The organism is Corynebacterium sp. HMSC064E08, assembly GCF_001811805.1.
Classification (GTDB): Bacteria; Actinomycetota; Actinomycetes; order Mycobacteriales; family Mycobacteriaceae; genus Corynebacterium; species Corynebacterium jeikeium_D.
Window position 1 is genome coordinate 429,384 of sequence record NZ_KV806700.1, and the last position, 55,700, is coordinate 485,083.

General features: G+C 59.8%; 55 protein-coding genes and 4 tRNA genes (2 of these 59 cut by a window edge). 14 read left to right on the plus strand and 45 right to left on the minus strand.

Annotation, left to right across the window (positions count from 1 at the left end; all coding sequences use genetic code 11):
• The 12 genes from rplL to HMPREF2820_RS07585 all read right to left on the minus strand — a co-directional run.
• Window positions 1-240, minus strand: partial view of a 50S ribosomal protein L7/L12 gene (rplL, locus tag HMPREF2820_RS07530; RefSeq protein ID WP_016422047.1) — the 5' portion only. 144 nt of this gene lie to the left of the window's left edge; the window shows 240 of its 384 coding nt (coding positions 1-240); it begins with the start codon at window positions 238-240; the stop codon falls past the left edge of the window.
• 124 nt (window positions 241-364) lie between these two features.
• Window positions 365-877 (minus strand): 50S ribosomal protein L10, encoded by a 513-nt coding sequence (rplJ, locus tag HMPREF2820_RS07535; protein WP_016422046.1) that lies wholly within the window; start codon window positions 875-877, stop codon window positions 365-367.
• Window positions 878-1,264: 387 nt separating this feature from the next.
• Entirely contained in the window at window positions 1,265-1,897 is a 633-nt protein-coding gene (locus HMPREF2820_RS07540; protein ID WP_069359387.1) for a hypothetical protein, read from the minus strand.
• A gap of 253 nt (window positions 1,898-2,150) precedes the next feature.
• Complete coding sequence (gene rplA / locus HMPREF2820_RS07545; RefSeq protein WP_016422044.1) at window positions 2,151-2,855, minus strand: 50S ribosomal protein L1; 705 nt, start codon at window positions 2,853-2,855, stop codon at window positions 2,151-2,153.
• Between the two features lie 101 nt (window positions 2,856-2,956).
• Window positions 2,957-3,394, minus strand: a complete 438-nt coding sequence (rplK, locus tag HMPREF2820_RS07550) for a 50S ribosomal protein L11 (protein WP_016422043.1) — start codon at window positions 3,392-3,394, stop codon at window positions 2,957-2,959.
• A 338-nt stretch (window positions 3,395-3,732) separates the two neighbouring features.
• The gene (gene nusG / locus HMPREF2820_RS07555; RefSeq protein WP_070603549.1) at window positions 3,733-4,605 is read right to left on the minus strand and encodes a transcription termination/antitermination protein NusG; all 873 of its coding nucleotides are present in this window, start codon (window positions 4,603-4,605) and stop codon (window positions 3,733-3,735) included.
• Window positions 4,606-4,796: 191 nt separating this feature from the next.
• Window positions 4,797-5,105, minus strand: a complete 309-nt coding sequence (gene secE, locus HMPREF2820_RS07560; RefSeq protein ID WP_070603550.1) for a preprotein translocase subunit SecE — start codon at window positions 5,103-5,105, stop codon at window positions 4,797-4,799.
• 446 nt (window positions 5,106-5,551) lie between these two features.
• A tRNA-Trp gene (locus HMPREF2820_RS07565) sits at window positions 5,552-5,624 on the minus strand.
• Window positions 5,625-5,727: 103 nt separating this feature from the next.
• Window positions 5,728-5,801: transfer RNA gene (locus tag HMPREF2820_RS07570), tRNA-Met, on the minus strand.
• Between the two features lie 39 nt (window positions 5,802-5,840).
• Window positions 5,841-5,913, minus strand: a tRNA-Thr gene (locus HMPREF2820_RS07575).
• A gap of 400 nt (window positions 5,914-6,313) precedes the next feature.
• Window positions 6,314-6,395: transfer RNA gene (locus HMPREF2820_RS07580), tRNA-Tyr, on the minus strand.
• 180 nt (window positions 6,396-6,575) lie between these two features.
• On the minus strand, window positions 6,576-7,631 hold the full coding sequence (locus tag HMPREF2820_RS07585; RefSeq protein ID WP_049172333.1) for a polyprenyl synthetase family protein: 1,056 nt from the start codon (window positions 7,629-7,631) through the stop codon (window positions 6,576-6,578).
• Between the two features lie 118 nt (window positions 7,632-7,749).
• On the opposite strand from HMPREF2820_RS07585, the gene HMPREF2820_RS07590 reads away from it, so the two are divergent.
• Window positions 7,750-9,102, plus strand: coding sequence for a geranylgeranyl reductase family protein (locus HMPREF2820_RS07590; protein WP_246822241.1), 1,353 nt, complete (start codon window positions 7,750-7,752; stop codon window positions 9,100-9,102).
• A 51-nt stretch (window positions 9,103-9,153) separates the two neighbouring features.
• Here the strand turns inward: HMPREF2820_RS07590 and HMPREF2820_RS07595 are convergent, their stop codons facing one another.
• The 5 genes from HMPREF2820_RS07595 to HMPREF2820_RS07615 all read right to left on the minus strand — a co-directional run bounded on the left by HMPREF2820_RS07595 (window position 9,154) and on the right by HMPREF2820_RS07615 (window position 14,617).
• The gene (locus tag HMPREF2820_RS07595; RefSeq protein WP_049172335.1) at window positions 9,154-9,846 is read right to left on the minus strand and encodes a demethylmenaquinone methyltransferase; all 693 of its coding nucleotides are present in this window, start codon (window positions 9,844-9,846) and stop codon (window positions 9,154-9,156) included.
• Window positions 9,847-9,856: 10 nt separating this feature from the next.
• Window positions 9,857-11,065: a glycosyltransferase family 4 protein gene (locus HMPREF2820_RS07600; protein ID WP_070603552.1), complete on the minus strand. Its 1,209-nt coding sequence runs from the start codon at window positions 11,063-11,065 to the stop codon at window positions 9,857-9,859.
• Between the two features lie 4 nt (window positions 11,066-11,069).
• Complete coding sequence (locus tag HMPREF2820_RS07605; RefSeq protein WP_070603553.1) at window positions 11,070-11,561, minus strand: DUF3592 domain-containing protein; 492 nt, start codon at window positions 11,559-11,561, stop codon at window positions 11,070-11,072.
• A gap of 96 nt (window positions 11,562-11,657) precedes the next feature.
• Window positions 11,658-13,490 carry a 2-succinyl-5-enolpyruvyl-6-hydroxy-3-cyclohexene-1-carboxylic-acid synthase gene (menD, locus tag HMPREF2820_RS07610; RefSeq protein ID WP_049172342.1) on the minus strand — a complete coding sequence of 611 codons (1,833 nt, stop codon included), beginning with the start codon at window positions 13,488-13,490 and terminating at the stop codon, window positions 11,658-11,660.
• A 101-nt stretch (window positions 13,491-13,591) separates the two neighbouring features.
• On the minus strand, window positions 13,592-14,617 hold the full coding sequence (locus HMPREF2820_RS07615; RefSeq protein WP_070603554.1) for an o-succinylbenzoate synthase: 1,026 nt from the start codon (window positions 14,615-14,617) through the stop codon (window positions 13,592-13,594).
• Window positions 14,618-14,630: 13 nt separating this feature from the next.
• Between HMPREF2820_RS07615 and HMPREF2820_RS07620 the strand changes: the two genes are divergently transcribed.
• Window positions 14,631-15,611 carry a 1,4-dihydroxy-2-naphthoyl-CoA synthase gene (locus HMPREF2820_RS07620; protein ID WP_016422029.1) on the plus strand — a complete coding sequence of 327 codons (981 nt, stop codon included), beginning with the start codon at window positions 14,631-14,633 and terminating at the stop codon, window positions 15,609-15,611.
• Between the two features lie 65 nt (window positions 15,612-15,676).
• Here HMPREF2820_RS07620 and pdxY read toward each other — a convergent pair whose 3' ends face one another.
• Window positions 15,677-16,603: a pyridoxal kinase PdxY gene (pdxY, locus tag HMPREF2820_RS07625; RefSeq protein ID WP_246822242.1), complete on the minus strand. Its 927-nt coding sequence runs from the start codon at window positions 16,601-16,603 to the stop codon at window positions 15,677-15,679.
• Window positions 16,604-16,644: 41 nt separating this feature from the next.
• On the minus strand, window positions 16,645-17,088 hold the full coding sequence (arfB, locus tag HMPREF2820_RS07630) for an alternative ribosome rescue aminoacyl-tRNA hydrolase ArfB (protein WP_070429282.1): 444 nt from the start codon (window positions 17,086-17,088) through the stop codon (window positions 16,645-16,647).
• A 139-nt stretch (window positions 17,089-17,227) separates the two neighbouring features.
• Here arfB and HMPREF2820_RS07635 point away from each other — a divergent pair, with 139 nt between their 5' ends.
• The 6 genes from HMPREF2820_RS07635 (at window position 17,228) to HMPREF2820_RS07660 (ending at window position 23,020) form a co-directional block, all read left to right on the plus strand.
• Window positions 17,228-18,010 carry an SDR family oxidoreductase gene (locus HMPREF2820_RS07635; protein WP_070429281.1) on the plus strand — a complete coding sequence of 261 codons (783 nt, stop codon included), beginning with the start codon at window positions 17,228-17,230 and terminating at the stop codon, window positions 18,008-18,010.
• A gap of 16 nt (window positions 18,011-18,026) precedes the next feature.
• Window positions 18,027-18,707 (plus strand): alpha-ketoglutarate-dependent dioxygenase AlkB family protein, encoded by a 681-nt coding sequence (locus HMPREF2820_RS07640; protein ID WP_070603555.1) that lies wholly within the window; start codon window positions 18,027-18,029, stop codon window positions 18,705-18,707.
• Window positions 18,708-18,740: 33 nt separating this feature from the next.
• Window positions 18,741-19,970, plus strand: a complete 1,230-nt coding sequence (locus HMPREF2820_RS07645; protein WP_049192988.1) for a sensor histidine kinase — start codon at window positions 18,741-18,743, stop codon at window positions 19,968-19,970.
• A gap of 73 nt (window positions 19,971-20,043) precedes the next feature.
• Window positions 20,044-20,730, plus strand: a complete 687-nt coding sequence (locus tag HMPREF2820_RS07650) for a response regulator (protein ID WP_246815967.1) — start codon at window positions 20,044-20,046, stop codon at window positions 20,728-20,730.
• A 116-nt stretch (window positions 20,731-20,846) separates the two neighbouring features.
• The gene (locus tag HMPREF2820_RS07655) at window positions 20,847-21,590 is read left to right on the plus strand and encodes an ABC transporter ATP-binding protein (protein WP_049172353.1); all 744 of its coding nucleotides are present in this window, start codon (window positions 20,847-20,849) and stop codon (window positions 21,588-21,590) included.
• Window positions 21,587-23,020: an ABC-2 family transporter permease gene (locus HMPREF2820_RS07660; protein ID WP_070603556.1), complete on the plus strand. Its 1,434-nt coding sequence runs from the start codon at window positions 21,587-21,589 to the stop codon at window positions 23,018-23,020. Before HMPREF2820_RS07655 ends, HMPREF2820_RS07660 begins: the two co-directional genes overlap by 4 nt.
• Window positions 23,021-23,046: 26 nt before the next feature.
• Here the strand turns inward: HMPREF2820_RS07660 and HMPREF2820_RS07665 are convergent, their stop codons facing one another.
• Window positions 23,047-24,225, minus strand: coding sequence for a YkvI family membrane protein (locus HMPREF2820_RS07665; RefSeq protein ID WP_069359108.1), 1,179 nt, complete (start codon window positions 24,223-24,225; stop codon window positions 23,047-23,049).
• 99 nt (window positions 24,226-24,324) lie between these two features.
• Window positions 24,325-24,981, minus strand: coding sequence for a peptide-methionine (S)-S-oxide reductase MsrA (msrA, locus tag HMPREF2820_RS07670; RefSeq protein ID WP_048732380.1), 657 nt, complete (start codon window positions 24,979-24,981; stop codon window positions 24,325-24,327).
• A gap of 102 nt (window positions 24,982-25,083) precedes the next feature.
• On the opposite strand from msrA, the gene menE reads away from it, so the two are divergent.
• From menE to HMPREF2820_RS07685, 3 genes are read left to right on the plus strand one after another with little or no spacing between them, the layout of a single operon-like run.
• The gene (menE, locus tag HMPREF2820_RS07675; protein ID WP_048732378.1) at window positions 25,084-26,232 is read left to right on the plus strand and encodes an o-succinylbenzoate--CoA ligase; all 1,149 of its coding nucleotides are present in this window, start codon (window positions 25,084-25,086) and stop codon (window positions 26,230-26,232) included.
• Window positions 26,233-26,288: 56 nt separating this feature from the next.
• A complete protein-coding gene (locus HMPREF2820_RS07680) occupies window positions 26,289-27,185 on the plus strand; it encodes a 1,4-dihydroxy-2-naphthoate polyprenyltransferase (RefSeq protein ID WP_016422005.1) in 897 nt (298 codons plus the stop codon).
• Window positions 27,186-27,194: 9 nt separating this feature from the next.
• Complete coding sequence (locus HMPREF2820_RS07685) at window positions 27,195-28,358, plus strand: alpha/beta fold hydrolase (RefSeq protein WP_083308452.1); 1,164 nt, start codon at window positions 27,195-27,197, stop codon at window positions 28,356-28,358.
• Here HMPREF2820_RS07685 and HMPREF2820_RS10970 read toward each other — a convergent pair.
• Both HMPREF2820_RS10970 and HMPREF2820_RS07695 read right to left on the minus strand, forming a co-directional pair.
• Window positions 28,355-29,596: a TM2 domain-containing protein gene (locus tag HMPREF2820_RS10970; RefSeq protein ID WP_070429276.1), complete on the minus strand. Its 1,242-nt coding sequence runs from the start codon at window positions 29,594-29,596 to the stop codon at window positions 28,355-28,357. The genes HMPREF2820_RS07685 and HMPREF2820_RS10970 overlap by 4 nt on opposite strands.
• Window positions 29,597-29,702: 106 nt before the next feature.
• Window positions 29,703-30,062: a DUF4229 domain-containing protein gene (locus HMPREF2820_RS07695; RefSeq protein ID WP_016422003.1), complete on the minus strand. Its 360-nt coding sequence runs from the start codon at window positions 30,060-30,062 to the stop codon at window positions 29,703-29,705.
• A gap of 193 nt (window positions 30,063-30,255) precedes the next feature.
• Here HMPREF2820_RS07695 and HMPREF2820_RS07700 point away from each other — a divergent pair, with 193 nt between their 5' ends.
• Window positions 30,256-30,522, plus strand: coding sequence for a hypothetical protein (locus tag HMPREF2820_RS07700; protein WP_016422002.1), 267 nt, complete (start codon window positions 30,256-30,258; stop codon window positions 30,520-30,522).
• Here the strand turns inward: HMPREF2820_RS07700 and rfbA are convergent.
• The 17 genes from rfbA to HMPREF2820_RS07785 all read right to left on the minus strand — a co-directional run bounded on the left by rfbA (window position 30,519) and on the right by HMPREF2820_RS07785 (window position 49,304).
• Complete coding sequence (gene rfbA, locus HMPREF2820_RS07705) at window positions 30,519-31,394, minus strand: glucose-1-phosphate thymidylyltransferase RfbA (protein WP_070603557.1); 876 nt, start codon at window positions 31,392-31,394, stop codon at window positions 30,519-30,521. The genes HMPREF2820_RS07700 and rfbA overlap by 4 nt on opposite strands.
• Before the next feature lie 20 nt (window positions 31,395-31,414).
• Window positions 31,415-32,104, minus strand: coding sequence for a dTDP-4-dehydrorhamnose 3,5-epimerase family protein (locus HMPREF2820_RS07710; protein WP_016422000.1), 690 nt, complete (start codon window positions 32,102-32,104; stop codon window positions 31,415-31,417).
• 102 nt (window positions 32,105-32,206) lie between these two features.
• Window positions 32,207-33,199, minus strand: a complete 993-nt coding sequence (gene rfbB, locus HMPREF2820_RS07715) for a dTDP-glucose 4,6-dehydratase (protein ID WP_070603558.1) — start codon at window positions 33,197-33,199, stop codon at window positions 32,207-32,209.
• Between the two features lie 52 nt (window positions 33,200-33,251).
• Window positions 33,252-34,259, minus strand: a complete 1,008-nt coding sequence (ccsB, locus tag HMPREF2820_RS07720) for a c-type cytochrome biogenesis protein CcsB (RefSeq protein WP_070603559.1) — start codon at window positions 34,257-34,259, stop codon at window positions 33,252-33,254.
• Between the two features lie 172 nt (window positions 34,260-34,431).
• Complete coding sequence (locus HMPREF2820_RS07725) at window positions 34,432-36,135, minus strand: cytochrome c biogenesis protein ResB (protein ID WP_070603560.1); 1,704 nt, start codon at window positions 36,133-36,135, stop codon at window positions 34,432-34,434.
• Window positions 36,136-36,149: 14 nt separating this feature from the next.
• Entirely contained in the window at window positions 36,150-37,010 is an 861-nt protein-coding gene (locus tag HMPREF2820_RS07730; RefSeq protein WP_070603662.1) for a cytochrome c biogenesis CcdA family protein, read from the minus strand.
• 23 nt (window positions 37,011-37,033) lie between these two features.
• Window positions 37,034-37,648 carry a TlpA disulfide reductase family protein gene (locus tag HMPREF2820_RS07735; protein ID WP_070603561.1) on the minus strand — a complete coding sequence of 205 codons (615 nt, stop codon included), beginning with the start codon at window positions 37,646-37,648 and terminating at the stop codon, window positions 37,034-37,036.
• Window positions 37,649-37,702: 54 nt separating this feature from the next.
• Window positions 37,703-38,401 (minus strand): histidine phosphatase family protein, encoded by a 699-nt coding sequence (locus HMPREF2820_RS07740; RefSeq protein WP_083308453.1) that lies wholly within the window; start codon window positions 38,399-38,401, stop codon window positions 37,703-37,705.
• A gap of 7 nt (window positions 38,402-38,408) precedes the next feature.
• Window positions 38,409-39,755, minus strand: coding sequence for a glutamate-1-semialdehyde 2,1-aminomutase (gene hemL, locus HMPREF2820_RS07745; protein WP_070603562.1), 1,347 nt, complete (start codon window positions 39,753-39,755; stop codon window positions 38,409-38,411).
• A gap of 35 nt (window positions 39,756-39,790) precedes the next feature.
• Window positions 39,791-42,382 carry a heavy metal translocating P-type ATPase gene (locus HMPREF2820_RS07750; protein ID WP_070603563.1) on the minus strand — a complete coding sequence of 864 codons (2,592 nt, stop codon included), beginning with the start codon at window positions 42,380-42,382 and terminating at the stop codon, window positions 39,791-39,793.
• 19 nt (window positions 42,383-42,401) lie between these two features.
• Complete coding sequence (locus tag HMPREF2820_RS07755) at window positions 42,402-42,782, minus strand: hypothetical protein (RefSeq protein ID WP_070429271.1); 381 nt, start codon at window positions 42,780-42,782, stop codon at window positions 42,402-42,404.
• A complete protein-coding gene (locus HMPREF2820_RS07760) occupies window positions 42,779-43,423 on the minus strand; it encodes a hypothetical protein (protein ID WP_070603564.1) in 645 nt (214 codons plus the stop codon). Before HMPREF2820_RS07760 ends, HMPREF2820_RS07755 begins: the two co-directional genes overlap by 4 nt.
• A gap of 45 nt (window positions 43,424-43,468) precedes the next feature.
• Window positions 43,469-44,527: a porphobilinogen synthase gene (hemB, locus tag HMPREF2820_RS07765; protein WP_070438168.1), complete on the minus strand. Its 1,059-nt coding sequence runs from the start codon at window positions 44,525-44,527 to the stop codon at window positions 43,469-43,471.
• 47 nt (window positions 44,528-44,574) lie between these two features.
• Window positions 44,575-46,242: a bifunctional uroporphyrinogen-III C-methyltransferase/uroporphyrinogen-III synthase gene (locus HMPREF2820_RS07770; RefSeq protein ID WP_070603565.1), complete on the minus strand. Its 1,668-nt coding sequence runs from the start codon at window positions 46,240-46,242 to the stop codon at window positions 44,575-44,577.
• Window positions 46,243-46,446: 204 nt separating this feature from the next.
• The gene (gene hemC, locus HMPREF2820_RS07775) at window positions 46,447-47,379 is read right to left on the minus strand and encodes a hydroxymethylbilane synthase (RefSeq protein ID WP_049190547.1); all 933 of its coding nucleotides are present in this window, start codon (window positions 47,377-47,379) and stop codon (window positions 46,447-46,449) included.
• A gap of 15 nt (window positions 47,380-47,394) precedes the next feature.
• Window positions 47,395-48,837 carry a glutamyl-tRNA reductase gene (locus HMPREF2820_RS07780; protein WP_083308454.1) on the minus strand — a complete coding sequence of 481 codons (1,443 nt, stop codon included), beginning with the start codon at window positions 48,835-48,837 and terminating at the stop codon, window positions 47,395-47,397.
• A gap of 224 nt (window positions 48,838-49,061) precedes the next feature.
• Window positions 49,062-49,304, minus strand: coding sequence for a glutaredoxin family protein (locus HMPREF2820_RS07785; RefSeq protein WP_016421985.1), 243 nt, complete (start codon window positions 49,302-49,304; stop codon window positions 49,062-49,064).
• A gap of 165 nt (window positions 49,305-49,469) precedes the next feature.
• Between HMPREF2820_RS07785 and HMPREF2820_RS07790 the strand changes: the two genes are divergently transcribed.
• Window positions 49,470-50,594, plus strand: coding sequence for an HAD family hydrolase (locus HMPREF2820_RS07790; protein WP_070603566.1), 1,125 nt, complete (start codon window positions 49,470-49,472; stop codon window positions 50,592-50,594).
• Between the two features lie 237 nt (window positions 50,595-50,831).
• Here the strand turns inward: HMPREF2820_RS07790 and HMPREF2820_RS10720 are convergent, their stop codons facing one another.
• From HMPREF2820_RS10720 to HMPREF2820_RS07810, 5 genes are all read right to left on the minus strand, one after another.
• On the minus strand, window positions 50,832-50,933 hold the full coding sequence (locus HMPREF2820_RS10720) for a 30S ribosomal protein bS22 (protein WP_003855542.1): 102 nt from the start codon (window positions 50,931-50,933) through the stop codon (window positions 50,832-50,834).
• A 242-nt stretch (window positions 50,934-51,175) separates the two neighbouring features.
• Window positions 51,176-51,367, minus strand: coding sequence for a helix-turn-helix domain-containing protein (locus HMPREF2820_RS07795; protein WP_005509751.1), 192 nt, complete (start codon window positions 51,365-51,367; stop codon window positions 51,176-51,178).
• A 263-nt stretch (window positions 51,368-51,630) separates the two neighbouring features.
• Complete coding sequence (gene proC / locus HMPREF2820_RS07800; RefSeq protein ID WP_016421983.1) at window positions 51,631-52,440, minus strand: pyrroline-5-carboxylate reductase; 810 nt, start codon at window positions 52,438-52,440, stop codon at window positions 51,631-51,633.
• 102 nt (window positions 52,441-52,542) lie between these two features.
• The gene (locus HMPREF2820_RS07805) at window positions 52,543-53,946 is read right to left on the minus strand and encodes a hypothetical protein (protein ID WP_070603567.1); all 1,404 of its coding nucleotides are present in this window, start codon (window positions 53,944-53,946) and stop codon (window positions 52,543-52,545) included.
• A 1-nt stretch (window position 53,947) separates the two neighbouring features.
• Entirely contained in the window at window positions 53,948-54,886 is a 939-nt protein-coding gene (locus HMPREF2820_RS07810) for a Ppx/GppA family phosphatase (RefSeq protein ID WP_161798518.1), read from the minus strand.
• Between the two features lie 34 nt (window positions 54,887-54,920).
• Between HMPREF2820_RS07810 and HMPREF2820_RS07815 the strand changes: the two genes are divergently transcribed.
• Window positions 54,921-55,700, plus strand: the 5' portion of a protein-coding gene (locus HMPREF2820_RS07815) for a DUF3109 family protein (RefSeq protein ID WP_070439088.1). 153 nt of this gene lie beyond the right edge of the window; the window shows 780 of its 933 coding nt (coding positions 1-780); its start codon is at window positions 54,921-54,923; its stop codon lies off the right edge, out of view.

Here is a 55,700-nt window from a genome sequence, read left to right on the forward strand (position 1 = left end):
CTCACGGACAGCCTTAATAACGCCGATCTTCTTAGCGCCAGCGTCCTCGAGGACGACGTCGAACTCGTCCTTCTCCTCAGCAGCAGCCTCGCCGCCAGCAGCGCCTGCAGCAGCAACTGCAACCGGAGCAGCAGCGGTGACGTCGAACTCTTCCTCGAAAGCCTTCTTGAACTCGGTGAGCTCAACGAGGGTCATTTCCTTGAAAGCCTCGAGCAGTTCCTCAGTGGTGTACTTAGCCATGGATATTCTCCTATGAGTGTGGTGCGGCCGCTCCCCTCAGAGATCCCTGGGGTCGAAGCCGTCAAAGTGATATTGAAAAGTTTTTCGCGTGATTTAGTTCGCGTAGATCGCGAGCCGCTCGGGATTACTTCTTTTCCTCGAGTGCCGCAGCAAGGCGGGCAACCGAGGAGGTCGGAGCGTCGAGCAGGCCAGCGACGTTCGCCAGAACGCCGTTGAAGGCACCAGCCAGCTTTGCCAGCGTGGTCTCACGGTTATCCATATCCGCAAGAGCCTCGAACTGTGCTGCATCCATTGCAGCACCGTCCATGTAGCCGCCCTTGATCACGAGGTTCTTGTTGTCACCGGCGAACTTCTTAATCGCCTTAGCCGCATCCACAGCCTCGCCCTTGATGAAGGCGACTGCAGTCGGGCCGTTCAGGTGCTCATCAAGACCCTCAATCCCTGCCTCGTCGGCAGCGATCTTGATCATGGTGTTCTTGGCGACGGAGTACTTAACATCAGCACCGAGGGCGCGACGCAGTTCCGTGATTTCCGCAACGGACAGGCCGCGGTACTCAGTCAGCACGATAGCGTTGGACTCTTCAACGTCCTGCTTCAGCGCTGCAACAGCTGCAATCTTCTCAGCATTTGCTGCCATGTGTACTCTCGCCTCCTTCCTGGTCTTTGCAATTTTCCGCTCGGCCAAGTGAAGGATTCTTTTGCGCAAATACAACAAACGCCCCAATCCTCGCACAAGGATGGGGCGCACAATTCTTGTGGCATGTTCCACTTCAACTCCGCCGACCGCAAGGACAACAGGTGAAGTCAAACTGCGCAAGCGCTTCCAAGCCCTCCTGCGTGGGCCGCTCACTGTATTCCTACAATGAAACCTTCAATCCGCTTCTTTCAAAGCGAATGACCGACGGTCTTCGGTGAAACTTGAGCACCAACCTCCATCTTCCCAACTCGATGTTGGTACCGATTGGAAGCCGGTCAAACTTCGTGAAGAAACTTTATACCAGACCCTGGCAATTAACCAAATCGACTATCCAAACCGCGCCGCACCGGGCTCTCCGAAGCGGCCGAACTCCAGGTCCTTCTCACGTTGCTGGACAATCATCTCGAGCTCGGCAAAGTACGCATTCAGGTCATCGTCGGCAAGCCAGAGCACTTGGTCGGCGTAGTCAAGCACCACGCGCACCATGTCGTCGGGATGTGCGTCCAATCTGGCGGCGTCGAGAATATCCACGGTGAGTGTCAGTGCCACGCGCACAACCGGCGGGATCTGCGATGCCAGGCACTGCTGCGCCACGACATTGCGCAGCTCGACGGCCTCCATCCGCGCGATGATCCGCAGCAGCCGCACAACCACGACCTGCGCCGCCCGAGCTTGTAGAGCTTCCTCCTCACTCATCCCCGGAAGCACCACAGAGTCCTGGATGTTGCGGCGAAGGACCTCAGCTACGCGTTCGTCCTCCCCTAGCCCCGTCAGTACCTCGCCCAGCAGAGTCTGTCCCGCGATGCGCAGGCAGGGCATGTCATAGGCGTCGTCACCCAACGAGTCGAGATACGAGATGAGCTGCGGTTCAATAATTCCGGAACCGTCGTCGAGCTGCGCCAGGCGATTAATCTCGCCGAGCGCCTCCAGCCCTTCTTCGGGTTCCAAAATTAACGTCATAGTCGCGATTTTAAGCAACAAACTTCGGCTGTGAGTCCATTTCGCCTGGATTAGTTGTTTGGATTAGCAATTCGCTTTACGACGTCTACCGCGCCCAAGCCCCCACCGCGCTATCGATACCCCTTATGCCAATGCAAAACCGCCACCTCACACACTCTGGAAAGTGCGCGCGGCGGCGGTTTTAAAGAGCTTTGCTCAGAGTTACTCTCGAGTGACTCGTGAAGAGCACACTCACCTATCGGCTGATGCTGATTTAGGCGGTGTAGTCCTTGATCACGCTGGTGTCAACCGGGATGCCCGGGCCGTTGGTGGCGGAGACGGTGATCTTCTTCAGGTACTTACCCTTAGCAGCGGACGGCTTGAGGCGCATCAGCTCGTCGATAAGCGCACCGTAGTTCTCGGCCAGCTTCTCAGCGTCGAAGGAAGCCTTACCGATAACAGCCTGCAGGTTTGCAGCCTTGTCAACGCGGAAGGAAATCTTACCGCCCTTGATCTCGGTGACAGCCTTAGCGACATCCGGGGTAACGGTGCCGGTCTTCGGGTTCGGCATCAGACCACGCGGGCCGAGGATGCGAGCCACGCGACCAACCTTGGCCATCTGGTCCGGGGTAGCAATAGCAGCGTCGAAGTCGGTCCAGCCGCCCTGAATCTTCTCGATCAGCTCCTCGGAGCCAACGAAGTCAGCGCCAGCCTCTTCAGCCTTGGTGGCGTTCTCGCCAGCAGCGAAGACGACAACGCGGACGGTCTTACCGGTGCCGTTCGGCAGGGAGACAGTGCCGCGAACCAGCTGGTCAGCCTTGCGCGGGTCAACGCCCAGGCGGATAGCGACGTCGATGGTGGCGTCGTAGTTCTTGGAGGAGGTCTCCTTGGCCAGGTTAGCGGCCTCGAGCGGAGAGTAGATGCGGCCGGCGTCGATCTTCTCGGCGGCGGCGCGGTATGCCTTAGAGTTCTTGCTCATGAAAAGTCCAATCTCAATTAAGTGAAATGGTTGGATTGTGGTGTGTAGCGGGCCGAAGCTGGCCCTACCACTTGATGAAGGTGCAGCTAAACGCTGACGGTTTACTTAGCGCCCTCGACGGTGATGCCCATGGAACGAGCGGTACCGGCGATGATGCGTGCACCCATCTCGATGTCGTTAGCGTTCAGGTCCGGCTTCTTCAGCTCGGCGATTTCCTTGCACTGCTCCCAGGTCACGGAACCGACCTTGTTGGTGTGCGGAACGCCAGAGCCCTTCTGAATGCCAGCGGCCTTCAGCAGCAGCTTAGCTGCCGGCGGGGTCTTCAGAACGAAGGTGAAGGAGCGGTCTTCGTAGACAGAGATTTCAACCGGGACAACGTTGCCACGCTGGTTCTCAGTTGCTGCGTTGTAAGCCTTGCAGAACTCCATGATGTTGACACCATGAGCACCCAGTGCCGGACCAACCGGCGGAGCCGGGTTAGCCTGACCAGCCTGAATCTGCAGCTTAATAATCGCAGAAAGCTTCTTCTTCGGAGCCATCGGATTAACCTACTTCCTAGTTACCGGGGCGCGCCGCCCCGATGAAAAGGCGACTCACCCCGTCCGGATGCCGACGCTTTACGACGACCCTTGCGCCCTCGACCATCATGGCCACTGGCGCTGGTCATTGAGTTGGTGCCAGCCACCGGGGATACGAATTACTTGGCGCATCTGTGCTCAAGGCACAAAAATGCACGCCTGGCTACGTTACCGCAGCGTATGGCGTGCATCAAAATCCGTTACCGGATTGGTTGCGCGAGCGAGCTAGCTGGTGCCTTGCTCGGCGCTTGGCTTGGCGGTGCTTGCCGCTTGGCTCTGCGCCTGGCTTGAGGCCGGGCCTAGTTCAGCTTCTCGACCTCATCGATGCCCAGCTCGACCGGGGTCTCACGGCCGAAGATGGAAACCAGAGCCTTCATGCGGCCGGTGTCCGGGTCGATCTCGGAGATGGTCGCCGCCACGGATGCGAACGGACCGGACAGGATGGTGACGGACTCGCCGACCTCGTAGTCGATGGCGACGGCCTTCTTCTCCGTCTGCGGAGCCGCTGCGACGGCCAGCTCACCGTCGGCATTTGCAGCTTCCTCAGCGGCGTCCGCGGTGATGGTCTCCTTCGGCATGAGGAACTTAGCGACCTCACGGATCTTGACCTTGGACGGCTGGCCCTCGCTACCAACGAAGGAAGTAACACCCGGGGTGTCGCGGACGACGGACCAGGACGGATCATCCAGGCTCATACGGACCAGAACGTAGCCCGGCAGCAGCTTGCGCTTAACGATCTTCTTCTTGCCGTCGTCCTTGCGCTCTTCGACTTCCTCAACCGGAACGATGACCTCGTGGATCTGCTCATCGACACCCATGGTCTGGGCGCGCATTTCCAGGTTGGTCTTCACCTTGTTCTCGTAGCCGGAGTAGCACTGGATGATGTACCAGTCGCCCGGACGACGCTTGAGCTCACGCTGGAACTCGCGCAGGCGCTTACGGTACTCGGCATCTGCGTCAGCAGCTGCCTGTGCCTCAGCGTCAGCGGCAGTCTCCTCTGCCGGCGCTGCTTCTGCTGCAGCCGTGTCAGCTGCGGCTGTGTCGGCTGCGGCTGCGTCGGCTGCACCCTCGGCCGGAGCTTCTACCTGAGCCGGTGCGTCCTGCGCATCCTGCTCAGTTGCGGCAGCATCCGCGGACTGGGCCTCGGAGAAAATATTCTGACCATCATTCATGTCGTGCTAACCCCTCTTGTATCTACATCAACGGTTCGCGACATTGGCATCTTCGCCTAAAGAGTCTTAAGAGCCAATATGCCATCCGCAATCACTTCGCACAGCCAGACGCCAGCTGCGCTAACGAATAATCCCGCCGTCCGGAACTCGGAGGCGGGATGAAAAGCATCACTGCGAAACAGTATAACCGATTACTTGCCCAACACCGATCGAACACCCAGACCGGCCAGCGTGTCCACACCCCACACGAGAGCGATCATGGCAATCAGGAACAGAATCACGATGATGCTGTAGGTGACCATCTGGCGGCCGGTCGGCCAAATCACCTTGCGCAGCTCGTCAACAACCTGCTTGACGAAAACCAAAGGGTTACGAGTCGAAAGCTCGTTGGTCTCCTTCTCACGCGCAGGCTTCTTCGCCACGGTGGTCTGCGCGCCCGTCGCCTGGCGCTTACCGGACGGGCGAGCCGCCGCCTGGAAAGTCTGGTTTTCCTCAGACACGATGCTCCTTCGCTACTTCGTGCATATGAGACCTAAAGATACTGCACAGTGAAACTCAAACGTGAATTCTTCAAGGGCAAACTCCGGGGAAGTTCTCCGGAGCCAAGCCCCCACTGTGCAGAGCAAGTCTGGTTCAGTGCGTAAATTCTAGCCGATAATCCACACTATCGAAGAAATGCCCTTCGTGGGAACCGCAGGCTTCGAGATTCGATTCTGACAACCCCAAAGAGCCACGGGCTGCTAGCTTGGCTGCTCGCTTGGCTGTTCGCTTGGGCTGCAGATGTGAACCTGTATGGGTTTATGACACTTTCAAGCCATTTTTCGAGCTGTTTTTGTCATAAACGCAGTCAGTAACTCGCATTGGCCCACCGCCCACCGCCACCGAACATAAACGAAAAACCCGCCACCCAGACGCATTTTTATACGCCCTGGATGACGGGTACTTGCAGGGGCGACAGGACTCGAACCTGCAACCTGCGGTTTTGGAGACCGCTGCTCTACCAATTGAGCCACGCCCCTTCACCACCAGCGAAAGAACTTTTCAGTCCTTAGCTGACAATGTCCCACCTTACTGCATTGCTGCATAATCAAGGCGGGGTTCGACGAACATCACTGTCCGTAGTAGCGATGGGGGGGATCGAACCCCCGACCTCACGATTATGAGTCGTGCGCTCTCACCATCTGAGCTACATCGCCCCTATTCTCTACCGGACATAAGTCCGTATAAAAGAACAGAGCCCCCTGACAGAATCGAACTGTCGACCTTTTCCTTACCATGGAAACGCTCTGCCGACTGAGCTAAGGGGGCATCAGCATCCGTTGAACTCAGCACGTAACTCCGTGGCCAATTGTTGACCGCTTTGTTTCGCTCTGTGCTCTCCGTGAAGCCTTGCAAAGATTAACCCGAAATCACCACTAAGCACAAATCAGCAGGTAGGCAGCGGTATTTCTTGTCGCGTTTGCAGACATTTGGCGCGCACTTATGGATAATTTATTCACTTATCGATGAGCTCCAGCGGAACCATAAGTGAATAGCTCATCGATGAGTGGCTGCCCTCTAACCCGAGCCTCTAACTCGAGCCCCTGCCCCGCTTAATCCAGAGCCCCTCACTCGAGCCCCTACCCCAAACCCCTGCCCCGCATCCCCACCAACAGCCCCTACAAACAAAAAAAATCACCGCGAGAAAATTCTCGCGGTGATTTCACTGTGCCAGATGATGGATTCGAACCAACGAAGGCAATGCCGACGGATTTACAATCCGCTCCCTTTGGCCGCTCGGGCAATCTGGCGTGCACTCTTAAACGGTGCGAATGGAATGCTACCCACTACTCTGTCATTTACACAAATCGGCAGGTCGAGAGGATATTTCCCTACCTGGATTCACCCCTCAGCAGAACTCACCCCAGAGCAGAGCTCACCTCAGAGCAGTGCTCGCCCCTAGGCCCATCTCGCCGATGGAGCTCAATCCGCTACCCCACGCGCTCCACGGTGTAGCGAGCAACGTGACGCAGGGCCTCCTTGGCCGCACAGTCAGGAAGGTCAGCGATGACGCGGTCGGACTCATCCAGCAGTTCATTGACCTTCTCCATCGCGCGAGCCACACCGTTGGTCTGAGCCAAAAGCTCGAGGGCCTCGTCGACAAGCGCGTCGTCGGAGACTGGGCCGACGAGAATCTCACGGAGGCGGTCAGCGGCTGGGGTATCCTCCTGCAGCGCGTAGAGCACCGGCAGCGTGAAGACGCCCTCGCGCAAGTCAGTACCCGGAGTCTTGCCGGACTGATCGGTATTGGAGGAGATGTCGATGATGTCGTCGACAATCTGGAAAACGATACCGATTAGTTCGCCATAGCGGCGCAGCGCGTTGGAAATCTCGGCCGACGCACCGGCGTGATAGGCGCCGAGATAACCGGCCGATGCGATGAGCACACCGGTCTTTTCGGCAATGACCTTCAGGTAGCGCTCGATGCGCTCTTCTATCGGCAGGTCCAAGTCGTTGAGGCACTCGCGCATCTGACCTGTGACAAGAACACCGAAGGTCTCAGCGAAGTGAGCCACGCTCTCGGAGCCGAGCTCTGCCAGCAGGCGGGACGCAGCAGCGAAGAGGTAGTCACCGGCCAGAATGGCGACGGTGTTGTCCCAGCGCGAGTTTGCGGAGGGCACGCCGCGGCGCTTATCCGCTTCATCCATGACGTCGTCGTGGTAGAGCGTCGCCAGGTGCGTCAGCTCCAGCACCGTCGCGGCGGTGATGACCTTATCGCTCTCCGGGTTCTCCCCGAACTGCGCGGCCAGCATGGTAAACATCGGGCGGAAGCGCTTACCACCAGCGTGAGCTAGGTGGGAAACCCGTTCGACTAGGAAGTCCTCGCCGCGCCCCAGCTCGGTAATCAGGAGGTCCTCGCTCTTGCGCATTCCCTCGGTGATTGTTGCTTCCAGCGCCTCATCAACGAAGTGAGAACTAGTGGCGGTGTGCTCACCAGTGCCCTGAGCACTTCCGGAACTAAGCCCGGAGTAGTCTCCAGTACGCATTCGAGACCTGCCTAACTGACGATAAAAGATAAGAAACTGCTAAATAAACTACCTTACGAGCATAGTGGCTAGCAGACCAGTTCCCATATTTGTTTCAACGTCGTTATACGCTGGGGCAATGACCTCAAGCCCGATTTCGCGAGTTTCCCCCACGTTCGACGGCACCGTCGCTCTACCCAGTAGCACTGACGTGCTCATTGTTGGCGCAGGCCCCACCGGCTCCGCAGCCGCAATTCACGCCGCCCGCGCCGGATTTTCGGTCACTGTGGTCGACTCCCAGCGCTTCCCACGCGACAAAACTTGTGGCGACGGGCTCACTCCTCGTGCCATCGCTGAGCTACGTCGCCTAGGGCTTGACGACGAGCTCCTGCGCCGCAACCGCAACCGCGGACTCAAGTTGCACGGCTTCGGCGGCTCCATCACCGCACCTTGGCCAGATGATGCCTCCGGCACTTTTCCCGCTGTCGGATCCGCGATGCCGCGAGTTGAGCTCGACACTTTCTTGCTCAATGCCGCCGCTGATGCCGGTGCGCAGGTCTTTGATGGAGTCGCAGCGCGGAAGGTGGTTCTCGGAGCGCTGAACACTGGCGGCACGCGGGGTCATGGCGTGCGCGAGGTGGAGCTTTCCGACCGCGAGGGCAAGCCACACACCATCTCGGCCCGCTGGTTGCTCGTGGCCGATGGGGTCCGCAGTACCGTCGGCAAGCAGCTGGGGCGTGCGTGGCATCGAGACAGCGTCTTTGGCGTGGCCGCGCGGTCGTATGTCAGCTTCGACAGCGCGGACGTAGCGGATGACTGGATTCACTCGCACCTGGAACTGCGCGACTCCGATGGGCAGACGCACCCGGGCTATGGCTGGATTTTCCCGCTGGGAGAAGGCCGGGCGAATGTGGGGTGTGGGGCGCTGGCGACGTCGGCACGCCCGGCGCGCACGAACGTGAAGAAGTTGCTGCGCGAGTACCACGGACAGGTGCGCGATCAGTGGCAGATGAGCGAGCCGGAGCACGTGACGTCGGCGCTGCTGCCGATGGGTGGTGCCGTGTCGAATGTGGCGGGGCCGAACTGGGCGTTGCTCGGTGATGCTGCGTGCTTGGTCAACCCGCTCAACGGTGAGGGCATTGACTACGGCATGGAGTCGGCGCGGCTAGCGGTGGAGCTGATTAGCTCGATTGGTGCGGGCCGCGATGGGCTGACGCACTCCTGGCCCGCCCTCCTTCGCGACCACTACGGCACCGGCTTCTCGCTGGCTCGCAAGTTGGCGCTGACGCTGACGTACCCGAGCTTCCTTCCCACGGTCGGCCCGCTGACCATCGGCGCCCCGTGGGGAAGCCAGCTCATGGGCGTTGCCGCACGCCTGATGGGCAACCTGGTCACGGAACACGACCGCGACGTAGTGGCGCGACTCTGGCGCGCTTCGGGGAGGACAGCGCTGGCCTCCGATAAGTGCTTCGGACGCCAGCCCTGGCAGTAGGAATCGCTTTACGACGGACCCTGCGACCCAGCCCGACTGAGAGCTAGCGAGCTACTGCACGGGCTTGGTTGCCGAGTGCAGCGCTGCGATACCGAAGGTGAGATTCTGCCAACCGGCATCCTCCCAGCCAGAGGCATTGATGTCGCGGGCAAGCTGCGGCTGGTTTGGCCAGGCGCGAATCGACTCCGCCAAGTACACATAGGCCTCCGGGTTCGAGGAGACAACCTTGGCAATCTGCGGCAGTGCCCGCATCAGGTATTCCTTGTAGAAGGTGCTGAACACCGGCACCACAGGGGTGGAGAACTCACAGACTGTTAGCTGGCCTCCGGGCTTGGCCACGCGGGCTAGCTCAGCGAGGCCCGCCTTGTAGTCCACGATGTTGCGCAGACCGAAGCTGATGGTCACCGCGTCGAAGGTGTTGTCCGGGAATGGCAGCTTCATGCCGTCACCGCAGACCTTGGGAACATCGCGGTGTGCACCGGCCTTGAGCATGCCTCGGGAGAAATCACAGGCAACGACGTATGCGCCAGACTTTGCCAACTCCACTGATGAAACAGCCGTACCGGCGGCCAGGTCGAGGACTTTCTGGCCAGGCTGCAGGTTCAGGCGCTTTGCCGTGCGCACGCGCCAGTAGTGGTCAATGCCACCGGTGAGCACGGTATTAGTGATGTCGTAATTCTTCCCCACGCCGTCGAACATCGAGGCGACTTCGCTGGGATTTTTCGTTAAATCAGCCCTAGACACGATGTCCAGATTACGCGACCGACTTCTGACGCGTAGCAGCACCTGCACGGGAGGCATCAATCGCATCTGCTACGACCTTGCTTGACGTCTCGGCCGCGGAAACCCCAGAAACCTCCTCGTAGTGGCGAACCAGGTCTGCACACAGTGCTTCCCAGGTGCGTTCGGTCACGGTGTCGCGGCAGCGGTTGCGCAGCTGCTTGCGTGCCAGCTCATCATCGACGAGCAGTAGCTTGTCGACCGCCTCAGACAGATCGCGGGTGAAAGTCTTGGGTTCCAGCAGGTAGCCGTTGACGTCGTTGGTAATCAGGTCGCGCGGGCCGCCTGCGTTCGGAGCGATGGCCGGCACACCGGAGGCGTGGGCTTCCTGTACCGCCTGGCAGAAGGTTTCAAAGTCACCGGTGTGGACGAACACGTCCAGACTGGCGAATGCCGCTGCCAACTTATCGCCGGTGAGCTGTCCGGTAAAGACGGCATTCGGCATCTGCTTCTGCAGCTTCTGCAGCTCCGGGCCATTGCCGACAATGACCACCTGGATATCATCGCGGCCGTTCAGCGCTGCCAGCCGCTCCACAGACTTCTCCGCCGCGAGCCTGCCGACATAACCAACGATCGGCTTGCCCTCCGGGCTCCACTGCTTCCTGAGCTCTTCACTACGCTTTGTCGGAGTAAAGCGAACCGCATCAACACCGCGGCCCCAGCGGTAGACATCACGAATCTTGTGATCCTGCAGGTCCTCAATAGTCGGCGACGACGGCGCCAGCGTTCGGGCGCAGGAGTTGTGAATCACGCGCGTCCACAACCATGCGGCCGTGGAGAGCCCCGCCAACTTGTAGTTCTTGGCAAAACCCGCAACGTCCGTCTGATAGATGGCCACAGCCGGGATGCCCAGTGCCTTGGCAGTCAGCGCGCCCGCACCACCGAGCACAAATGGCGAAGCCAAGTGGACAACATCCGGCTTAAACTGCGTCAGCGCCGACGCTACCCGACGGTTCGGCACACCAATCGGTAGCGAATCAATCAACGGCACCATCACAGTGGGCACACGCTCAATGCGGTAGTCGCAGTAGAACTCTGCCTCTTCCTGCCAGTCCCGAGCACCCGGCGCAATCACCAGCGCCTCGTGTCCTTCACGGCGTAAGTGTTCCAACACCCGCAGCACGGAGTTTGTCACTCCATTGATGTTGGGCAAGAAGCTTTCAGCAATGATGGCAACGCGCATGGTGCTAGTTTTCCATCTCGTCGGAAAGCGAAAGTGACCCTCTGTTTACCTTTTGGGGATCTCTTTGTAAACGACGGGTTGCGCGCAACGACAACCACCACAACGGCGCGACGACGAGAAATGCAACCACAGCGATACTGGTCGCCGGGAGAAGTGACAACGTCCATGTACGTCCGGCGACGCGGACGACATTGGGATCAGTGCGGTCGTATTCGACGCGGACGCGCTGCCCCTCTTCCAGACCAACGGGATAGAGCAAACCGGTTGGTGGCGACTGAAAATCACCATTCTCGTCGACGAAATCAACCGTGGTGCGAAGGAGCTCGACCGAGCGCACATTGGCTACGGACTGCCCCATGTTCGACTCGATATTGCGGTCATTAATGAAACAGCCAACCACCATGGCCAGGCACGACAGCAACAGGCAAATCATCAGAAAGAGCAGTACCTGACGAAGGAGGCGCGGCCAATTGGCCAGGGCAGTTTTCCACTGCATGGCGGTCGCGACCTCCTATTTTTCTGTCCCTGATTGTTTCCAGCTCTGATTGGATGCTGCCGGCCGGCTAGTGCTTGTCCAGCGAGCCTTGTCCAGCTAGTGCTTGTCCAGCACCCCAATCTCCGCATTGTATGCCAGCTTGTGATGCAACTGCCGACGCGTCGCACGCGTGGTCGCCACCTCAATGACGCGGATGCCATCGACGTCGGTATCCGGGTGCAACTGCGCGAGCAGATCTGGGAGGCGGTCGACACGCACGTGCTCGACTCCGTAAGCCTGGCAGATGCCCTCAAAGTCCACGTCCTGCGGCGTGCCGAAGATGCGCTCAAAGCTTCCCCGCAGAGCCGGGCTGCCCGCCTCCAGCGTCTCGAAAATACCGCCACCGGCATCATTGGCCACCACGATGGTGAGGTTTTCCGGCCTCGGCTCCAGCGGCCCAATTGCCAACGCTGCGGAGTCGTGCTGGAACGTCAGGTCACCCATAAGTGCAATCGTCCGCGGCGGGCGAATCTCGTCGGCATGCTCACGGTCGGACGCCAGCGCAATACCGATTGCCGTCGCCACCGTGCCGTCGATGCCCGCGGCACCTCGTCCCGCATACGTGTTCACACCCGGGAAAGGCAGGCCCGTGTACGACGCATCGCGCACCGGGTTCGACGCGCCCAGCACCACGTTGTCACCCGTGCGCAGGCTATCCGTCAGCGCCGCCGCCACATGAAATCCGGTCAGCGGTTCCTCCGCTTCAATCGACTCGGTAAGCGTCTCTCGCACGGACTTCACCGCCAATTCGCTGGCAGCCTCACAGATTTTCGTCCACTGCGGGTCCTGCTCCCCCACAGTCTGCACATGCCTAACGACGGCCCTTGCGTTCGCCGTCACATCCGGGAACTCCACCCCAAAACCGTGGTTTTCCGCTTCGGAGACAACGGTCAGCTCGATATCCGGATTGGCCAGCAGCTTAGAGATACCTCGGTGCAGCGTCGGCCTGCCGACTAACACAATCTGCTCCGGCAGAATCTGCGCAAAAGTACCCGCCGCGAGCGGGTGAACCGGGTGCGCCGGCGCATATGCATTCGGCTCAGCGATGGTTGGCAGATCCTCCAGTTCTGGCAGGTGCGAGGCATTCGAACCCGCAATCACGAGTGTGCGGCGGCTGATGTCAATTGTGGCTGTGCTAGCCGAGTTGGCCGGGCCGGTTGCGGTGGCCGAGTTGGCTGCGATGGCGGCCGCGCCGACGTTGTTGCTGTTGGTAGGCGCAATCGTGGTCCAGGGGCCGCCGTCGGCGCGGCCCTCGGGGATGTCGGCGACGGAGTCGTCGTCAGGCACGAGCGGTTCGACAAAACGGACGTTAAGGTGGCCGGCGCCGGATGCCATGGCGGCGACAACGCGATCGATGCGGGCGCGGATCTGCGCGGCGGTGGCCTTCGTGACCGGGGCGGTGCCGTCCAGATCGAACTCGACGACGGAGGCATCAGCGAACAGGCGGTCCTGGACGATGGTCTGGTTCGCGCCAGTGCCTCGATAATGCGCGGGGCGGTCGGCGGTCAGTGCCAGCAGCGGAATGCCCGACGCGGTGGCTTCCACCATGGCGGGCACGAGGTTCGCCACTGCTGTGCCGGACGTTGTAATTACCGGGGTCACCTTGCGGGTGCGCGAGGCCAGGCCGAGGGCGAGGAAGGCGGCGGAGCGTTCATCGATACGTACGTGGAGGCGAACCTTCGCCGCGTCGGCGGCCTGGACCAGAGCGCGGGCGAGCGGGGCGGACCGGGAACCCGGGCACACCACGGCATCGACCATGCCGAGACGCAGCAGCTCATCGACGATGAGGCCCGCTACCACTGCGGATGGGGCTTGTGTGGACTGGGCGGCGTGAGTGGTTTCGACCGCGCCGGTGTCCGGGTCTTGAGAGGTGTCCTGGTTATTGTTCACACTCAATAGGCTACTTGCCGGGAGTTACTGACTAGGTTTATGTCAGTTTGGAAGCCGTTTTTCGGGCTCAAAGTGTCATAAACCTAGTCACTTTCTTGGCGTTATAGATGGGCATACGCCGCGCGGAGGCGGTCGAACCACCAATCGCGGCGGGGGCCCGGCGCGGCGAGCTCGGCCAGGCGGGAAGGGTCGGGCGCGGGGTTGGTGACGGGCAGTCGGCCATCGATAAGTGGCCGGGGCTCGATGACGTCCTCGATAAACAGCGAGGACGTGGCCAAACCCGCCGCGTTCGGCTCCGGCTGCAGCTCTGTGGCAGGCAGGGCCGCCGCCGTGAACAAACCGGCGGCCATGCCAACACCGGTGTCCAAAGCGCTGGCGACGGTCACCTTCATCTCCAGTTCCTCGGCCAACCGAAGCAAGCGGCGTGGTCCACCAAGGGGCGCGACCTTCATTACGCCCACGTCAGCAGCCTGCTCGCGCGCAACCAAATACGGGTCCTCGGCCTTGCGAATCGACTCATCGGCAGCAACCGGGCAAAACTCCCCCACTGCGTCGCGGACCTCGCGCAGCTCGGCGACAGTCGCAACGGGCTGCTCCATGTACTCCAGCGGCCCCAACTCATGAGCGGCGCGGATGGCCTGCTCCACCGACCAGCCACGATTCGCATCCACCCGCACCACAGGTTCATAGCCATAGGCTTCGGCCACCGCGGTGCGGACGGCGGCTACGCGCTCGATGTCGTCGTTAAGCGATTGGCCGCTCTCTGCGACCTTGACCTTAAACGTGCGGCACCCGGGGTAGCGCGCCACGACCTCCGGCACCTGGTCGGGTGTGACGGCGGGGATGGTGGCGTTGACCTCGACAAACTCGCGCTTCGGGGTGGGCAGGCCGACGTATGCGCATTCGATGGCCGAGCGCAGCCACGCGGCGGCCTCGGGCGCCTCGTATTCCAGGAAGGGAGCGAACTCGCCCCAGGTGACGGGGCCGTCGATGAGGAGTGCCTCGCGGGTGGTGACGCCACGGAATTTCACTGCCATGGGCAGCGCGACGACGTGGGCGCGGTCGAGGATGTCGTCGATTGGCGGAAGCTTGATGTTGGGCGCAGCGGACACAGACATACCCCTCATGCTAGAGACCTTTATGCTGGAAGCCATGACTGATACCGCGAAGTACTCGACCGATAACCCTTTCCGCCCCGAGCAGTGGAAGACGGTTGATGGTTTTGAGGATTTGACCGACATCACCTACCACCGGCACGTCGGCGAGGGCCGCGAGAACGGCATTGTGCGTATTGCGTTTGATCGCCCGGAGGTTCGTAACGCATTCCGCCCGCATACCGTCGATGAGCTCTACCGCGCGCTCGACCACGCGCGCCGCACCCCGGATGTCGGCGTAGTGCTGCTGACCGGTAACGGCCCGAGCACCAAGGACGGTGGCTGGGCATTCTGTTCGGGTGGTGACCAGCGCATTCGCGGTCGTTCCGGCTACCAGTACGCAACGTCCCACGAGCATGACGACGCTACCGCGGACGCATCCACCATCGATACCGCGCGCGCCAAGGTCGAGGGAGGTCGCCTGCACATCCTGGAGGTGCAGCGCCTGATTCGCACTATGCCGAAGGTTGTTATTGCTGTGGTCAATGGCTGGGCCGCAGGTGGCGGACACTCCCTGCACGTGGTGTGTGACCTGACGCTGGCATCACGCCAGGAGGCTCGCTTTAAGCAGACCGACGCTGACGTGGGATCTTTCGATGCCGGCTATGGCTCGGCCTACCTGGCGAAGCAGGTTGGTCAGAAGTTTGCCCGCGAAATTTTCTTCCTCGGCCGCTCCTACGACGCTGAGACCATGCACCGCATGGGTGCTGTCAACGAGGTCGCGGACCACGCTGAGCTGGAAGATGTCGCGGTCGAGTGGGGTCGCATGATCAACGGTAAGTCCCCGACAGCGCAGCGCATGCTGAAGTTCGCCTTCAACCTGACCGATGATGGCCTGATGGGTCAGCAGGTCTTCGCGGGTGAGGCTACTCGCCTGGCGTACATGACCGACGAGGCCGTCGAGGGCAAGGAAGCGTTCCTGGAAAAGCGCGACCCGAACTGGGACGAGTTCCCGTTCTATTACTAGGCCTGTTGGGACACTGCTAGGGCTGGCTTAGCGGCGTGAGCCCCCAGCCCTACTGCACCCCAGCCCTACTGAACCTTCGTAACCTCAAAACGCTGCTCCGGGTGAACGTAGGCCTCCTGCGCGCGCACGAGCTCCAGCTCGCCAGAGCCGGACTCGTGCGTGACCTTCAGCAGCTCAAAGATGCTGGCCGCGGTGTTGCCCAACGCGACCGACAGGTCACCGTCAATACCGCGACCGCGCAGCAGGTTGCCCGCAAACAGCGCAGCCGTGACATCGCCGGAGCCGTTGCGCTTTAGCGGCAAGTATGGCGTCGCCACCAGCCATGCGCCCGAGCCGTTGACGGCGAGCATCTCAATCTCGCCCTCCTTGCGCTCCGGACGCAGCACGCTGGTGACCAGCACGGCCTCCGGGCCCATCTCACGAGCAGCATGGGCTGCCGCAATGGTGGACTCCAGGTCGTTGACCTCGCGGCCCGTCAGGTATCCCAGCTCAAACTGGTTCGGCGTAATCACGTCTGCCACCGGCACAACCTTGTCGCGCAGCAGCGGCGGAATGTCATCCGAGACGTGGCAGCCACTCTTGGCATTTCCCATCACCGGGTCACACGAGTAGATAGCCTTCGGGTTGCGCTGCTTGGCCAGCGCCACGGCCTCGATGATGACATCCGCAATATCGCTACCGCCCTGGTAACCGGAGATAATCGCGTCGACGTCGTCAAGCTTGCCCAGCTCATCGATACCCTTGATGACCTCGCGCACATCCGTGGCCGGAATCATCGGGCCGCGCCACTGGCCGTAGCCGGTGTGGTTGGAGAAATCGACGGTGTGGACCGGCCACACTTCAAAACCTGCGCGCTGCAGCGGGAAGACCGCAGCGGAGTTGCCCACGTGGCCATAGCTCACATGCGACTGGATGGACAGAATCGAGGGCACGCGGTTGAACTCCGCAACAGCTTCAGCTGCCTTTTCGGTAGGGGCCTGGTTTTCGCTCATACCATCTATATTGCAACGGATGCGCGAAAATCCCATATTCCCTAGTAGGCGCTGGGGCGACGTCGGCTGGCTTTGAGCTCGGAGCGGCGCTGCTTCTGCGCTTTACGACGGGCAATCGAGGCCCGACTCGGTCGAGTCCGCCGGCGCCTCGGAGGCGGTGGCTGCACAGCTTCTCGGATGAGTTCCGCTAAGCGCCGCCTGGCTTCCGCGCGGTTGCGTACCTGGGAGCGCTGCGTGGTAACGGACACGGTCAGTGTGGTGCCGTCGAGGCGGTGGCTGAGGTTCTGGAGAGCGCGGCGGCGGTGGACGTCGGAAAGCACGCTGAGCTCGGCAATATCGACCGATAGCTGCACTTTGGAGTCGGTGGTGTTAACGCCCTGACCGCCCGGCCCTCCGGAGCGTGCGAAGCGTTCAGTGAGCTCCGCTGCGGGGATGACGAGACCCTTTGGGATGCCGGGGCCTGGTGGGATGTTCAGGGGTTTCATGGTGGCCAGTGTAGAGGGCGCGTTTGTAATCGGGTCACACTTCCACCATTCGCCTGTTTCCGACCAAGTGCTCGCCTAAGCTGGCGAATAACATTTATCCACTTATAAAAACAGTAAGAAAAGGCAGGATTGAGGCACCATGGCCACTTCTGATTCCCCGTCCATTTTCATCTCCGGCGGCGCGCAGGGCATTGGTCGCGCGGTGGCCGAGAAGTTCCTGGCTGCAGGCTGGACCGTAGGCGTCTACGACATCAATGAGGATGCCCTGGCCAAGCTTAAGGCTGAGCGCCCGGAGGTAATCGTCGGCAAGCTGGACGTGACGGACTTTAAGCAGTGGGAAGACGCGCTTGCGGACTTCACCTCCCACACCGGCGGCAAGCTGACGGTGCTGGACAACAACGCGGGCATCATCGGCGATGGCGATATCATCGACCAGTCGCCGGAGATTATTCGCGCGCAGGTGGACATCAACTGCACCGGTCTGACTCTGGGCGCGAAGGCGGCGCACCCGTACCTGAAGCGCACTAAGGGGTCTCACCTGGTCAACATGGGTTCGGCTTCGGGCATCTACGGCCAGCCGCACATCGCGCCGTACTCCGCGTCGAAGTTCTACGTCTCTGGTCTGACGCAGGCTCTGGATCTGGAGTGGCGCAAGGACAAGATCCGCGTCGTCGCAATCATGCCGCTGTGGGCGAAGACCAAGCTGGCGGACGTTTCTGCTGGTTCCACCCGCCGTCTTGGCGTGCGCATCACGCCGGACCAGGTCGCTGATGCTGTGTGGAAGGCAACGCACCCGCAGAACTTCATTGAGCGCCAGCGTCACTTCTACTCGGTGTCGGCGGCAGACTTTATCCTGCGCTACCTGGGCAAGATTGGTCCGCAGTTCCTTTCACGCCCGGTTAACGCAATCATCGCGGGTTAAGAGGCAAACTAGACCTATGCTCTTCGATCAACTCCCGCGCGACGATGCCCGCATCACGCCGGGAGTTGTTCATTTGCCGGGATGGCTTCCATTGGAGCGGCAGGCGGGCATCATCACGCAACTCCGCGACATCGCCCGCGACGTTGCCGGCACTCCCCTGGCCATGACTCGCCCGCAGCTAAAAAGTGGCCAGATGCAGGTCTTCATGCTGCATCTCGGCCGCATGTGGGCCACGAATCCGTACCGCTACGTCACGCACGCCGGCGGCGTTCGCGTCCCGTCCGTGCCTGACAATCTGCTGCAGCTCGCCACCGAAGCACTTCGTGCCGCCGCGCTTTACGACGAATCCCTCAACCAGTGGCCCTCCACTTTTCGGCCCGACATGGCGTTGGTCAACTACTACCCACCCGGGGCCACCATGGGGATGCACCAGGACCGAAACGAAAACTCCCCTGCCCCGATTGTGTCGCTCTCTATCGGCGATGAGGCTCTGTTCCGCATTGGCGGGACTGAAAACCGCAACAAACCCTGGGATGACGTGACTCTCGCCAGCGGGGATGTGATTGTGTTTGGTGGTCCGAAGCGGCTTGCGTTTCATGGTGTGCCCAAGACTCGTCCGGGCACGCTGCCGGAAGGGTGCGGGCTTAAAGAGGGCCGCATCAACATCACATTCCGGCAAGTGGAAAACTCACACTAAACCGCGCAAGCCACCGACCGCTAGCCTAGACACATGCAGCGCACCGCTTCCTCCATGCACGCACAGCCTGCCACCGCGCAGACCCCTGCCCCACTCGACTGGCGCAGCCGGGTACGTTTCTTTGTCGGCTCGTTCCCAACTGCCGATCTCGCTATTGCGACTGCTTTCCTGCTGTGCTGCTGGTTGAGCATGACGCCGCTACTTACTTATGGCCCGAGCTTTACTTATGTCACCAATGTGATTCTGTCCGCGATGATTGCCGGGGCCGCAGCGTTTCGTCGTAAAGCAGTGCGTGCATCGTTTGTGGTTACGTACAGTGCCCTAGCGGGTCTCGCCTTGCTGGTGTGGCTATCCCCAGTGAACCTTGGGCTAGACCCCATTATTGTTGCTGCCCCACTATCTCTATGGGCTGTGACCAGGTGGGAACCGAATCGCACCTGGGGCATCGTTGGGCTGTTTTTAGGGTTGATTGGCAGCTTCCTCAACCCGGCAGTTCCTGCCTTCGGCTTTACCCCGGAACGACTATTGGTCTTCGGACTACCGGCGGTGCTTATCACGGCGAGCGCGTACGCAGTGCCACTATGGCTGCGCATCAACGCCGAGGAACATGCCGCGGAGTTGGAGAACGTCGTGGCGCTCAACAAGCTGGAGTTGTCCAGGGAGCTTCACGACGTCGTGGGGCACGGACTCACCTCTATTAAGGTTCAGGCCCAAACCGCTCTGTACCTGGCGGAGATGGATGGCTCACGAGCGGAATCCGCTGCTGAAAAGACCACGCTGGAAGGTATTGCCCAGACCGCAGACCAATCGTTGCGGGATGTGCATGCGCTTGTCGATGCGCTACGTGATGGCGGCGAGATTAGCGCTGACCCGAATGAGATTCCGCGTCTGGTTGCGGCAGTTTGTCCGCCGGGTCGCGATGTTTCGGTGACTCTGCCGGAGTCTTATGGAGACCTGGCGGATTGGCCACTCGCGAAGCGTTTGACTTTGGTGCGGGCAGTGACGGAGTTGGCCGCGAATATGGCCAAGCACTCATCGGGCGCTGGTCAGCTGGCACTGGTAATCGATCCACCTGCCGATGCTGATGACAGCCCGGCGCGGGTTCATTTGGTGACTGCAAACCGGGCTGAGAGCGAAACTTTGGAACCCAGGAAGCGAGCTGGCGCTGGCCTGATTGGTCTGGAAGAACGCGTGGCTCAGCTCGGTGGCGAGATGACTTATGGTGAAAGCGACGGCATGTTCCGCGTCAGTATTCGGCTGTAAGCGGTTCGACCGAAGCAGGGCTGACTGTCAATCCTGTTGAGAAAGACGAGCAATGGATGTAATTCGAGTATTAGTGGCTGAAGATCAGGCTTTGATTCGGCAGTCTTTCGCGCAGCTTATTGATGCCCACCCGCAGATGAAAGTCATTGGTGCCGTGGGCGACGGCGCCGAGGCTGTGCGTCGTGCCTCCGGAGCCGATGTGGTCGTCATGGACATTCGAATGCCCGTGATGGACGGTATCGAGGCCACACGACAGATTGTGCAAGGCGTGCCGTCCGGAGGTGCGGCTCGCGCTTCCACTCCAAAAGTCTTGGTACTGACCACTTTCCGCGAAGAAGACCTGGTGCTCGGCGCTTTAGAAGCTGGGGCCGCAGGCTTTTTGCTCAAAGACTCCAATCCCCGTGAGCTGCTTTCGGCCATCATGCGTATCCACCGTGGTGAAGGAGTCATCGATCCGAAGGTGACGCCGATGGTGTTGCGGCATGTTTCACCGCGCGCACCGCACTCAGGACAGCCAGCGAGAGCGTTCTCGACACATGGCGCTGACTCAGACCCCACTCACACAGGAACCCAATTCACACCCCGCGAACAGGAGATTTTGAACCTCGTCTGCCAAGGGCTTTCCAATGACGAAATTGCTCGCAGGTTGGTTGTCGCCACGACGACAGTGAAAACCCATGTGAAATCCCTGTTGACCAAGACAGGCTCACGCAGTCGCGTGGATCTTGTCATTTGGGCTGCGAAAAACGGGCTGCTGTAGCTTCTCCTCGCTGGTACCGTCATCCTCGCTATCGCCTCCTCCCTAGGGAGGATATTTCCGCCACCTCATCCTCAGGGAGGGCGCGAACCGTGCCAAACACTCCTATTACTTAAGGCATGAACGCACCAACCCCCACCTCAGGCCCTTCCGCAGACGCCGCCGCTCCCCTCCTCCAGCTGCGCGGCATCACTGTCTCCTACGGCAAGAACGAACCTGTCCTGAACGGCCTCGATATGAACGTCCGCGCCGGCGAGGTCTACGGGCTATTGGGACTCAACGGCGCAGGTAAATCCACGTTGATGAGCACGGTGCTTGGGCTAATTCCCTACTCCGGTGAAATCAGCATCGCGGGACACCCGTGGTCCGTTGTCGACCTGGACCGCATCGGCGCCTCCATCAATGGCCCGGCGTTCTACCCACAGCTCTCAGCCACCGACAATCTCAAAGTGCACGCACATCTGACCGGCACGGACAAGAGCCGTATCGCCGAAGTCCTCGACTTGGTCGGGCTTCATGCTGGTAACAAGCGTGGCCGCGCTTTCTCAACGGGCATGAAGGTTCGTCTTTCCCTGGCGATGGCGCTGCTCACCGACCCCGACATTGTGCTTCTCGACGAGCCCACCAACGGCCTCGACCCCGAAGCTATCGTGGGCCTGCGCACCTTGTTGCGAAATCTTGCCGCTAGTGGCAAGGCCGTCGTGGTGTCCTCCCATCAACTCGGAGAGGTCGAGAAGAGCGTTGACCACCTTGGCGTCCTTGCTGGTGGCCGACTGGTCTACGAAGGCCCGCTGGCTGACTTTGCGGCTGCTGGTCAATCCCTCGAGCAAGCTTTCTTCACCGCAGTAGGTGTTGCCCGATGAGCACTCAACCGCACACGCGCACTCTTAACACGCGCACCGTTCCTGCCCGCCGCTACTTCCGCGCCGAGCTACTGCGGGCAAAGTGGTCACTCACCATGTTTCTTCCCATCATCATGGTGGCAATCGCTCTGGTCAGCATGGTCTTTTCTAGAGGCGTTGACGCCACCGCCATGGCGAGCGCCCACATCTACTCGCTTATCCTGCTTCCTCCCCTGGCTGCTATTACGTCCGTCATCGGCCAAAACCGTGAAGAAAAACTCCGCCAAGGCGGCCTAATCTGGCGCAATATCTCGGGCACTCGAGTGCTCCTTGCCCGCGCAGCCACTGTCATTGCCTCCGCGGCCCTCGGTCACGCATTGATGGCTGCACTCCTTGCCCGGAGCGTGAGCACCGCATTGCAATTCACGCTCTTTAGCACGTTGTCATTCTTCGTCTTCTGGACATTCGGCCTTGCCCTATGGCGCCTTGTGCCACGCGCAGCTCTCTTCCTCGCTCCGCTCGCTTCCATCGCTTGGGCCATCGCAGGAACACTGGACGCCATGAGCCCAAACTGGAAAGTTCTCCCGTGGACCTGGGCAATCCGCCCAACGTTACCTATCCACGGAGTGCAGGCTAATTCCATCTCGGCTCCCGCCGACAGCGAGATCTGGAACATCGCCATCCTGCCGCCCGCGTTGCTGCATTTACTCCTCGGGCTAGGTCTATTTGCCATCGCATTGCTTGCGCACGGAAAATCTCTCAGCTTGCCGACGGGCCGGGAACGCAGCACTTCGTCGTTAAGCCATGGCATGAGCGCGACCCTTCCCTGGCGCACCTGGTGGAGTCTCGCAGCGCTGATGCTTGCCGGACTTGCGGTCGTGCGTGTGGTGTGGAACCCGGAGTATGCGCTGGGGCTGCTGAGTTTCGTCTGCGTGCCGACGGCCGCAACCGTGGTGGCCATCATGACATGGACTTCGCAAGCCGATGCCTGGCCAGCACTGATGTATCGGCGTGCGCGACGCAGCATCACGCTCCGACTGTTTGCCTTGGATATGGCGTTTCTCCTGCCGGTGCTGGTGGTTGCGGTGGTGATCAGTGGTGCAGGCGGCGAGACCAATAGCCAGACGGGCATTAACCCCTGGCCGTACCAGGCGGTCATCGCTCCTCTTGTGGCCGCGATGATTGTGGCCGTGACCGGCTTAATTGCGCGTCGAAGTGTGGCGGCCGCAATCTTTGTCTCGGTCGCGCTCGGCGGTTGGGCGGTGATGGTTGGCGGTGATGTCCTCAGCGCCTCACCGTTGTGGTGGACCTCGGAATGGGGATGGACTTGGGTAGTCCGTGATTACCCCGAGCGGTGGCCAGTGATGGTTCTCGTGTCCGCCATTGTGATGGCGGCTTTCGTGGCTTGGGCTCGGGCGACATCATTGAAGGCGATCCGATCCCAAGACTGACGGCGGCGCTACGAGCAGCCCACCTACTACTCGATCGCCTCGCGAACCTCTTCGACACTGAGGTTGGAGTCTTCAATCTCCTCGCGGGCCTCCTTGTTCCGGCCACGGCGGACCAGGCGGAAGATGCGCTTGCGGCGGGAAGTCTCTTCACTGATGCGCTCGCGGCCGCGCAACCAGGCAACAAGCATGACAGTAATGAGCAGCAGACCGATGTAGCCCAGGATTGGGTAGACCCAACCGATTAGGTTCTGGAAGCCCATGAAGCTCAAGGCGAAACCGAGCAAGACCAGCGCGACGTAGACAATCTTGAATTTTTCCGGGTGATTTGCGGTGACGCGACGCCCCAGTGCGTAGAACATGCCAAGTGCCGTGTTGAAGATCATGCCAAGGATTACCACGGCCATGGCCTGGCCTAGCCACGGGTGCAGTCGATTAATGACGGTGAGCATTGGCACGGCATCGGTGGCGACGGTACCAACAGTGTGGAACAACGTGATGGTGGTGATCAGCAGCATCGCGGAGTAGATCAAACCACCGGTAAACCCACCGGCTCCAGCGGCGCGGGGATTGAACAGGCTACCGCCAATAACAATCGCCATGGAAACCGCAACCATCAGGTTAAAACCGACATAGTTCACTGCGGCGACAACCCAGTTCGGCAGAGTGGTCGGGACTTCCGCAACGGCAGCTGCCTGCTCCGCGGCTGGGGTGGCATCGGTGAACGCCAGCGTATAAACACTGGCCAGCAGAATAAAGCCGACGATAAACGGCGTGATGGAACCGATCACTGTGGTCACTCGGTCAACATCGAGGAAACCGGCTGCAATGGTCACCAGCACCATGATTACGGCACCGATCCACACGGGGATGCCCCACTGCTGCTCCATGTTGGCACCGGCACCGGCGAACATGACGAACCCGGTGGCGAAGAGCGTGATAATCACGCCAATGTCCAGTACTCGCGAGAAGATGGGGTGCGATACGCGTCGGAAAACTTCGCCGTGCTCGCTGGCCTGAAAATAGCTTCCCAGCTGCAAAATGATCATCGCCATCAGGCTCATGATTACCGCTGAGAGAACGGCACCCCAGACACCATTGATGCCAAAGGCGACGAAGTATTGCATGATTTCCTGACCCGTCGCAAAGCCCGCGCCGACGACCACGCCGACGAAGGCAAATGCAACGCGCAGTACTTGCTTCACCACAAGGGTTCACTCCTATTCGACTATCGGATTAATATAACCACCTTACTTTTCTCAGTGAGTTTTACTAATCGCAATTAAGCGTTCTACGAAGTTTCGCCTTTAAATTCCGCAGGCCACGCCGGTCGAATGCACTGGGCAGTAGCCGTTCGGATTCTTAAACAAGTACTGCTGATGCTCATCCTCAGCCCGGTAGTACTCCCCTGCCGGGGTCTCCGCGAGTGGCTTAATCTCCGTGGTGATGGCCCCCAGGCCAGCGTCGGCAAGCTTCGGCGCGTAGGCATCGGCGATCTCCTGTGCCCGGCGCGCTTGCTCGGGCGTCGTCGTGTAGATCGCGGAACGGTACTGCGTGCCGACATCATTACCCTGGCGGTAGCCCTGCGTGGGATCGTGGGCCTCGAAGGCCTTGGCGATCAGCTGGTCGAAGCTAATCTGCTCCGGGTCGTAGACGACCTCCACAATCTCGGTGTGGTTGGTGCGTCCGGTGCAGGACTCGCGGTAGGTGGGATTCGGCGTCATGCCCCCGGCGAACCCGACCGATGTGCTGAGCACGCCCGGTGTTTCCCAAAACAGCTTCTCAGCACCCCAGTAACAGCCAATCCCGATGTAGACGACCTCCTGGCCTTCCTCCCATGGGCCGGTGATCGGCGTGCCGAGCACCGCATGCGGCTTCGGATTTTCCAACACCGGGTGCGAGCCGCCCTTTAGCGCCTCATCTTCCGGCACCAGCTCCGCTGATCTACCAAAAATCCAACCCATCTTCGACGCCTTTCTATCTATGACTGTCTTTGGTCTGCGCAACGCGCCCGAGGCCACGATTGTTCCGACCTCGCCACCAGAAACTACGGAATAACACCGACTATGGTTTGGGTTGTGCGTACGCTCAGCCTGCTTTCCATCAATCCCCACAACCCGACCGCCATCCTGCCCGACCTCCGCGCTGCGCTGGACGGTGAGGTCTCTCTTCTTCCCGTTCCGCTTCACGACGGCACGCGCGCCTCAATCTTGCGGAACTCGCAACGCGCAGGTGAGCCAATTGATGAATCCATCGCGCTTGTTGTCGGCACCTCCGGTTCCACCGGCACACCGAAGGGTGCACAGCTGACGGTGGATAACTTGGTCTCCTCTGCTACCGCTACACATCAGTGGCTCGGCGGTGAAGGGCAGTGGCTGCTGGCGATGCCGGCCTACCATATCGCTGGCCTGCAGGTTCTCATTCGTTCGCTGCTCGCGGGCACGAATCCGGTGTGTGTGGATGTGACCGACGGTTTTGATGTGGCCGCATTCGCCGACGGCGCCGAGGCCCTCACCAGCGACCGTGCCTACACCTCGCTGGCTCCGATGCAGCTGGCCAAGGCCATGGAAGAACCCTTTGGCGCGGCAGCCCTGCGCCTGTTTGATGCTGTCCTTGTCGGCGGCGCAGCCTTGAACCCGCAGGTGGCAGCGCGCGCCGAAGAACTCGGCATCAACGTCGTGACCACCTATGGTTCCTCCGAGACAGCCGGCGGCTGCGTCTATGACGGACAGCCCATCGAAGGTGCACAGGTCGCCATCGAAAATGGTCGCGTTTGGCTGGGCGGACCGATGATTGCACACGGTTACCGCAACGCGCCCAGTCACGAGGCTTTCCATAAACCAGGTTGGTTCGCCACCTCCGATGCGGGCGAGATCCACGATGGCCGACTAGTCATTACGGGACGCCTGGACACCATCATCGACTCCGGCGGGTTGAAGCTGCACCCCGAAGTCCTCGAACGTGAACTGCTCGCCATCGATGGAGTTACGGGAGCCTGCGTGGTCGGTGTGCCACACCCAAGGCTCGGCCACGCTATCGTCGCAGCGTATGAAGGCATCGCTGAGCTCGGCGATGTCATGGACGGGCTCGGCGATGCTGAAGACGCCGGGCGAATCAATCACTGGATGATTCCCAAGGACCTGCGTCGCGTGGAGGTCCTGCCACTGATTGGTCCGGGCAAGGTCGACCGGAAGAAAGTCGCGGCGCTCTTTTAGCTCATTCAGACACGCATTAATTCAAGGCATTTGGTGTCACGTCCTATTATTAATTCATGTCTGAAGCACCAAAGAGTCCTGCAACGGCGTCGTTAAGCGATTGGCTGGAAGGCGCGCGCCCCCATACCTGGGCGAATGCGTTTGCGCCGGTCATCGTCGGTGTCGGAGCGGCATCGACGCACGCGCCGATTATCTGGGGACGTGCGGTGCTCGCGCTGGTTGTCGCGTGGGCGTTGATTGTGGGCGTGAACTTCGCCAACGACTACTCCGATGGCATCCGCGGCACTGACGATGACCGCTCGGGCCCGCTGCGCCTGACGGGTTCTGGTCTGGTCGAGCCGAAGGTTGTGAAGTACGCGGCGTTCGGTTCCTTTGGTGTCGCCGGTCTTGCCGGTGTGGCGCTGTCCCTGATGAGCGCGTGGTGGCTCATTCTGGTCGGTGCACTGTGCATCGCGGCTGCGTGGTTCTACACCGGCGGTAAAAATCCCTACGGTTATCGCGGACTTGGCGAGGTCTCGGTCTTCGTCTTTTTCGGTCTCGTCGCGGTGCTCGGCACGGAATTCACCCAGACGGGCTCGCTGTCTTGGGTCGGCCTGGCCTGCGCAATTGGTATTGGTTCGGTGTCTTCTGCCGTGAACCTGGCGAACAACTTGCGCGACATCCCCACCGACGCCGCTACCGGCAAGATCACCTTGGCAGTTCGCCTGGGCGACTTCCGCACCCGCATCGTCTGGCAGATTCTCTCCCTCATGCCCGCGCTGGCCAGCAGCTTTATCGCTTTCTGGCGCCCATGGGCGCTGGTGGGTCTGCTCATCGTGCCGCTGTGGGTGAAGGCCTCCGAGCCAATTCGCATGCATAAGAAGGGCAAGGAGCTCATCCCGGTACTGGGGCTTACCGGCAAGATGATGCTTGCCTGGTCCGTCATTACGGCACTCGCACTCGCGCTCAGCTAGGGGGTACCGATGGACTTCCGCACACTGACGCACAAGGCGCTTGACGACGTCCAGGAGGCCGCAACCCGAGTTGGCGACACAGCAGCCAAGGCTCCAGCTTTCGCCCGCAGCGCTGCTCTGCGTTTGACCAAATCGGGACGCCGCCGACTGGCGCTGGAGCACGGTGCGCTGCATTCGCAGACCCGTGAACCGGGACTCACCGATCTCACGTCAACCGGCGTGGTGCATATCAAGACCGCACCGGTCACGGCCGAGATTGCGGCCAAGGACGACGAGCGGAAGGCCAGCGACAAGCCGGATGCTGTCACCACCGATATTCCGGTGCACTGGTACGAGGTTGAACCTAGCGAACCCGCCAAAGAACCCGTGACCATCATCTTCGTCCACGGCTTCACCCTGGCTGGCGAGTCCTGGTACCGACAGTTCAACGAGCTGCGCAAGTCGCACCCGGAAGCACGCCTGTTGACTATGGATTTGCGCGGCCACGGCCAGACCGGAGCGGTTCCGGCTTCACTCTGCACGGTCGAAGGTGCTGCGGCCGATGCGCTGGCCGTGATCGCCGAGCGTGCCGCGACCGGAAAACTCATCGTGGTTGGGCATTCGCTAGGCGGTTTGATTGCACTGCACATGGTGCGGGCTGCAGAGGAAAGCATTCGCCGTCGGATAGCAGGCGTAGTGTTGATTTCCACGTCTATCGACAAGCTGGCCGCCCAGGGTGTGCCGCAGATTCTGGCGTCCCCGGTGGCGGATGCGGCGCGCAATGCAATTGAGTCCTCGCCGAAGGAGATTCGCAAGTTCCGCGAGGCAATCGCGTCACTGATGGCGCCGTCGTTGGCAGTTGCGGTGTTCGCCCGGCGCACGGACTACGAGATCATCGAGTTCCACGCGGCCATGATTAATGAAACACCGCTGGAAACTTTCGTGGGATATCTCGACGACCTGCAGGATCACGACGAGTTCGCAGCCGGGCCTTACTTGGAGGGCTTGCCAGGAGCGGTACTGGTGGGCACGAAGGACGATGTCACTCCGCGCAAGCAAGCAGACCTAATTATGGAAAAGTGGCCGGACGCCGAACTGGTTGAAGTCGACGGGGCCGGCCACATGTTGCCGCTGGAGGCGCCTGAAGCGGTGAACCGGGCAATCGAGCGACTACTGGATCAGGTGCATAGCTAAGAGAATCTCTGGGGATGAGCATTGGCATTACATCGGTTGACCATTCCAGGAATAAGGAAAATATCTAGCAGCCACCAGATACCAGCGCCGCCCATAGTAATCAATTGAAGAAGACCCCCGACGTTATCGCCGAGATAAATCCGATGTGCGCCGAAAATCCCCAGGAAGAGCCACAAGAAATACGCTACGCCAATGTCCTTCGAGGCTTTAGGGGAAGGCTTTAACGCACTAGACAGCGTTGGCCTTGTTTCGAGCATTTTCTGAGCAGACATCATCGCGGCAGAATATGGGTTGTTCGCCGTCGCTTCGTAGGACGGCTCCTCGGAGGCATCTTCATCGTCGAAGTTATCTACTTCAAATGGGTCGGAGTTGTTCTCACCTGTCCACGCATCCGGAATTGCCAATAGCTGATTACCATTGACAAGTTTGGGGATATCTACCGACTCGGGCGCATAAAGGAAAGATGGAGCGACCTCATCCGCACGTGCTGCACATACAGTCATCGCTGCAGCCACTGCGGAACCACGGAGCATCGCACGAGCCGTGGGCTGCAAATTGAGCTTCTCAACCTGTTCAATAAGAGGTAACAGCCGGAAGACTTGTGATTGCGGCAATTCGCCTACCTCATCAAACCCAACGTGGACCGAGATTGCTGCCTGCCCTTCAGCTGCAGAATTTTTGCTATGCAAAGTTACCAAAACCTGGTTTTCACCGGATTCCGAAATCAATGGCTGCAACACATTTATTTGATTATTATCAATTAGCACAGGAATTGGCTCCCCCCACGGCAACAACGCCATGGGCAGTACAGGCGGGTCATTAACGGGGACAAGTGTTCCTGGCACTCCTAGTGCAATGATGAGGGTGAACTCAGCAAAAATCGAGTACAAATCCCCGTCTGGAATGAGCCGAGCCATTGTCGTCGGTCGTAGCCCAGTTGCAGCGATACGCGCCAGCTCATCCCAGTACTTTTCGGACTCATCCTCCGGAAGGTAGCCCAAAACCTCATCTTCAAAGCGAATCGAAATTGCCTGTCGAGAGCGGTGAAATGGATTATCTGGCTCCAACACCAGCTCTACAGGGAATTCGTAACTCCCATTTTCGTCTGCGGTACGGCTTGCACTTGCGCGCTGAGCAGACCGAAGATATTCGTCACAACCTACTGCTTCGATGTTGAACCACAATTTTCGCGGAGAAACATCATATGTCGCATGATGCATTTTGCCGACACCCTTCATAATTTTTAAACAAAATCAAGAGTGGATATTAGCAACATCTTCAAGCGCCCCGGACATGTGTCCGAGGTACATAAATAAAATGGACTAGGAACTAATAAAATTAGCGCTAGTTTTCCTCGCGGTCCTTAATCTGCTGCGCAATGTATTCCTTGTGCGCGCGGCGGTTCTCCGACCACACTGCAACAGACTCATTGGCCTGGACGCGCAGCTTCGGGAACACAAAAACCGACAGCGGCATCGCAATAATCAGTGCGAACACAGCCGTAATTGCAGCCGGAATCTGCACATTAACGAGGTAGATAATCACGAGCAGAATGAAGAACAGCACTAGGAATAGCAGCAGACGAGCAAGGCCGTACCAGAACAGCCCCTTCATGGCATTGCCGCGACCAGCATTCTTGGTCACCGGAGCTGCTGGCATCTGAGCCTCAGAAGCCAACTTGTCCTGCTCTGCTGGATTGGTCATTAAACCCTCACCTCTACGTGTTACGCCTGTGCTGTGCCCGGGCGTTGCTAGCGTCCATGGCTGTTCGTGTCCAACGTTCCTTTGTACCCTAACGAACTCTGTACGCCGTACCGCATGCAGTGCGATACCCCTCGTGGGCACTACGGGACTCGTTGCGTATTCTAGTCGGTAAATCCAGGAGGTTAGCTATTACATGGGTCGGCTCATTCTGCTGCTGTTCATCATCCTTGTCGTAGTCATGCTGTGGAAGGCATTTGGCCCCGGCAGTCGCGGCAACGGCATGCGACGTATTTCCGCTCCGCAACCGGAACCCCGTCCGCTCGCTCCCGACGATGATCCGGAGTTTCTCTGGAAGCTCAAGAAGGCCGAATTCGATCGCCGTAAACGTGAGCAGGAGCTACAGGAGCGGCGCGAACGGGAGCAGGACGACAACCCCGATAATCCCGGCGAAACTGACTAAACGTCCTTGCCACGCAGCAACAACTGCTGCAGATATTCCCCGTAGCCACTGGCGCTGAGAGCGTCGGCACGCGCGCTAAGCGCAGCATCGTCAATGAATCCCATGCGCCACGCCACCTCTTCCGGCGAACCAATCTTGAGGCCCTGCCGCTGCTCGATTGTGCGCACAAAATCGCCCGCGGCCATCAGATTGTCCACCGTGCCGGTATCCAGCCACGCCGTGCCGCGCGGCAGCACCTCTACCTGCAGTTTCCCGCGCTCCAAGTAGGCGCGGTTAACATCCGTGATTTCCAATTCGCCGCGTGACGACGGTTGCAGCGAGCGAGCTATCTCAACAACCTCGGCGTCATAAAAGTACAAACCAGGCACCGCGAAATGGCTGCGTGGTTTCTTCGGTTTCTCCTGGATCGCCACGGCTTTGCCGCTTTGGTCGAAGTCCACGACTCCATAGGCTGTGGGATCTGCGACCCAGTAGGCGAAGATCGCTCCGCCATCGACGTCATGGAAGCGGCGCAGCTGCGTGCCCAAGCCAGCACCGTAAAAGATGTTGTCGCCGAGGATGAGCGCAACGGAGTCATCGCCGATGTGGTCCGCACCGATGATGAACGCTTCAGCGAGACCACGGGGCTCGTCTTGGGTGGCAAAGGTGAGGTTGAGGCCCCACTGCGAGCCGTCGCCAAGCAAGCGTTCAAACTGCGGGGCATCATGTGGCGTGGTGATGACGAGGATATCCCTGATTCCCGCTAGCATCAGCGTGCTCAGCGGGTAGTAGATCATCGGCTTGTCATAGACGGGAACCAGCTGCTTGCTTACGCCAAGTGTGATGGGAAACAGCCGAGAGCCCGTACCACCTGCGAGGATGATGCCCTTCATAGTGCTCGCGCCTTTCTGCCTTACTGCCCGGCCGCTTCGTTGGCGATTGCCCACTCGTCGCGAGCCATGTTCTCAAGATCCTTGCAGTCAAACTCACTGGGGAGCTTATTGCCCTCGGCCTCGAACTGCTCGATAGTCGGAGCCTTCTGATCGCGCTCGGAGAGAATCATGTCCGCGTCGGTGAGACCACCCTTGGCCAGCAGCGCAGCCAGGTCAATTCCGAGAGTCGGGTCCTGGATGCTAACAGCACGCTCTGCCTCCGGGTTGTAACCGGTGGAAGTGAGGTAAGTGAGCACAGAGTCGTCGGCAAGCGAGACGAAGCCATGTCCGATGCCGTTGGGCAGATAGACCACTCGGCGGGTCTTGCTGTCGAGCTCGAAAACCTCGACCTTGCCGAAGGTATCGGAGCCGCGACGCAGGTCAACCGCAATGTCGAGGATGTGGCCCGCGGGACAAGTAACCAGCTTCGCCTGGCCGGGGTGGCCATCTGGCGCGGTGCTGACGTCAGCGAAGTGCAGGCCACGGACAACGCCTGCGGCGGAGACACTCATGTTGGCCTGCTCCGGGAAGAACGGGTAGCCCGTGGCCTCGGCGAATGCGTCGAGGCGATACCACTCGTGGAAACTACCGCGGCTGTCGCCGTGGATGACCGGTTCGAAGGTGAAAACGCCGTCGATAGAAGTGGGCTGGAATGTGCTCTTAGGGCTCATGGGTAACAAGTGTAGACGGGGCGCCCGGGCTGAGGCTGTGGCACGCGTTGAGTGTGCACTGAGTGTGCGTTGAGGGTTCGCTAGGCATGCCCCAGCAGCGAACTACAACTCCTGCTCGCGCTCCGCGTAGCCAGCCTCAGCGGCATCGTAGGCCGCCGCCCACCAGGACTCGTTGGCGCGATACCAGTCGATGGTCTCGGCGAGCCCCGCGGAAAAGTCTTGGTAGCGCGGCTGCCAGCCAAGGCTGCGGATGGATGCGGGGTCAATCGCATAACGACGGTCATGCCCCGGGCGGTCAGTGACATGGACAAAGTCGGACCGCTCACGACCGAAGCCCTCCAGGATGTCTCCGACCACGTCGAGGTTGGAACGCTCGCCATCGGCACCAATCAGGTAGGTCTCCCCCACCTCGCCAGAATCCAAGATTGCCCAGACCGCGTCGTTGTGGTCATCGACGTGAATCCAGTCCCGAACATTCTCGCCAGTGCCGTACACGCGAGGGCTACGACCGCGCAACAGACCACAGATCTGGCGGGGAATCAGCTTCTCCGGATGCTGCCTCGGCCCGTAGTTGTTCGAGCAGTTACTAATCGTCGCAACCAACCCGAAGCTGCGCACCCACGCCCGGACAAAGTGATCCGCTGAAGCCTTGGAGGCCGAGTAGGGGCTGGAGGGTTTGTACGCGGTGGCCGTCGTAAAGCGTGCTGGATCGTCGAGAGCGAGATCGCCGAAGACCTCGTCGGTGGAGACATGGTGGAGGCGAACGTCGTGGGTGGCGCAAGCCTTGGCCAGATTCACGGTGCCCATGACATTAGTGGTGACGAAGGGATCGGCATCCACCAGCGAATTGTCGTTATGGCTCTCTGCGGCGAAGTGGACGACCACGTCGAAGCGGGGCACGAGGCGATCGATCAGCTCCGCGTCACGAACATCGCCGCGGATGATTTCACAGTCCGCGCCATCCAAGCTCGCAGGGTTCGCGGCATAGGTGAAAGCGTCAAGCACCGTGACATTCACATCGGGCCGTGTAGCCAGAGTGCGGAGAACGAAGTTGGAACCAATAAAGCCGGCACCACCGGTGACGAGAACGCGCATGGAAGCGATTCTAGTTCACCCGGCGATGCCGGCTTTGTACAAGTGTGAAGACTTAGTTCAGACCAGCGTAGGAGTGCAGGCCCGAAACCACCATGTTGATGAAGAAGAGGTTGAACACCATGGTCGCGAAACCGAAGATGTTAATCCACGCGGCCTTGGTATTACGCCAACCCGAGGTCGCGCGAGCGTGCAGGTACAGAGCGTAGATAATCCAGGAGATCAGAGCCGTGGTCTCCTTCGGATCCCAGCCCCAGTAGCGGCCCCATGCGGACTCCGCCCAAATAGCGCCGAGAACAATGCCCAGACCGAACAGCGGGAAGGACCAAATAGCGGTGCGGTAGGCAATCGCATCCAGCTTCTGTGCATCCGGCAGCGGCGAGACCAGCTTGCCTAGGAAACCCTTTTCCTTGCCCTCGCGGTTGTACATCCGCAGCATGTACAGAATCGAGGCGACACCGGAAATCAGTGCGATACTGCACCCGATAGAAATAATCGAGACGTGAACCGGAATCCAAATCGACTGCAGTGCCGGCACCACCGGAGCAGCCTCAACATATAGGTTCTTACCGCCGTAAAACATCAGCGCCAGAATCGGAGCCAGCATCCACGGCCAGAACACACGCATGGTTTCACGATGCAGTACGCCAGCTGCAATTGCCATAGCAAACAGAATGGAAACTGAGACGTACTCGTAGAGGTTGCCCCACGGGAAACGCTGCACAGCCAGGCCACGCAGCAGCACCGATGCAAAGTGCACGGCCACACCGACGTAAATCAGCATTTCCGTCACAAAGCCGAGTCGGTTCGTCAGCGCCTGGTTCTTAGGCTCGCTTGCCGACGACTTCGTCGCCGACTCCCCCGAGTCAGCCGTAGCAGTGGTGGATCCGCCACCAGCACCAGCGGCTACCAGCTCGCGCTCGGCAACCTGACTCTTCGCTTCAGCAACCGCGATACGACGGCTGTAGTAGGCAATGGAAACAACAAAGGCCACAAGATAAAAGGCGAAGGCCGTGAAGTACGACCAGTCCGAAAACTGCGCCAGTGTCTTATTGACGAGCATGTACTTGGCTCCAAAGTGTGGAATTAGCGGAATACTTCTTCAAACCCTAGTACTAAAGAGGGACTAAGCAAAAGGGGGCCGGACATGGGGGACACAAAAAGTTGCGCGAAGGCGAAATTTTCGCCCCCGCGCATTCACCCCCGCAGAGGAATGGAACAGACTTAATGGTCAGTTAGCTTTTGACCTTGTTGTCTGTGCTGTCCTTATCGGCAGTGTCATCCTTGGCAACATCGTTTCCTTCGCTGTCCTCGTCATCGCTATCGCGTTCCAGGATGTCGTCCACGATGTACTGAAACTCCTCGCCCCAACCGGCCTTGTCGGTGCGGGCCAGGCCACCGAACTCAACGCGAGTGCGGCCATCTTCCAGCGGGAACATACGCACCCAAATACGACGGCGCTTAATACCCAGCGACATCACCATGCCAGCCAGTGCGGCCACAGTCGCCACCAGTACCCAGAACTGCGTGGGATCGTGCGAAACCTGCAAGTTGACGAACTCCTTCGCACCGAGGAATTCAATCTTGGTGCCGTCGGCAAGCTCGGTGGATTCGCCCTTCTTAAGGTTGACGCGGGCCTCCTTTTCCAGCTGACCCGAGTGCATCAGGTCGCGGTCGAGGGAGAACAGACCCTGCGAACGTCCAGTGTCCAGGCCAGCGTCGCCTCGGTAGACATCGACGGCCACAGCCGGATCCTGCATGGCCGGGTAGGAGGACTGCAACAGGGCGCCCTCTTCACCAGTGAACTCGGCGGTCGGGGCGAACAGGCCCTCAATCGCAATCTGGTTCTGGCGACGCTCGAACAGGTCCGGGTACATGCCTGCAGGCGGGTCAAAACGCAGAGCACCCGAAGACAGGAAGTACGTCAAATCATCTGGGCGGAACTGAACAATCGAAGTACGCGACTCACCATTCGGCCAGGTCACCTTGAACGCCGGGGCAAAGCCGTGGCCCTGCAGGTACACGCGGTCACCCGCAATGCGCAGTGGGTGATTGACCTGCAGCGTGGCCTTTTCCCATTCATCGACAGGCTTGCGCATGTCCTCCTCTTCCGCATAACGGATATGAGAGGTAAACATCTTGGCCTGGCCATTCGGCAGGTAGTCGGCGAAGAAGTCATCGACCTGAATACAGAATGGGTTCAGCGTCGTACCGTCAAAGGTGTTGCCAGCGCGCAGCGAGTCAAAGTTCGCCGCAGCAGTATTACAGAACGGAACGCCCACCGCGCTGTTGACGTTGTCGTCAGATATCTCGGTGCCGGTGTTGGTCAGCAAAATGACCTGACCTTCGTAATAGGTCATGCGACCCCAACCGACGATGATAATCAGCAGCGCAATGCCCAGGTGGAACACCAGGTTGCCAAACTCACGCAGGTATCCCTTCTCCGCGGAAAAGGATCGTGCCCCAGCGCGATCTTCATCTGCTGGAGTCTCGGTCAACGCCCACTTGTTCAGGCGCTCACGCACCCGCTTAGAAACTTCATCCGCAGAGGCATCGACCACGGCTTCGTCGTGAAGCGGAAGACGCGCTAACCGTTTCGGCGCCTTGGCCGGTGGTGTCTTCATGGCCTTGTAGTGGTCGATGGTGCGCGGAATAATGCAGCCGACCAGGGAAATCAGCAGCAAGGCCACGATGGCGACGAACCAGACGGACGAGAAGACATCGAAAAGCTGCAGCTTATCCATGATCTCGGCGGTCTTGCCGTTGGCGGCAAGATACTGGTCGACCTTGTCCTTATTCAGCGAGCGCTGTGGCAACAGGGCGCCCGGAACCGCTGCGAAAGCGAGGATGAACAGCAGAATCAGCGCTGTGCGCATGCTAGTCAACCAGTTCCAGACCTGCTGGAAGGGCTGTCGTACCTTATTCCAATTCACCGACATCGAAAAATCTTTCACTAAATTGGCGTTACCGTATCAGTAATAAAAGCGGCCTGAACCCAGGCAACAAAAACATCCCACAGTCCCGTGACCAGGGCAATTCCGACCAGCACCAGCGCCACACCACCGATGAGCTGAATAGTTCGCGAGTGCTTACGCAGGAATTCCACTCCGCGCATCGCGCGTGCCGACCCCAGCGCCACCAAGATGAACGGCAGCCCCAGCCCCAGGCAGTAAGCGATAATCAGCGCCACTCCCCTGGCCGCGGTCATTCCCTGTGTACCTGCGGACACCGAAATAATTGCAGTCAGCGTCGGCCCCAGACACGGCGTCCACCCCAGCGCGAACACCGCGCCAAGCAGTGGCGCTCCCAGCCACGTGGTCCAGCGCTTCGGCGCCATGCGGGTGTCCTTCTGCAGCGCTGGCACCATACCCATGAAGGCAAGCCCCATCACGATGGTCACCACGCCACCGACAATCGTCAGCGTGCGCGCCTGCAAACGCAACGTGGACACGAGCCCGAAAATAGAGGCCGAACCCAGCACGAAAATGACAGTAAAGCCCAACACGAACAGCAACGCAGCCAGGCCGACGCGGGCTGTTGAGGAACGCTGGCCACGGCCTCCATCGCCGTCATGCTTATCGACGGAGGTTGCGTCCGCAACTCCCGTCGTCACGCCATTGCCCTGCGCCCCCGATGCTCCGGAAATACCAGTGAGATAGGAGACATAACCGGGCACAAGCGGAATAACGCACGGGCTGGCGAAGGAGACGAGACCGGCCAGTGCAGCGGCGAGCAGCCCCAACACAATGGGACCGCCGGTGGCAGCGTCGGCGAACTGTTGGCCGATGCCATCGGCAGAAAAGATCGTGTCCATGGCAAGAGTTGACATGCCGGGGCCTAGCCCTCCGCCTTCACTTCATTGACAGCCTTCATCAGCATGGTGTGATCGACCTCGCGGAGGAAGACCTTCGCCGGGCGGTGCTGCTTGTCCAGGATGATGGTCGTCGGAATCACCGACGCCGGGATACCACCGAGCGCACCGGCGTTGACGAAAGCCGGATCGTAGATGGACGGGTAGGTGATGCCGTTGTCCTTCACAAAGTCGATGGGAGCTTGGCGGACATTGTCGCGGACGTTAATGCCGAGGACAGTGCCGATGCCTTCCTCTTCCATCTGTTCTTGGACGTACTGCAGGTCATCCGACTCGGAGCGGCACGGTGCGCACCACTGGCCCCAGGCGTTCAGAACCACAATCTGGTCCTTGAAGTCATCGAGGGAGATTTTCTTGTCGTCGTCCTCTAGAGAAGGACCGAACACCTTGCCGACCGGTTTGCGCTCCTCCGGTGCGTAGTCAATGATCTGCTGACCCCCTGGAGAAACAAACTCGAACTGACCGCCGACGGCAACGGCATCGTGTCCCACTGAATCTCCGGGGTTACATGCTACGAGCGACAGAGACAGAGTTGCTGCCGCTAGCGTTGCTGCAATTCGGGACGATGAGACCTTGGCCACTTGGGGTGCCACCTTCCGGGGTCAGTGAAACTTCAACAAGACTATTTATTCACCTTACAGGTGACCGGCCGGTTCACTGTAGCGCACGTCGACAATGGTGTCTCCGACGAAGATCAAAGAGGTCACGCTCGCCAGATCGCACTGCCTAGTTGCCGGGTTGTGGGCGAGCTTCAAGTACCGCGCACGACGCTGAGCTGCAATGATGCACAGCTGGTGCGTCACCAGCACCGCTTCCCCTCCCTCGGCGGCCTCGCGGGCTCGCTCGATGGCGTGGAACATACGGTCCGCGATCTCCTCGTAGGGCTCGCCCCAGCTGGGCACGCTCGGACGACGCAGCCGTGGCCAGTACTTCGGATTCCACAGTGCGGAGTCAATGCCCTTGATGTGCAAACCCTCAAAGGAGTTGCCAGCCTCCAGCAAATCTTCATCCAGGGTCGGCTTCATGCCGATTACCTCGGTGAAGGGCCGTGAGGTTTCCTGCGTGCGCTGCAGCGGAGAGCAGGCGAAGTAGCGGATGTCGTGGCCTTCGAAGGACGAGGCCGTGGCTGCTGCCTGGCGCTGACCGCGCTCAGACAAGTGCCAGCCGGGCAGGCGACCGTAGAGAATCTTATCCGGGTTATAAACCTCGCCGTGGCGGACGAGATGTACGACCGTGGTCTTGGCGTGCTTTGTTGCACGCTTAGACGCCTGGTTTTCCGGCTGTGTCGGCTGCGATTCCTGCTGCTCGGCCTGCGAATTGGTCTTGTTCGACACGTGTCACCTACTCCGGCTTGGCGGCTGCCGCCGCCTCGGCCGCGCGGGCTGCTGCACGCTCGATAATCTCGAAGTCGGCGTCGGTCAGCGCAGCGGAGACGAACCAGGTCTCGTAGCAAGAAGCCGGCGGGTAGACACCATTGGCCAGTAGGGCGTGGAAGAAAGCCGGGTAGCGGAAAGTATCCGCTGCCTGCATCTGCTCAAAGTTATGGCCCTCGCCCTCGGCGAAGCGTGGCGAGAGCATCGTGCCCGCACGCTGAATGTGGTGGGCCACGCCCTGCTTGGTCAGGGCGTCGGACAGAATCGTGGCCAGGCGATCTGCGTTGGCTGTGACGGTGTCATAGACATCCTTCGTGGCATTTTCCAGGTTGGCCAGGCCAGCTGCCATAGCGACCGGGTTACCGGAGAGTGTGCCTGCCTGGTACACCGGACCGTTCGGAGCCAAGTACTCCATGACGTCGCGGCGACCACCAAAGGCAGCTGCTGGCAGACCACCGGAGACGACCTTGCCGAAGGTGGTCAGGTCACCGGCCACACCATCAATGCCGTACCAGCCGTTGTAGGAAGCGCGGAAGCCAGTCATGACCTCATCGAGAATCAGCAGTGCGCCGTCTGCATGGCAGACTTCCTTCAACTTCGCGTTGAAGTTGTCCTGCGGTGCGACGGTACCCATGTTGCCCGCTGCCGCCTCAGTGATGACACAGGCAATCTCGCCCGGGTTCTCAGCGAATGCGGCCTTGACGGCCTCAATGTCGTTATAAGGAACAACAATGGTGTCGGCAGCCGATGCACCGGTGACACCCGGCGAATCCGGCAGACCAAAAGTAGCGACACCGGAACCGGCCGATGCCAGCAGCGCGTCCACGTGACCGTGGTAGCAGCCGGCGAACTTGATGATCTTGGAACGGCCAGTGAAACCGCGAGCCAGGCGCACTGCGGACATGGTGGCCTCAGTGCCAGAGTTGACCAGACGCACCTCATCTACCGACGTGCGTTCAACGATGTGACGAGCCAGGTCGGTCTCAGCCGTCGTCGGAGCGCCGAAAGACAAACCGCGAGTGGCGGCGCTCTGAACGGCCTCCACCACTGCCGGGTGCGCGTGGCCCAGAATCATTGGACCCCACGAGCAGACCAAGTCCACATATTCGTTGCCATCAACATCCACGAGACGAGAGCCCGCGGCGTGGTCAATGAAACGTGGGGTGCCACCGACGGAACCGAAGGCGCGGACCGGCGAGTTCACGCCACCCGGCGTCACTGCCTGAGCCTGCGTAAAGAACTCTGCCGAACGATCGGTGAGCTCAACGTTTTCTGGGACATGAGGAGCATTAATGTCTTGAGTCACGGTGACCATCGTAGACGGCCACTCGGATGAAGGGCTACCCTGCCCTACCAACGTCCCAGCTTCACCCTGAATAGATGCTTGCGGCGAGAGGACACTCGACGGGATCGCCAGTCGATCCACAAGCTGGAGAAAATCATCAAAAGCGATGCCAGCAGCGGGTGAATCATACCGGTCATACCCAGCAGGATGACCGCAACGTTGTAGAACCACGCAAAGTAGATGTTGGAGTCCATCATCCGCACCACAGCACGTGCGATTTCAATGGCCTCCGGAATCGACAACACGTTGTTACGCAGTGCCACGACATCGGCGTAATCAACATCAAGATTCTGATTGCCTTCGGTGTTGTCCATCAAAACACCCACGTCAGCGGCACGCAGAGAGTCCCGGATGTCCTTGTCGCCAACCATCACGACAGTCTCGCCGTCACTGTGTACCGAACGCACCGCAATGGCCTTGCGGGAGGCAATGATGCCCGCGAATACTCGTGAGATATTCAGCCGGTCAGCAAAACGACGGGCTACTGGATACGGATCTCGCGTGATCATCATGGTGTCCACGCCCATATCCTCAAGCTGGTCAATGCTCTCGACCGCATCGGGCTTAATGTCCTCACCAATGGTGATGACACCACGGACCTTGCCACGCCACGACACCACCATCGGAGTACCGCCACTGAGCGCAGCCACAGCCATTTTCTCGCTGAGTGCAGTGAGATCACGCGGACGCCAAACACGCCCCTCAACAAAGCGCATCTCTAACTTGTCGTCGGAGTCCTTCACCGGAATCTCTACCTGGCCAACGAACGCACCATCTTCCGCAATTGCGACGTGTACGGTCTCAATCCAGTGCGGCACCTCGCCACCGCCGGAACCGGCGTCGCGGGATGCACGGCACGCGCGTACGATGGCCGCCGATGCCGGGTGGTTGCTCTCCATCATGAGAGCGCCCGCCACACGCAGAACCAGATCCGGATTTTCATTGCGCTCAGCGGCGACACCGAGCACGTGGGTGTCACCCTCGGTCAGCGTTCCAACTCGGTTAAAAATCACCACATCGGCAGCGGCCAGCTTTCGGAAAGTCTCATTGCCACGAATCAAGATTCCGTTACTAGCACCGGCCAGAATCCCGATGCGCTGCACGGTCGACGTAGACATTGCCAATGCCACCGGCGCGATGCCCGAGAGCATAGCCAGCGCTACCGCGAGGGCACCGCTCATCGTGCCCGTAGCCAGCCACCAGCCGCAAAAAGCCACGCCCGCCAACGACAGCGTCCATGGCACCAGCTCTGATGCCGAGTGCACTGCGGTCTGGTGCATCACCGTTTCTTCTCGAACCGCTTGACGAAGCCAGCGCGCTATCGATGACGCCCGGGTCTTGAAACCGGTGCGTTCCACGCGCACCTTGAGCTCCGAATCCAGGTTGATTGCACCGGCCCAAACCTTGGAATTGACCTTGACCTTCTGCGGTTCAACGCCGATACCGAGTAGCTGCGCATCCATCATGGACGCACCACCGATGACTGAGCCGTCAACTGGAATCACCGAGTGCGGTGGAACCACGATGTCATCACCGATATTGAGCTCCGCGACCGTCACCTCCACCCGTTTCGGCTCCGCGGATTTAGCGCTCTTGCGCACGACTGTCACGTTTCGCTCAGCTGGAATGCGCAGGTTGCGCAAGATTTGTCCAGTACGCACCTTGTTGTAGCGCGTAAACATGCGACCTGTTAGCAACAGCACGGTCAGACCGCAGGCAACGTCGAAAAACACCTCTGCCGAGGCGCTTTCCCGGTAGTTGAAAGCAAACCACGTGGGCGCAGTGGTATATCCAATCTGTCCCGCGGGACCAAAGATAAGCTGCGCTAGCGACCACAGCCACGCCAGCAGGATGGCAATGGAGCTCGCCCCATCCAGCGCCGACATCCGCCGACGCAGGGACGCCGCCATTGCCCGGTGGAACGGCCAACCACCCCACCACACCACAATCGTGGTCAGCACAAGACACATCCACTGCCAACCCGGGAACTGCCAGTTGACGTTCAACGACGTCACCAGCACCGGAATCGATAGGAACAGGCTTCCCCAAAAGCGTTGCTTGGTCACCAGTTCACGCGCCGTGAACAGTACTTCCGCGCCACCGCCGCTTCGGCGCAAGGCCGCTTCACGACGGCGAATGCGCTCCTCCTCATTCTGTTGAGCGGCAGCCGGAACAGCGGGACGGCGATGTTGTGACACATCCAGCCGAGTTGCACGACGCCGAAGCGTGCTGCGCGTGAGGTACGACTCGACCCCAATTTCGCGGAGAGCTTCGATGAACTGATTCGGATCGATGGTATCGGGCGCGGTAATCCACGCGCGTCCGGGCTTGTAGACCACAGAGGCCGTCACATCTGGAAAGGATTCCAAAACATGCTCAGCACGCTCAGCGCTCTCGGCGTTTTCCAAGTTTTCCAGGATGAGTGCGAAAGCTGTGTTGGACTGGCCTCTGCGGTGTGCAAGTCGCTGATGGGCACTTTCTTCGTCGATGTCCTGACGGCTTCGTGGCAATGCCTTACGAGCAGCGACCTTGGCATCCACAATCGCTTGTTCAACGCGATTGTCCAGAGAGAAATCAAACTCACCGGTGTCACTCATGGCCTTTGAAACTTTCCGTCTAATCCTGTGGCTGGTTGGCGCGCGTGAGCGCTAATTCACGATAGAGCAACAGTAGTCCACACGCCATTGCCAGGCTGGGCACGATAACCCATACAGTCAGCGCGCCGGCCATAACGGCAAAGAACATGGCGAGAGCCGTGATAATCACCATGATGAGCAGGCAGTTCCGGGAGAGTTTGAACTCAGTGGCCGTCGGCAAGCAGCCGCTACCAATAAGCGAGCAGACCAGCGTCACACCGGCGACGATGTAGATATCGCGGCCAACGGCGGCGGGAGCCTGCGAGTAGTCGCCGGTGACCAGTATCAAGCTCAGGACAATCTGGGCGATGAGCGCGACGAAGAGCACCCACTGCCAGGGCCGACTCGGCAGGGACATCATCGCTTGGACTCCTCAGGCTGCTTGGGCTGCTGGGGCTGTGACTGGTCCAGCTGCTGTTGCTGCTGGGGATCAGCGCCATGCTTCGACGTTCTCGGCAGATGCGATTCCGTGGCGGACGGAGTCCACGGTTTCGATGGGCGCTGATGATCGAAGTAGTCCTTGGACTCCTTCGAAGCGGCCAGCACCAGGCCAGCTACCGCGGCAGTGGCAGAGGCGATTCGCACAATTCCGCTGATAAGAACGAGGGATGCCGGCACTCCCGATTCGGAAGCCGTAGAAGAGAAGAAGGACATCAGCGCTGACAGAGCCAGGTAAAGCGAGCCGATAACCAGCACGGTGCGAGCACCTTCACTCCCCTTGCGCATTCGCTCGATGATTGCGAAGAACGCGATGCAAAGCCCCACTGCGAAAAAGAACGCGATAACGATAGTCGCCTTCATGGCGGCATCAATCTGGCCCTCGCTGAAACCCGGGAAATTCTCCTTAGCGGTTGAGGGGCTCATCAGCATTTCCGGATGCAACCAGTAGGTCACCGTAGCTACCGCAGCGACGAGCAGCTGCAACACGGCCGTAACCCGCCACGCCTGCCTAGCTCCCTCGACCTGCTCGGGAATTGCGGGCTTCTTCTCTTCTTTAGTCATCCGTCCACTTCTCGATATTTACTACTGCACGTTCACCCCAGCGGATTAGAACTGGGCACGCAGCTTCTTCGCCAAGTCCACCGCTGCGTACGTCAAAATCTGCTCCGCACCAGCACGGCGAATGCTCAGCACTGCTTCCATCATCGCAGCATCCAGGTCAATCCACCCGTTGGCGGCAGCGGCGTGAATCATCGCGTACTCACCAGAGACCTGGTAGGCGGCAACCGGCACCGGCGACATATCTGCGACCTCGCGCAGAATGTCCAGGTAGCTCATGGCCGGCTTGACCATCACCATGTCCGCGCCTTCGTCAACGTCGAGCTGCACTTCAAGCAGGGACTCACGACGGTTTGCAGGATCCTGCTGGTAGGTACGGCGATCGCCCTGCAGCGAGCTGCCCACAGCTTCACGGAATGGACCGTAGAAGGCGGAGGCGTACTTTGCCGAGTACGCCATGATGGAGACATCCTCATGGCCAGCGGCATCCAGGCCTTCGCGAATTGCGGCAATCTGGCCGTCCATCATGCCCGAAGGGGACACGATATGGGCACCGGCGTCGGCCTGCGCAACGGCCATCTTGACGTAGTTAATCAGCGTGCGGTCATTCTCAACGACCGTGTTGCCGAAGCGATCCGTGCCCAGTACACCACAGTGGCCGTGGTCAGTGAACTCATCCAGGCAGGTGTCGGCCATGATCAAAATGTCATTCCCGAACTCGTCGCGGAGACGACGCAGGGCACGGTTGAGTACGCCCTCCGGATTCCAGGACTCAGAGCCCTCGCCGTCCTTGTCCGCATCCAGCGGGACACCGAAGAGGTCAACTGCCGAGATACCTGCCTCAACAGCCTCGCGCACAGCTTCTACCAGGGAGTCCTCGGTATGCTGCACTACCCCGGGCAGGGAGCTGATTGGCTTCGGCTCATCAATACCATCTGCAACAAACATGGGCAGGATGAGATTCTTCGGAGTCAGTGTCGTCTCCGCCGTCATCGCACGCATCACCGGGTTGGTGCGCAGCCTGCGTGGGCGACGAATCGGGAGAGGAAATCCAAACTGTTCGAGATCGATTTCGCGGGATGATTCAGAAGCTCCAGATGTAGTCATAAAGACAACCTTAATCAAAACGCGAACTCGCTCCGGTACGCCCCTGCTCAGTCCTTGGTTTTACGCGAACGACGACGCTTCTTGCGCGGTGGTGGCAGCTGCCCTGCCGCCCGCAGTTGCGCAACATGCTCTGCCAGCGCATCCACCAGCTCCGGGATGCTTGCGCGCTCCGGCACGACATCTACCCGCAGGCCGTACTCGCGAGCCGTGGCTGCGGCCATCGGCCCGATGCAGGCAATGATGGTGCGAGCATGCGGCTTACCCGCGATGCCGACCAGGTTCTTCACCGTCGACCCCGAGGTAAAGCACACTGCGTCGAAGCCACCGGACTTAATCATGTCGCGGATATCCGCACTCGGTGGCGCTGCCCGCACGGTACGGTAAGCGACCACATCATCAACTTCCCAGCCCAGGTCAATCAGACCGTCGACAAGCACATCGGTGCCGATATCGGCGCGCGGCAGCAGCACGCGGTTGACCGGATCGAGATCCTCGATGTACTCCGGGAACACGTCGACAATGCCCGCGGCATTTTGACGAGTGTCATCCGGAAGCAGCTCCGGAGTGATGCCGAGATCGCGGATGGCAGCGGCGGTGCGATGGCCGACTGCTGCGATGCGGACCCCGGCGAAGGAGCGCGCGTCCAAGCCGAATTCCTGGAACTTCTCCCACACTGCGGTGACGGCGTTGACGGAAGTGAAGACAACCCACTGGTAACGGCCGTCGACAAGCCCCTTGATGGCGCGTTCCATCTGCGCCGGGCTGCGCGGTGGCTCGATTGAGATGGTCGGGACCTCAATCGGGATGGCGCCGTGCGCAACGAGACGGGCACTCATCGGCCCTGCCTGCGCCTTGGCACGTGGGACCAGCACCTTCCATCCGTAGAGAGCGCGGTTTTCCCACCATGAGTACTTCGAACGATTGTCCACACCCTTGCCAAGCGTGACCACCAGCGGACCGGCCAGGTCACCCGAGAGCTGCGCCAAGGTGCCCAGCGTGACGTCGTAGGTGCGCTGCAGACGAGTCGTACCGTTGACAGTCACCGACACCGGCAACGACGACGGCAGGCCGCGTTCGCCGAGCTCAGTTGCAATGGCGGACAGGTCGTCCTGCACGGCCTGCAGTACCAGCGGCTGTGGTGCCTGGGCCAGCTCGTCCCAGTCCACATCGGCGCGACCGAGATCGGTCTCCGTGTACGTCGAGCCCAACGCGATACCGGCAAATGCCGGGACGGTGGAGGGCACGGACATGCCAGGGACAATCTGGAACTCAACATCGGCGTGCGAGACCTCGTTGATTTCGGCCAGCAGCGAATCGTTGGTCAGCGGATTGCCTGCCACCAAACGCACCACGTCATTGCCTTTAGCGGCTTCTTCGACCAGCAGGTTGGCCATCTTCTTGGGATCGTCGATAGGCGTGCGCAGATCTGCGGCGGTCGGTGGTGCCGGACGCGGCGGCTTACGACGAGATCCCTTGGCCTTGGCTGCGGCGCACATGCGCTCGTACTCTTCCTCGGCTTCCTTCAGCAGCTCGGGAGGAACAGGCACATCGGTTGCGACGAGCTCTCGAACCCCCGGCATGACATCGGCGTCGACGTAGGCGATAGCGGTGTCTGCGAGAATCTCACGGGCGCGAAGCGTCAGCAGGTCGGGATTTCCAGGACCAGCGCCGACGAACAGGATGCGTCCCGTTGCTGAGGGGAGGGAGGTGTTCATCGTTGCGGAGTGATTTCTTTTCTATTGGTTGTTCACTTTTCGTGCCGATGAGTCTTGAAGGAAGAAAGCGGACATGCGCCAACGCATGTGAGTGGCAGGTGGACACCTGAATCTCACATGCGAGCACACGAAGGAAACCCTTATCCCAACGGCATGCATACAGGCCTATTAGCATAAAGGGTTTGAGCCAAATTAACTAACCGGCTACTTTTGAGATTCCCGCAGGGTATCGCCCATTACCTCATGAGCACCCCGTTCGAGCAGGGCCGCCGCAACCTTCCGGCCAAGCTCATCGGCCTTATCCACGTTTGCGGTAGCGGTCTCGAGCAACTGACGCGAACCGTCGAGTGCGAACACCCCCGCCTGCAGGGTGAGTTCACCACTGTCGCTCACGGTTGAGTAGGCCGCGACCGGAGCGGTGCAGCCCGCTTCCAGCTCATTGAGTACCGCGCGCTCAGCGACAGCGCGGGCATGGGACACCGGGTGGTCAATCTTGCGCAGAATATCCACAATTTCGCGGTCAGCAGTGCGGCACTCCAGCGCCAGGGCGCCCTGAGCCGGGGCCGGCATGAGGACGTCCACGTCCAGGGATTCCGCAATCTCTCCGAGGCGACCCGTGCGCTCCAGTCCGGCGCGAGCCAGAATGACAGCGTCCAAGTCCTCAGAGACACGCCCCATGCGGGTTTCGATGTTTCCACGCAGTGGTACAAGTTCCAGATCGGAGCGCAGCGCACGCAGCTGAGAGACACGACGCGGCGCGGAGGTACCCACACGAGCACCCTCAGGCAGGTCCATCAGCGGCGTAGCATCACGGGAAATCAGCGCTTCTCGCGGATCGACGCGCTCCGGCACGGCTGCGACCATCATGTCGTCTTCCGGCAGGGTCGGCAGGTCCTTAAACGAGTGCACGATAATGTCGCACACCCCCTCGCGGAGTGCATGACGCAGCGCCTGGGTGAAGACACCGATGCCAATCTTTTCCACCGGGTCGTGGCGGTTATGGTCACCGGCGGTCTTTACAATCACCAGCTCTGCAGGCTGTCCCAGCTCAATCAGTGCATCACGGACGTGACCGGCCTGTGTCGTAGCCAGTTCCGAGCCCCTGGTACCGATACGAATAGTCGCTGGGTCAGGCATGTTTCCCTCCGGGTGTTAATTTTTGGTGGTTTCAGCAACGCCTTCAATGATGGCACTACTGTCAAGACCATACTGCTCAAATCCCTGCATCCGCCCAATTCGGCCCTCTACCATGAGATCTGCGGGGATATCGGTGTCAGCATACAGGCCAGAGGGGGTGGATAGGGGCAGGTCGAAGAGCTTCTGCAGGGCAAGCGCGTAGTTGCCACCGCCCTGCTGGCTAGAAAGCTTCTTGACCTGCACCGTTGGCGCGTGCAAGAGCTTATCGACGACGCGGCGAACCGTGGACTCGACCTCGCGACGTTCCTTTTGAGTAAGACCCGGTGTCTTCGCCTCCAGGCGAGCGAGCTCAGCCGCCGCCACATCCGCCGCGCGCTCACGCAGAGCGCGAACAGTCGGTGCTACCTCGCTTGCGCGCTGCGCCGTGAGGTAGGACTCCAACTCTTCGGCCACAATGTCGCGCGCTGCAGCCTCATCATCACGACCCGGAACCTCCGTGCGAGTCATCTGCAGCAATTCGATGTTGAAGAGTGCGATCCCCTCAAGCCCGGAGACATCCTCCGCGACGTCGCGAGGCATAGACAAATCGACGATGGCGAGCGGGCCGTGGTTGACAACATCTGCAGCTGAGACCACTGGAGTCATGGCTCCGGTGGCACTGACGAGAATGTCCACATCATCGAGGACATCAGCGAAATCATGCAACGCAATAGCAGTAGCGGGGATGCCCGCTTCGATCGAGTGGTTAGCCAGGTTCTGCGCCCGGTCAACGGTGCGGTTGGCAATAATCAGACGATCAATGCCGCAGCGCCCCAGGTAACTGGCGGCCAGCGAACTCATCGCACCGGCGCCGAGGATAAGGGCCGAACGTCCGGCCAGAATATCGGCACCCTCAGCGACGTCAACACCAGAGTTGAACCCAGGATGCAGCGCAGCAATCGCCTCGTCGATGGCCACGGAGACCATCGATGCGCCCGCGTTATCAATCAGCGTTTCGCTGTGGACTCGCTTACCTGTGTGCAGCGCCTTCTGCGCCAAGTCATGCAGCATGCGGCCGACGGTGCCGGCTTCGTCCGCTTCCTGGTAAGCATTGCGAAGCTGACCGATAATCTGCTGTTCCCCCAGCACCATCGAGTCAAGACCAGCACACACCGAGAAGGCATGCTCCGCTGCGGCCTGTGCGTACCGCACATAGAGGTGCGGTGTCAGTTCATCGAGTTCGAGCCCAGTACGACCGACAATTTCACGGACCACGGCCGATAGCCCAGAGTGGAAGCCGTTGGCCACCACGTAGTACTCAACGCGGTTACAGGTCGACAACAGCATCGCTTCGCTGATCGCTTCATCCGCGACCAGCCGAGCCAAAATGGCCTCTCGCTCAGTTTCACCGACGGAGACCTTTTCAAGAAGGGTCACCGGTGCAGACCGGTACGACATTCCGACGAGAAGCACACTCACCGCTCAATCACCGCTCTATTGCTCCTTCACAGGCCCCGCTACGGGCTTTTTCACACAGCTATGACTGTTAACGCTAGACAACTCTGCCATCTCGTCACAACAAAGGCATACTTTACTTAGTCTCTACCTCGATGTTCGCAGCACTCCCCTGCTTCTTTGCCGCTACTCCACATTCTGCCATGTCTCCGCAGCTCCTAGCAGTTTGGCAGAGTTGTCTCCCGAACTTATTCGGCCTCCGCTATCGCTTCCAGGAGTTCATCATCATCGATTTCCCAGCAAGCGATTTCCTCATCATTGACCAAAATCACCGGCACGCGATCGCCAAATTCCATGGCCAAGTTCGGATCGGTATCGACGTCTTCCACCTGGAACTGCGCATTTTGGTCCCGAACTAGCGGCTCAATCTGCGCAATCACTCGGGCGCACGAACCGCACGTCTTCCTACTCATCACCGTCACAGTCACCATAACGGCCAGTCTAAAGGTCGACTGTTTCGCTTTACGACGTCCCCCTCCCCACACTTCCCCTGCAAAAGTGACTCTTCTTATCCTTGCCCTTATCCGCTCCTTGAATCTCAGCGCGCAGCTTTGCCTAAAGAGCGGATAATATTCAACAAGAGCTTCCGATAACGGATGTCGGTTGCATACACCGTGGAAAGAGATTTTCGTGCCGTGAGTGAGTTCAGTGCCGACAACCGCTCCCCCTTCCCCATCGACATGCTGGGTGACCTTGCGTCCTCGCAGGGTAACGTCCGCAACTTCCTCGAGCAGGTAGTTCTCGCTCCGCTCAATGACGAAGCACAGGAGGAAGCTGGTGCTGCAGCGGCTGCAAATGCACTGGAAGCTCTCGGCGAAGTCTACGACGTCGGCGGCGAAGAACTGGCTACGGGATTTCGCAGTGTAGCGGGTGCCGAAGATGCCGCTGGCGGTGCACGTGTGCTCTCGCAGCCCATTCCAGGTGTCGAACGCGATCAAGGCGCAGCCGCTTTCTTCGATGTGGACAACACGCTTGTCCAGGGCGCATCAATCTTCCTCTTTGCCATGGGTTTGGTCGAGCGCGGCTTCATCAAGAAGCGCGATTTGGCCGGCATGATTTGGAAGCAGCTGAAGTTCCGAATCTCAGGCGCGGAAAACGCTGCCGACGTAGCTAAGGCTCGTGAACAGGCATTGGAGTTTTTCGCCGGCCACGATGTGAATGAAATGGTCAAACTCGGCGAAGAAATCTTTGAAGAAAAGATCAGCGACCGCGTTTACCAAGGCACCCGCGATCTGGCGGAACTACATATCCAGGCTGGCCAAGAGGTCTGGCTGGTCACCGCCACCCCGGTGCAGCTGGCCCAGGTTATCGCTAAGCACATCGGACTGACCGGCGCCCTTGGCACGGTCGCCGAGGTCAAAGATGGCAAGTTCACTGGCCGCCTGGTAGGCGATATTCTCCACGGCCCGGGCAAGAAGCACGCGGTGGCAGCTCTGGCGGCCTCTTCCGGGTTGGACATGTCTCGCTGCACGGCATACTCAGATTCCGCCAACGATATCCCCATGCTGTCCATGGTAGGCACCGCCGTAGCCATCAACCCGGACCGCAAATTGCGGAATTACGCCCAGAAGATGCGGTGGACTGTCTACGACTACCGTCACTTCCGCTCCGCAACCTTCGCCACGATGCGGTGGCTCTCGATCGGAGCACTGCTGGCAGGAGCTGTCGGGGGCGCGGGACTCGTCGGCAAGCGACTGTGGGACGCGAATAAGGAAAGTTAAACGCTGCTAGGCGCACTCGAGAGTTAGTGACTGCGTTTATGACTAAAATGGCTCGAAAAGTGGCATGAAAGTGTCATAAACTCCTACAGTTTCACATTTGCAGCCCGTAATCGGCAGCCCGTGATTAGCCCCCAACGACAAAACCCGCCCTATCTCAACGAGACCGGGCGGGTTCTGCTTTTAAACGTGTACGCGACGCAGCACGCGCGCTCCTGCGATAACGGCAGGAATACTGGCTTACTTGCCGAGCTTACGACGCTGCACGCGGGTACGGCGAAGCATCTTGCGGTGCTTCTTCTTCGACATGCGCTTGCGACGCTTCTTAATGACGGAACCCATCGGCTCGACCTCGCTATTCGTTGACGGAAATTTCTTTTCTTGCACAATGGCGGCGTACTCAATGCGGCCTTACAACCGCCGAGATGTCACGCCCTTTTTCCTTCCGCCTTCACAGCTAGATACTTCATGACTTGAAGACGATAGGAAACAGGGGCGCAGCACAGCACCATGTACTAATCGGATTAATCATAGCGGGGACATATGCGTTCAGGTCAAACAGCCCCGCTTAAAGGCAGAAAAAATTAACCCGCGTTGTAGAAGGAGGAGTCCAGGTATTCCTTGACTGCGGACTCATGGACGCGGAAAGAACGGCCAACGCGCACTGCCGGCAGCTCGCCAGCGTGAACCAGGCGGTAGACGGTCATCTTAGATACGCGCATGATGTCAGCAACTTCCGCAACGGTCAGAAAGGTGCCTTTATCTGCATTCTGCATTAGTAAATATTCCCTTCAGCGCACGCGACGCGCTGCAGGCTTCCCCTCCTGCAGAAAATCGTGACACGCACGTGCTTTTCATATCCTACCGGTAGGCAAGGTGCCGGTGCGATTTTTGATAAAAAATAGGGGCATTGGCGAATGGTGTGACAGTTGTGACTAACCCATCGTCCCTGCGTATCGGATTAGCTACTGCCACTGACCATCTCCAATGCCCCAAATATTGGGGTTACTTGTACACCCGCTTCCACGCGGCGACATACTTATTTACCCATCTCGTTGGCCTTGTCATAGCAAGCCTGCAGCGCACGATGCACCGCGCGACGAATGCCCTCTTCCTCGAAAACTCGGGTGGCCGCAGCTGTTGTACCGCCCGGCGAAGTGACATCGGCACGCAGCGCAGTCGGGTCCGCACCTTCCTGCATCATCATCTCAGCCGCACCAGCAGCCGTAGCCGACGCCAGACGCTTAGCCTGATCACGCTTGAGCCCCAGGTTCACACCCGCGTCGGTCATCGCCTCGACGAACTGGAAGAAGTAAGCCGGACCGGAGCCCGAGACTGCAGTGACTGCAGACATCAGCGACTCATCGACAACCTCAACGCTGCCGACCTTCTTCAACAGTTCGACAACCTCGTCGGTCTGGCTCTCCGTGACAAAGCGGCCCGGCGCGACTGCACAGACCCCCTTGCCCACCAGCATCGGGGTATTCGGCATGACGCGGATCACCGGAGTACCGACAGCACAGACGCTTTCCATCTTGTCCAGCGTGATGCCAGCCGCCATCGACACCACAATGGTGTCGACCTCAGAGTCATCGAGCACGTCGGCAATCTGCTCGAGCATGTCGATAATCAAGTACGGTTTTACGCACAAGAACACCACGTCGGCACCGTCGACGGCCCCTACTGGGTCGTCGGCATCGACAATGCCGTAGGTCTCCTTCAGACCGGCCAGGCTCTCCTTGGTGCGCCCCACCACATAAATCGAGGAAGGCGAGACACCACCGTCGATGAGACCACCGACGAGTGCGCTACCAATCTTTCCGCCACCAATTACAGCAATTCTTGTCATGGACGCTAAGTGTGCCAAAACTGGCCCACACATGCGAATGCAGGGACCGGAAAACTACGCTTCCGACCCCTGCATCAGGTGATGATTATTCTGTTGACCCCACTACAACTGGAAGAGAATCCAGGGGCCAAATGTCAGCGCCAAACCGACAAGTCCCGCGAGAATCGGTGTCAGTTTGTCCTTCTCACGGCGCAGGTAGTTCGCCATTCCCGCGAAGCCACCAGCGACCACGAGAGCCATGATGACAACCACGATCTTTGGCAGCGACGACCAGGCCATGGTGAAGCCCAGGAACACCAATGCACCAGCAATCAGACCCACGAAAACCTGGATTAGCAGCAACGGCACCGAGAGGGAATTGTCCTCAGCGTAGCCATCGCGCGCGACGGCCTTGCCCTTGGAGCTCTTGGATTCTTCACGCTTAACGACGTCCCGGGGCTCCGCCTGCTTCTCGTCAGCTGCGGCCTGGGTCGGTGTGGTCTCGACCTGTGCAGCCTCAGCGGGGGCGTCCTCGGCCTGCTCAATATCGGCCTGTGCGTCTTCCGCCTGTGCAACTTCAGGAGCAACAGCGGCTGCCACTGCCGCCTTGGAAGCGGCACCGGTATCGGCGTCAGCGTCGGCAGCCTCGAAGCTAGCGGTTTCCTGAGCGGCTTCAGCCTCAGCAAGCTGTTCACCGTCGACGTCATCCGATTCAGCGGATACCTCGGACTCTTCGTTGACATTGTCCTGGACAACCGGAATGGAGGCGGTCGGACGGTCGTCGTAAGCGTTGGAACCGGTGAGTACTGCACGAGCGACTGGCCCCGGCTCCCCAATCTGCTGCGACTCGTCTGCCATGTCACGCAGTTCGGTGAAGGTGTAGGTAATCTCCGAACGCTCGGAGTTGACCATGACCGGACGGGGTTCCATCGGAATTGCCAATGGCACCGCCGGGGCTGCTGGCTGCGCAGTTGGTGTGCTCTGCGCGGCTTGCTCCTGCTGCGAAGCTGCCGGTGCTACCGGAGCAGCCGGTTCTTCAGCAACTTCGGTAACTTCGTCAGCTTCGGCCTCCGCGACCTCGGCCTCAGCGACCTCGGCATCAGCCTCAGCTACTTCCGACTCCTCTTCTTCCTGAGCAGCAGCTTCAGCCTCGGCCTCAGCTTGAACCTCATGCTCCGAAGAATCCGCCCCTTCAGCAACTACCACTGAATCAGCGACAGCCTCCGAGTGCTCCGGAGCTTCTACCTCCGGTTCGGCTGCCTGCGCTTCTTCGGCGGCGTTGGCCGCAGCTTCTTCGGCAAGCAGATCGCTCGTAGTCGTCTGGTCGTCGTCTGCGTTGGAAAGAGCGTGAGCACCACGTCGCGGTTCGTCGGCCTTTACACGAGGGATTGAGCCGGTGAGTTCCTGAACGGACACACCGCCTTCTTCAAGGCTGCGTCGACGGCGGCGCCGCGGTGGTTCAGAGGGGGCTCCCTCCTTCTGCCGCCGCGCCAGCAGTTCGGCAACGGTGAGCTTTTCCTCGCTCATCTCAACCCTTTCCGTATAGGTCACTGTCCAGTCGTCGGAAGATGATGCCCTCGCGCAGCGCCCAAGGACAAATCTCGACCTTCTCTAATCCCAATGCTCGCATACTAGCCTCTGCAACGAGAGCACCTGCGACAATTTGGTGAGAACGATTCGCACTAACACCCTCAAGTTCAGCACGGTCAGCCGCCGTCATGCGGGAAATAAACGCAATCAACTGGCGCAAACCAGCGGCAGTCAGAGTGCGCTTAACCCTGGGACCAGCGGCGGAAGGCGCCGCACCGGTCAGGCGGGCGAGAGTGCGGAAAGTCTTCGAGGTGGCGACAGCCAAGTCCGGCTCACCAAGCGTACGCAGATGACGCGCTGGCTCAGCGAGCTCAGCATCAATGTAATCGCGCAGCAGGTCAATCTTCTTGCGCTCCGGCGGATCGGTCTCGAACCACTCGTGGGTCAAACGTCCCGCACCGAGCAGCAGCGAGTACGCCGCCTCCGGATCTTCATCAGTACCCGACGTCAGCTCAAGAGAACCGCCACCGATATCCAGGTTGATTAGACGACCAGCAGACCAGCCGTACCAGCGCCGTACTGCCAAAAAGGTCAGACGAGCCTCATCCTCGCCGGAGAGAATCTGCAGCTTAATGCCAGTTTCTTTCTCAACGTGGGCGAGAACCTCGTCCGCATTCGTGGCATCGCGAACAGCTGAAGTGGCGAAGCTAATCATCTCTTCGCACTTCATCTGCTCAACCAATTCCTTGGATTCAGCGACGTAGCCCGTCAGCTTGTCAATGCCCTTCTTGGACAGGTTGTTGTCCTTATCCAGGTACTCGACCAGCTTCATCGTCGACTTGGAATCACTCATCGGAGTCGGATGTCCGCCCCGGCGGGCGTCCACCATCACCAAGTGGACGGTATTACTACCTACATCTAATACACCTAATCTCACTCTTAGTAGGTTAGACGGTCTACGGTGTATTGGTGTGAATCAACCCCACCCCCGCCCCGGTCGCGGACCGCAACCGTCTCCCGCTGAAGTCGCCTATGACTTTCCCCGCGAGTGGTTCGAGTTCGCCCACCCGGAGGACCCAGAACATATCATCACCTGCGACCTAACCTGGTTGATGAGCTCCTATCAATGCGCTTTCGGCACCTCCGCTTGCCAGGGCATCGACTCCGCGAACGCGGATGTCGGATGCTGCGGCCATGGCGCCTTTATCACCGACGAAGAAGACCGCGAGAGGGTTATTGACGTCGTAAAGCGAATGGAAGGCGACTCCGCAGAGCCCCAGTGGTGGCAGAACCGCCCCAAACAAACCCTGAAGTGGCTCGAAACCTACGAAACCGACCCCTCCGAACCGTTGGAACCGTGGTTAGTGTGGGACGAGCTTGACGACGAAAACGGAGAGCCTGAGCCTGCTCTGAAAACGAAGGTCGTGAAGAATGCCTGCATTTTTGCCAACCGTGACGGGTGGCGCAATGGTGCGGGCTGTGCCATCCACCAGTGGGCAATGGCCAACGACATTGACCCCGTGAAGGTCAAGCCGGATGTGTGCTGGCAGGTGCCGCTGCGCCGACTGGAGGACTGGGAGGAACGCCCAGACGGCCAGGAGATTCTGCGCACGACCATTACTGAATATGATCGTCGTGCCTGGGGCGATGGCGGCGAGGACTTTGAGTGGTTCTGCACGGGCGCGCCGGCCACACATACCGGTGGCGAGCCGGTGTGGCGCACGCACAAGTCCGAGCTAATAGAGCTCATC

What these genes read in the sequence shown, in the direction of transcription:
- rplJ (WP_016422046.1), bottom strand. Translation starts at nt 877, where the DNA reads ATGGCAGCAAATGCTGAGAAGATTGCAGCTGTTGCAGCGCTGAAGCAG.
- HMPREF2820_RS07540 (WP_069359387.1), bottom strand. Translation starts at nt 1,897, where the DNA reads ATGACGTTAATTTTGGAACCCGAAGAAGGGCTGGAGGCGCTCGGCGAG.
- rplA (WP_016422044.1), bottom strand. Translation starts at nt 2,855, where the DNA reads ATGAGCAAGAACTCTAAGGCATACCGCGCCGCCGCCGAGAAGATCGAC.
- rplK (WP_016422043.1), bottom strand. Translation starts at nt 3,394, where the DNA reads ATGGCTCCGAAGAAGAAGCTTTCTGCGATTATTAAGCTGCAGATTCAG.
- nusG (WP_070603549.1), bottom strand. Translation starts at nt 4,605, where the DNA reads ATGAATGATGGTCAGAATATTTTCTCCGAGGCCCAGTCCGCGGATGCT.
- HMPREF2820_RS07585 (WP_049172333.1), bottom strand. Translation starts at nt 7,631, where the DNA reads ATGCGTACTGGAGACTACTCCGGGCTTAGTTCCGGAAGTGCTCAGGGC.
- HMPREF2820_RS07590 (WP_246822241.1), top strand. Translation starts at nt 7,750, where the DNA reads ATGACCTCAAGCCCGATTTCGCGAGTTTCCCCCACGTTCGACGGCACC.
- HMPREF2820_RS07600 (WP_070603552.1), bottom strand. Translation starts at nt 11,065, where the DNA reads ATGCGCGTTGCCATCATTGCTGAAAGCTTCTTGCCCAACATCAATGGA.
- HMPREF2820_RS07605 (WP_070603553.1), bottom strand. Translation starts at nt 11,561, where the DNA reads ATGCAGTGGAAAACTGCCCTGGCCAATTGGCCGCGCCTCCTTCGTCAG.
- HMPREF2820_RS07615 (WP_070603554.1), bottom strand. Translation starts at nt 14,617, where the DNA reads ATGAGGGGTATGTCTGTGTCCGCTGCGCCCAACATCAAGCTTCCGCCA.
- HMPREF2820_RS07620 (WP_016422029.1), top strand. Translation starts at nt 14,631, where the DNA reads ATGCTGGAAGCCATGACTGATACCGCGAAGTACTCGACCGATAACCCT.
- pdxY (WP_246822242.1), bottom strand. Translation starts at nt 16,603, where the DNA reads ATGAGCGAAAACCAGGCCCCTACCGAAAAGGCAGCTGAAGCTGTTGCG.
- arfB (WP_070429282.1), bottom strand. Translation starts at nt 17,088, where the DNA reads ATGAAACCCCTGAACATCCCACCAGGCCCCGGCATCCCAAAGGGTCTC.
- HMPREF2820_RS07635 (WP_070429281.1), top strand. Translation starts at nt 17,228, where the DNA reads ATGGCCACTTCTGATTCCCCGTCCATTTTCATCTCCGGCGGCGCGCAG.
- HMPREF2820_RS07640 (WP_070603555.1), top strand. Translation starts at nt 18,027, where the DNA reads ATGCTCTTCGATCAACTCCCGCGCGACGATGCCCGCATCACGCCGGGA.
- HMPREF2820_RS07645 (WP_049192988.1), top strand. Translation starts at nt 18,741, where the DNA reads ATGCAGCGCACCGCTTCCTCCATGCACGCACAGCCTGCCACCGCGCAG.
- HMPREF2820_RS07655 (WP_049172353.1), top strand. Translation starts at nt 20,847, where the DNA reads ATGAACGCACCAACCCCCACCTCAGGCCCTTCCGCAGACGCCGCCGCT.
- HMPREF2820_RS07660 (WP_070603556.1), top strand. Translation starts at nt 21,587, where the DNA reads ATGAGCACTCAACCGCACACGCGCACTCTTAACACGCGCACCGTTCCT.
- msrA (WP_048732380.1), bottom strand. Translation starts at nt 24,981, where the DNA reads ATGGGTTGGATTTTTGGTAGATCAGCGGAGCTGGTGCCGGAAGATGAG.
- menE (WP_048732378.1), top strand. Translation starts at nt 25,084, where the DNA reads ATGGTTTGGGTTGTGCGTACGCTCAGCCTGCTTTCCATCAATCCCCAC.
- HMPREF2820_RS07680 (WP_016422005.1), top strand. Translation starts at nt 26,289, where the DNA reads ATGTCTGAAGCACCAAAGAGTCCTGCAACGGCGTCGTTAAGCGATTGG.
- HMPREF2820_RS07685 (WP_083308452.1), top strand. Translation starts at nt 27,195, where the DNA reads ATGGACTTCCGCACACTGACGCACAAGGCGCTTGACGACGTCCAGGAG.
- HMPREF2820_RS10970 (WP_070429276.1), bottom strand. Translation starts at nt 29,596, where the DNA reads ATGAAGGGTGTCGGCAAAATGCATCATGCGACATATGATGTTTCTCCG.
- HMPREF2820_RS07695 (WP_016422003.1), bottom strand. Translation starts at nt 30,062, where the DNA reads ATGACCAATCCAGCAGAGCAGGACAAGTTGGCTTCTGAGGCTCAGATG.
- HMPREF2820_RS07700 (WP_016422002.1), top strand. Translation starts at nt 30,256, where the DNA reads ATGGGTCGGCTCATTCTGCTGCTGTTCATCATCCTTGTCGTAGTCATG.
- rfbA (WP_070603557.1), bottom strand. Translation starts at nt 31,394, where the DNA reads ATGAAGGGCATCATCCTCGCAGGTGGTACGGGCTCTCGGCTGTTTCCC.
- HMPREF2820_RS07710 (WP_016422000.1), bottom strand. Translation starts at nt 32,104, where the DNA reads ATGAGCCCTAAGAGCACATTCCAGCCCACTTCTATCGACGGCGTTTTC.
- rfbB (WP_070603558.1), bottom strand. Translation starts at nt 33,199, where the DNA reads ATGCGCGTTCTCGTCACCGGTGGTGCCGGCTTTATTGGTTCCAACTTC.
- ccsB (WP_070603559.1), bottom strand. Translation starts at nt 34,259, where the DNA reads ATGCTCGTCAATAAGACACTGGCGCAGTTTTCGGACTGGTCGTACTTC.
- HMPREF2820_RS07725 (WP_070603560.1), bottom strand. Translation starts at nt 36,135, where the DNA reads ATGTCGGTGAATTGGAATAAGGTACGACAGCCCTTCCAGCAGGTCTGG.
- HMPREF2820_RS07730 (WP_070603662.1), bottom strand. Translation starts at nt 37,010, where the DNA reads ATGGACACGATCTTTTCTGCCGATGGCATCGGCCAACAGTTCGCCGAC.
- hemL (WP_070603562.1), bottom strand. Translation starts at nt 39,755, where the DNA reads ATGGTCACCGTGACTCAAGACATTAATGCTCCTCATGTCCCAGAAAAC.
- HMPREF2820_RS07750 (WP_070603563.1), bottom strand. Translation starts at nt 42,382, where the DNA reads ATGAGTGACACCGGTGAGTTTGATTTCTCTCTGGACAATCGCGTTGAA.
- HMPREF2820_RS07755 (WP_070429271.1), bottom strand. Translation starts at nt 42,782, where the DNA reads ATGATGTCCCTGCCGAGTCGGCCCTGGCAGTGGGTGCTCTTCGTCGCG.
- HMPREF2820_RS07760 (WP_070603564.1), bottom strand. Translation starts at nt 43,423, where the DNA reads ATGACTAAAGAAGAGAAGAAGCCCGCAATTCCCGAGCAGGTCGAGGGA.
- hemB (WP_070438168.1), bottom strand. Translation starts at nt 44,527, where the DNA reads ATGACTACATCTGGAGCTTCTGAATCATCCCGCGAAATCGATCTCGAA.
- HMPREF2820_RS07770 (WP_070603565.1), bottom strand. Translation starts at nt 46,242, where the DNA reads ATGAACACCTCCCTCCCCTCAGCAACGGGACGCATCCTGTTCGTCGGC.
- hemC (WP_049190547.1), bottom strand. Translation starts at nt 47,379, where the DNA reads ATGCCTGACCCAGCGACTATTCGTATCGGTACCAGGGGCTCGGAACTG.
- HMPREF2820_RS07785 (WP_016421985.1), bottom strand. Translation starts at nt 49,304, where the DNA reads ATGGTGACTGTGACGGTGATGAGTAGGAAGACGTGCGGTTCGTGCGCC.
- HMPREF2820_RS07790 (WP_070603566.1), top strand. Translation starts at nt 49,470, where the DNA reads ATGTCGGTTGCATACACCGTGGAAAGAGATTTTCGTGCCGTGAGTGAG.
- HMPREF2820_RS10720 (WP_003855542.1), bottom strand. Translation starts at nt 50,933, where the DNA reads ATGGGTTCCGTCATTAAGAAGCGTCGCAAGCGCATGTCGAAGAAGAAG.
- HMPREF2820_RS07795 (WP_005509751.1), bottom strand. Translation starts at nt 51,367, where the DNA reads ATGCAGAATGCAGATAAAGGCACCTTTCTGACCGTTGCGGAAGTTGCT.
- proC (WP_016421983.1), bottom strand. Translation starts at nt 52,440, where the DNA reads ATGACAAGAATTGCTGTAATTGGTGGCGGAAAGATTGGTAGCGCACTC.
- HMPREF2820_RS07805 (WP_070603567.1), bottom strand. Translation starts at nt 53,946, where the DNA reads ATGAGCGAGGAAAAGCTCACCGTTGCCGAACTGCTGGCGCGGCGGCAG.